The organism is Streptomyces sp. NBC_01381, from assembly GCF_026340305.1.
In the GTDB taxonomy this organism is placed as follows: domain Bacteria; phylum Actinomycetota; class Actinomycetes; order Streptomycetales; family Streptomycetaceae; genus Streptomyces.
Genome location: NZ_JAPEPI010000005.1, coordinates 115,343 through 171,859, shown reverse-complemented (window position 1 = coordinate 171,859; position 56,517 = coordinate 115,343). Strand labels below are relative to the sequence as shown.

Sequence of the window (56,517 nt, the reverse complement as noted above, 5' to 3'; positions counted from 1 at the left end):
CGCAGTGCAGGGCGCATTGAACTCACGTCCTCGGCACAGCCGCGGCCCGGCCAGCAGGGAAGTGTGCTCGACCTGGTCTCGCTTGCATTAACCGGTAGCTTCAGTGCCGCCTCACTAGCGGTATCCATCGTGTCGTGGCGCACCACGCGGCCCCAAGAGCCGACCATCACGGTGGAGCTCGAGAACGGCAGCAAGGTGACGATCACCGGTGTACCGCCGGACGAGGCGCAGCGGTTGGTGGAGCAATTGCTCGGCGGGGAGTAGAGCATGTCCAGGCTTCCTGTGGCCTCCAGGTCCCAAGCACTTTTCATTGGCGTGGACAAGTTCGATTCCCTGGAAGACCTGCCGGCCGTGGGCCGCAACCTGTCCACTCTCGTCGATCTCTTCTCCGACGACGTATGGGGCCTTGGCGCCTCCCGCTGCCACCAGCTGCTCAACCCTGTCTCGATGCGGGAGGTTGACGAGGCCATCTTCCGCACAGCGCGCGCAGCGTCGGACACGTTGCTGCTGTACTACGCCGGGCACGGACTGCTTGATCTCAAGGGCCGCCTTCATCTGGCCATGCCCGACAGCGACAAGCGATCAGTCCACTCCACAGCGTTCCCCTACGACTGGGTGCGCATGGGGCTGTCGGCAAGCGCAGCCCAGCGGTGCATTGTCATTCTCGACTGCTGCTTCAGCGCACGCGCCATGGGCGTGCAGTCCTCCGGCTCCAGCATGGTGGAACTGGCCGAGGCGGAAGGCACGTACGTCCTCGCGGCCGCCGCGGAGAACGCTCTCGCGCTGGCCCCACCGGGTGACTCCTACACCGCGTTCACCGGCGCTCTCGTGCGCGTGCTGAGCGACGGGATGGCCGATGCGCCGGAGCTCCTCGACCTGGACACCGTCTTTTTGGGCATGCAGTCCATCCTGAAGCGCCAGGGCCGGCCCGACCCCCAGTGTCTGGGCCGCAACCAGGTAGGCCGTACGGCTTTCGTCAAGAACACTGCCTACGTGCACGAGGAAATGGAGACCTACCGCCTGCAGGAGGCCTTCGAGGAACTGCACACGGCCCGGAGCCTCGCGGACACGCTGCAGACTGTCGCCGACGGCATCGTCAACAGCCTCGGCTTTGAGCTGGCCTGCGTCCATCTTGTGCGTCCTGACGGCGATCTCGTCGTCGCCTCCTTCGCCGGCGACCCCGCAACCGAAGCCCTCATCACCGGCCGCGTCGGCTCCCGCAACGCCTGGGAGAAGAGGCTCTCCATAGCGGAGGACTGGGGCGCACTGTGCTACATACCGCACACCTCGGCCCCCGCCTGCGACGCAGACGACATCCCGCAATGGCCCACGAGCGATCGCCCCGCGCGCTATCTAGAGAATGCGTGGGATCCTGCGGACCGGCTCTTCGGCCCCATGTACATCACCGGCGCCAACGGCAGCGAATTGTTCGGCGTGATCTCCGTGGACCGCCCCCGCAACGGCCGCAGGCCCGGCCCAGAACAACGCGAGGCACTGCAGACCTACGTCTTCCAGGCCGCCATCGCGATCAGCAACGCCCGCCTCCGCGCCAACATGCAGCGCGCCCTGGTGCACCTGGAGCGTGAGCAGAAGGCGATGCGGGCCAGCGAGGAGAGTTTCCGGCAGGCCTTCGAGTACGCACCCTCCGGCATGGCCATCGCCGAGATGGGCGGCGACCAACACGGCCGCATCCTGCGCACCAACGACGCCCTGTGCCGTCTCCTGGGCCGCCCCGCGACCGCGATGCGCCGCTACACCTTCTCCGACCTCGTCCACCCCGAGGACATCGACACCCTCCTGCGCACCTCCGCCGAGGGCGGCCGCGCCGAGCTGCGCCTCGGACGGCGCGACGGGACGTACGTCTGGGTGTCCCTGCGCAACTCCGTCGTCGCCGACGCCGCCGACGGACCCCGCTTCCTCCTCACCCACGTCGAAGACATCGAAGAACGCAAACTCCGCGAGCTCCAACTACTCCATCAGGTCAGCCACGACGCACTCACGGACCTGCCCAACATCACCGAACTGCGCAGCCACCTGAGCGCACGACTGTGCAGCGACCCGGACGATCCTGCTGACGCAGACCCGGAAGACGGCGCCCTCTCACACAGACACCTGACCTCACCCGAAGAACTCGGCAACGAGGACGGCAAAGGCCTCGCCGTCCTCATCTGCGACCTCGACGGCTTCAAATCGATCAACGACCGCTTCGGGGACCACACCGGCGACGCCGTCCTCATCGAGGTAGCCAGGCGGCTCACCAGCGGCACACACGACGAGAACACGGTCGCCAGGCTCCGCGGTGGCAAGTTCGCCGTCCTGGCCGACGGGCTCGGCCGTACCGGCGCCCAGGACCTCGCCGTCCGAATGCGGAACGCGATCATCTCGCCGATCCGCATCGACGTGCAAGCGCTCCGGGTCGGCGCCAGCTTCGGCATCGCATGGGCCCGCTGCGGCATGACCGCAGACGACGTACTCAAAACCGCCGACGAACGGATGCACATCGAGAAACGGTCACATACCTAACATCGCCAGCCAACCTGACGCGGCGTCGGCTCCGCCCGACCCGCAGGAGGGTGGAGCGGATGCTGCCACGGACGCGCGGGGTGAGGGTGAAGGTGTCGTGCCGGCGGTCGGCCCACTGTTCCCAGATCTTGGCGCCGCCGGTGGCCCGCGCCGAGTGACGACCGGTGCTCTGCAGTGGTGGATCGCAGAAACCGAGCTCGGCGACTGCCCGTTGCAGAGCGTGCAGGGTGTTCAGCCGGGCACCCTCCAGCAGCCGTTCGCGGCGGACCCGGTCGAACAGCGCGGTGTCCATGTCGTCCAGGTGTGGGCTGTGGTTGGGCAGAAACAGCTGGCAGGCGACCGACGGCAGCAGCGTGTCGTCGTCCTGGCCCAGCTGGTAGCCCCAGGCGCCAAGGACCGTGCGGACCCGGGAGATCTCGCTGGTGACGCGGTCGCGTCCGAAGATCCGCCAGGACAGAGTGAGGCGTTGGAAGCTGCCGAGCTGGTGGAACTCGTTGAAGGAACCGAGGAGATAGGCGTGCGCCGCGAGGTAGGGGCGGACTTCGTCCCCGGCCCAGGCGGGTGCGCGCTGGCGGAACTCGGCCTGGGTGCGGCCGAGTAGACGGGTCCATTCTTGCGTGGTCCAGCCCCAGTAGGTCTTTGGGTGGCTTCTGCCACATGTCCCAGCTCCCCGAACCGGCCGCCGCCATCGAGCAGTTCGACTGTCCGACCTGCGAGGTGCCGGGCGTGTCCTCAGGCGTTGGCACCCGACGTGCCGGCCGAGTTGTGGTCGATGGCGCACCGGCTGACTTGTCACTGGCCCAAGCCCTTGAGGCGTGCTGGCGTTCGGTGGCCGCCGGCGGCGCCCCGGCCGTCTGTACTTCGCCGCGGCCCGCCAGGCGGCCCGCGCGGGCGGGCGGGCTTATCCCAGGCCGGTCAGCAGGCGCAGCGGCGGCAGCAGGTAGGTGTCGGCGAGGCGGCTGGCGAGGGTGGTGGTTCCGGTGTTCACGGTGGCCCTGCCGCCCCTGGGCAAGGGGTGACCGTGGACCTCGCGCAGCCGGTAGAGCACGGCTTCGGTGTGCCCGGAGCCGCTCTTGACGGCGCTGTAGGCGGCCGAGGGCACCTGCACCGGTGTGCTGGGCGGGCTGTCGACCACGGCGGTGGCCACCACCGGCCTGGCTATCATTCCCAGCGAGCGCAGCTGCACCGTCTCGCCGGGGTGGATGGCGTGGACCGCGCCGCCGGCGGTGGGCATCGCCAGCACGGGCCGGCCGTCGAGGAGCACGTATCCCGCCGTGGCGGTGCCGTCGACCGGCACCGCGCACAGCAGCGTGCCCACGGCCGCGGCCACCACGCCCAGCCCCAGCAGCCTGCGGCCCCGGCTCGCGCGCCGGCTCTGGCCGCGGCGCGGGAACGCGATACGGGCGGTGCCGTAGAGCAGGCGGCCGGCTGTCACCGTCACGAGCAGCAGCCACAGCACCGCCCCGGCGATCCCCCACGACAGGATCGAGGGCACGATCAGGATCCGGGTGAGCAGGAACCCCATCCAGGCCACGGGGAAGGCCATCGCGGCCAGCCCGAACGGCACTGTCCACGGCCGGTCCAGTCTCTTTTCGTCGCGCGGGTGCCCGTACAGGACCCGGCCCAGCCACCCGCGCGCATCGCCGATCGCCTTGTCGCGCAGGAACGGCACGTCCACCCGGCCCATCAGGGCCAGGTACCCGTCGAGCTTGACGAACGGCAGCAGGTTGAACACCGTGCTGATCACGTTGTAACAGGTCAGCAGCCACCAGAACGCGGCCGTCTCCCCCGCGCTGAGCGCCGCGGCAATCGCCGCGCCGGCCGCCACGCCGGCGTTCACCACGACACCGGACAGTGCCACGCGTATCCGCTGCCCGCGATCAGCCAGTTTCCACCCCGCCGAGACATCACAGAAGAAGGCAGGGACCAGGTAGAACAGCATGACGCCGATCCGCCGGGGCCGGCCGCCGAAACGGGTCAGCGCCGTGGCATGCCCCAACTCGTGCACCGCACCGACCACGAGCATGACCGCCCAGACCTGGAACACGGTGCCCAGCGAGACCGGCGTGCTGACCGCGTGGGCCAGGCCGCGGTGGCCGACGGCCACCGCCACCGCCCCGGCGGCCAGCAGCGCCAGATACAACTGGGGGAACGGGCGCCGGGCCAGCACACCGCCGAGCACCCGCAGGACCCCCGTCAGGCGCCGCGGGCGCACCAGCGTGAACTGGAACGACAAAGGCTTGCGGTAGACAAAGGCACGCTCGCGCACGGGAGGCGGACCGTCAGGGTCCTCAAGCAGCCCGAGCGCGCACAACTTCTCCAGCAGCCGCACCGCGCTGTCCTCGCCCACCTCGGTGGACCACTGGGCCAGGACCTCCTCACGGCACCGTGTGCCGTCGAGATCTGCCAGCAGCAGCGCGGCATCCCGCCCCAGCCGCAAATAGCGGCCCCCGGGCAGACTCACCACCGCATGGTCGTACCCGTCCTTCTGTGCAATCTCCATGCCCTCACGCCGCGCAGGCATCGCCAGCACACGCTCGACCCGGTCCGGGATAGCCGACTGCCCGGGTGCAGGTGCGGCGGGGGCTGCGGGGGGAGGGCACGCGGGCGCGGGCGCAGGAACAGCGGAGGCGGAGGCGGGGGTGGGAGTAAGAGGGCGGGAGGAGGCAGTCGCGGGCATGGCAGTCCTTAACGGAAGAGGCAGCAGGGCGAGCACGACAGGCCGGGCCGGGCGGGCACAGTCCGAAACAACGGGACGCTGTGCCCGACCGGCCCGGCGATGAGTCAGGCGGTTCAGAAGGCCACCTTGGTGAGGTGGTCGTGGAAGTCGAGCTTGTTGAAGAGGTGGTCGAAGTTGCCCGGCTGGCAGAACGGGTCGCCGACCGTAGGGAACTTCTCAGTGACTGGCCCACGCTCAGGGCTGAACCAGGAGGGGCTGAACCAGGAGGGGCAGAAGGCCGGGTTGGGGTCAATGATGGGTGCGTCCAGCGTCTCCAGTTCGTCAACGCCCAGGAGCACGGCACGGTCGGTGATGGTGTTGGTGTTGGTGTGCTGCATGGTGTTCTCCCTAATTTCTGTGATGTGGATTGCGTGGTGCCGGGCCCGAAACAGGTCCCCGTGCTACGGGGGCAGAACCTGCGGGTAGGGGCACCGGGCGTCTGTGCTGATGGCTGCGGTGCCGCCGGTGACGGCTGGCGGCGCCGGGGCGGGCAGGACACAGAGAGCGCCCCACCCGCCCCGGCCAGCCGGCCGTCAGCTGCCGGTGCCGGGGAGCTGGTTCCAGATGTCGGCGGCCACCTGCCCGAGCTGCCCGAAGCCCTTGGCGGCGGTTGCGGCACCCTGAGCCTCCTGCAGCTGGTTGCCCGCGTTCACCCCCTGCTGGAACGTCTGGCCACCACTGAGGACGTTGCCGACACCTTCAGAGGCCGTCACCGTGTCCTGCGCGACCCCGTTCCAGGTCCACGACGGCGCGGCCGGTGCGGCCGGTGCGGCCGGTGCGGCCGACTCGAACGATCCGTCCGACGCGTCCGGTGCGTCCAGCGTCTCCAGCTCGTCAACGCCCAGGAAGACGGCGCGGTCGGTGATGATGTTGGTGTGCTGCATGGTGTTCTCCCTATGTCTGTGGTGTGGATTGCCTAGTGCAGGGGTGCTGCTTCCGTGCTCGTAGGCGGTGGATCAGAGTCGCTTTGTCGACTCATGCTTGAAGCCTGCCTGGCCCCGGTTCGTGTGTCCCTACGGTGCGCACCACAGGGAATTGAGAGGCCCGCCCGCCGTCGCCCTTCGGTACCGCCCGCAGTGGGCGGGCCGTTCCAGGGGCCGGGAGAGATCCACCGGGTTCCTCGGCGGTCCGCCTCCCGCCCCTGCCCGCCTCGTGCGGTCTCCCGGTGCGGGAACGATCAGGCCAGGGCCGATATCAGGCGGCACGGACAGTTGCGCCACTGGTTCGTCCCTTGGGTACCGGGGCAGGACAGACTGAGGTTCCCCGGAGATGCGACGGATGCTGACAGTGGGTCAGATGGGACTCATGAGAGGACCTGCCCAACACACATCGGTCAGGCTCACAACTCGTCTGATAGGAGCCGGAGTTGAGGCGTCCATGGGCTCTGTCGGGGACAGTTACTGGACCGGAACTGTCTGGTTGCTCTGCTCGTTGAGGGTGTGTGATCGAGGTTGGGGGTGCGCGGCGCCTGGGGCCTGCCGCGCAGGAGGTGGTGCGGCTGCGGGTGGTGGCCGTGCTGGAGTCGGGGCAGGTGCGGACGTACCGGCAGGCGGCCGAGGTGTTCGGGGTGTCGGAGAGGTCCGTGGGCACTTGGTGGCGCACGTTCAAGGCCGCGGGCGGGGAATCTCCGGCAGCGCCGGTCAAGTCCCGCTCCGGCCCGGTGAGTTGACCGGTGGCGAGGACCGTGCGGTGCTGTTCCAGGCGATGGCCGACTACACGGCCGGGCAGCTGCTGACCGGCGGCCCGATGTGGACCCGGTCGCTGGTCGCTTGTTGGGCGACGCTCAGCATGAGTACGTGCTCGGAGGTTGGCGACGTTCATGGTGGCCACGGCCAGAGTGCGTCATGTTGACGTTCGTGCGCGACGACACCGTGCACATCAACCCGCCTTCCCCAGACCGCCCTTGTCGGTCGTGCTGTTCGTCGTCGACGTCGTGTCGCCGGTCTTCGTTCGGGTGAGGTGGGTACCAGTCCGGACTGGATGATCGACCGCATGGGGAGCCAGCAACACGAGTTGCCCCTGGCGCGGGCGGCGTGGTCGTGGTGACGCTGGTGGGATGCGGGAGGCACCTGTTCGTGATCGTCGTGGCGGAGTCCGAGACGAGTGCACTGCCGCCTTGCCCGGCCTGCGACGCGCCCCTGCGCCCGTGGGGCTACGCCCGGGAGCGCGCGATCCGGCTGCCCGAAGGCGGCCTCCGGCGGCTGCGGCCGAGGCGGGCCCGCTGCCCCTCCTGCCGCACCACACACGTGCTGCTGCCGCCGTACTGCCTGCTCAGGCGCGCGGACAGCGTGCACACCATCGCCGCCGCTCTCCTGGACCACGTCGCCGGGCACGGCCACCGCCGCATCGCCGAGCGGCGGCACCGGCCAGCGACGACCGTCCGCGGCTGGCTCCGCCGCGCGAGAGCACGCGCCGCGTTCTGGAGCCGCCACGGCATGATCTACGCCTACCGACTCACCCCGGACGCCGGACCGTTCCAGCCCCGGGCCACCGAGCTGGCCGAGGCCCTCGACGTCCTGGGGGAGGCCGCCCGCGTCGCCCAGGAGCAGCACGCCTCATGGGCCTCCACCGATCCGTGGGGCGCCGTCGTCTTGGTCACCGGCGGCCGGCTCCTCACGCCCGCGTGAACAACCCGCGACAGCAAGCACACGGAGCCGACACCGTGATGACGACACGTCACCTCACCGAGTGAACGAAGGCCGCCTCTACGTCCCCACGGTGAACGTCGTCCTCGTGCTCACCGTAAGCGTCGGGCAACAGTCGCTGAGCTGATCCGGATGTCGGTGTCACCATGACCGGGCAGGGGGTGGGCACGTGGCTGCGCCGGCACGGCTTCACGCCGCAGCGCCCGGCCCGCCGCTCCTACCGTCGGCAGCCGGACAAGGTGACGGCGAAGGTGTTCACCGTCTTCCTCGACCGGCTCGCCCGGCAGACCCGACGGAAGGTCCACGTGATCGCCGAGGGGCATCCGGTCCACCGTAGCAACGCCGTCCTAGCCTGGCTCGCCGACCACACCGAGCGGATCGAGCTGCACCTGATGCCCGGATACAACCCCGGCGAGCTCCTCAACGCCGACAGCAAACGCACCGTCCACGCCGCACGCGCCCGCTCAGCAGACGACCTCGCCCACGAGACCCGGGCTTCCTCCGCCGCCGCAAACGCCAATCCCACCGAATCCAGGGCTACTTACACGCCCGCCCCGGGGGCCCGCGCGCTCGCGGGCCCCGCGTCAGGCGGCGCTGAGCGCGCTGAGGCTGGGGCGGCTGTGGCTGTGGCTGTCTGGCAGCAGCATGGCGGCCAGGCCGTCGCGCTTGACTCCGAGCTTGCGGTAGGCGCCGGACAGGTGGAACTCCACGGCCCGCAGTGTGACGCACAGTTGCTCGGCTATCTGCCGGTTCGTCAGGCCGTGCTTGGCCATCAGGGCCACCCGGTGCTCCTGCCGGGTGAGGCCGTGCGGGGCCGGTCCGCGTATCTCGCGTGGGTCCGGGGCGAGTTGGGCCAGGTACTCCTCTGCCTGGGCCGCGACCGGCTCGGCCCCGCGCTCACGGGCCAGGTCGGCCGACCGGCGCAGCGCGGTGCGGGCGGCCTCCGGGCGGCCTTGTGCCTGGGCGAGAGCGCCGGAGTCCAGCAGGGCTGCGGCCAGGGCGAGCCGGGAGGGCGAGGTTTCCAGAGCCGTCACGGCCTCGGTGAGCAGTTCGGCCCCCTCGTCGCCGCCGACCGCCGTGCCCAGTGTGTGCAGGGCGACGCCGATGGCGCGGGGTGTCCCCCATCGCCGGGCGTCGTGCAGCTCGGCCTCGGCCAGCTCCCGGGCGCGCTCGTGGCGGCCGAGTGCGGTGTAGGCCGCGGCGGCCCGCGACCTCCAGGGGAGCGCGGCAGGGTTACGCAGCTGCCACACCTCGGCTCGGCGGCCGCACTCCTCCAAGTCCTCGATGGCGCCGTGCAGATCGCCCTGCGCGATCCGCAGTCCGCCCCTGGCGCACAGGACGAAGTTGTGGTGGAGGAGTTCGGGGAGCCTGCTCGTCAGCAGGCCGCACCGGGACAGCAACTCCCCTGCCTCATCCACCCGCCCGGCCGCCACGAGGACGTCGACGAGCCAGGCGATGCACGGCATCGCGTCGGTGTCGGTCTCAAGGACAGTGCCGCAATCCTCGAAGGTCCGCAGGGCGGCCGAGAAACGAGTGGCGGCTTCCGCCAGGTCCCCGGAGGCGAACGACTGCAGCCCGTGGGCCACCGCCATGACGGCGCCGGCCCGCGGCGAGCCGCACTCCCGGGCGATGCGGTCGCCCACCGCGTAGCACTCCTCGATGGCCCCAGAATCGTCGGTGCGGGCCAGTGCGTACAGCGAGTAGTAGCCGGGCGGGCGGAAGAAGAGCCCATCCGCTCTGGCCAGCGCCTGGCGCGTGAACCGCACGACTTCCTCGCGCGACTCGCCGTGCCAGCCCTTGATCGCGGCCAGGAACGCCAGCCGGGACCTCTGCAGGTCGGGTCGGTCGGGCACCTCCGTCGCCAGCCGCTCGATCCGCGCATGGGCGTCGGCCACCGTCTCCATCCGCAGGAACTGCGACGCCATCGCCATCGAGCCCAGCGCCCAGGTGAGGTCACGGTCGTCCGGGTCGAGTCCGGCGAGCACGGCGTCGGCCACGTCAACGGCCTCCTCGTGCGCGGAGACCATGCACAGCGCGGGGACGAGGCTGATCGCCACCCGCGCGGCCTCGTGCGCGTCGGCCGCCCCGTCCAGCGCTGATCGCAGCCGGGCGATGCCCGTGGTGGGGTTGAAGGCGAGCTCCGCGCTGCCCAGCTCGCACAGCACAGCGGCGTGCTGCTGTGCCGTCAGAGGCTGATGCAGGGCGTGCTGCAGATACGTCGCGGCTGCGTCGGGCGCGCCCCGCGCCTCGGCCAGCTGCGCGGCCCGGCACAGTACGTCGGCCGCCCAGGGCAGTACCACGCTGCCCGTATGCAGCAGGTGGGCGGCGATCTGCTCGGCTGGCGCCTGGGCCCCGCGCAGCAGCTGCGCGGCCCTGGCGTGCGCGGCGATCCGGGCGCCGGCGGGGGCGCCTTCCAGTACGGCGTTGCGGACGAAGGAGTGGATGAAGGCCAGCGGGTAGGTGTTCTGCAGCACCTTCATCTCGACCAGGGTGTCCAGGGCGTGCGCCGCGGCGGCCAGGTCGAGCCCGGCCAGTTCCGAAGCGAGGCCGAATTCCGCCCGGTCGCCGAGAACGGCGACGGCGTGGGCCAGCGTGGCGGCATCGGGGCATGTCCTGAACCGCGACCGCAGGCGCTCCGCCACCACGGGCGAGCCCAGCCCGCGCACATGCTGCGCGGTGATCTCGGCCCGGTGGCCGCCTCGCTGCTCCAGCGTGCGTAGCAGCTCGGCCAGCAGGAACGGATTCCCCCCGGTCACCTCGCAGCACGCCAGGACGAGATCCTCATCGGCACTGTCGCCCACCGCCCACCGCACCAAGTGCGCGACCTCGTCGGGCTCCAGAGCCGCCAGCGGGATCGGCCGCGCCGCCGCGGCCAGGTCCTGCAGCGGTTCCTCGGCGTGCGGCTGCTCGCCCTCCGTCGTGCACAGGACCAGCAGGACGGGCAGCGCCGCGAAGCGCTGCACCGCGTACGCCAGGAAGCGCAAGGAGGGGGCGTCAGCGAGGTGGGCATCATCGACGGCCAGGAGCAGCGGGGTTTGGCCGGCGAGCGAGCCCATCAGCCGGTACAGCGCGTGATGGGTCGCAAGGCTCGCCTGGGCGCCGGGCAGCGCGTCGAAGCTGCCGTCGCGCGGCGGGTCGCCGGTCTCCGCGAGCAGTCCCCCGAAAAGCTGGCGGGCGACACCGAAGGCGAACTCGCGCTCCAGCGCAGCACCACGGGCGCGTCCCACGGTGATACCGCGCCCTGCAGCCGCGGCCACCACCTCATCGAGCAGCGAGGTCTTCCCGATGCCGGCCTCACCGGTGAGAAGGACGACCGAGGCGTGGCCGCCGACGGCCGCCGACAACAACTCCTGCAGCGCGCCCAGTTCGGCGCTCCGCCCGATGAAGGGAGGAAGCTCTCGTTCCGCGTGGCGATTCAACGTATCGAACCCAATCACTGAGGAATACAGGAAATACCGGAACTGCCAGTCGGGCATTCCGCCTGTCGACGATCGAGTGATTCCCCCGCTCCAGCGCCTTCGTCCCGGTATGAACCACGGGATGACGACGGTGTCCGGGGTGGGTCGCCCGATCTCGGAGTGTGCGGGCCGCGCCGGCCCTTCAAAGAGGCATGGCGGCGTCGCTACCGCGATGTGCCGGTGATCTGGTCGAAGCAGTCCATGGCAGCTCGCCTCTGCTGTCGGTCTGGGGCGCGGGTCGGAAAGGGGTGAACCGTTTCAGGTCTGCCGCTGGACTGGGAAAACCTTCTCCTGTGTACCACCCCCGGTCAGAGGCACGCGGTCGGGGAGCCGTCCCGTTCCCGGGGGGCCACGTCGATGGCTGTGGTGTCCAGCGCCGCTCCACGCCGGTGGCGCATGGCGTCGTCGGTGGCGGCGGCCGCCAGGGCCAGATCGCGGGCCTGCTGCGGGAGGTCGGCAGACACGATCCAGGTCTGGGTGCCGTGCACCGGCTCGGCGCCGATCATGCGGAAGGTGGGGATGGTGACGGTCCACTGGGACATGGCATCTCCTTGGCTGGTGACTGGATGGTGACCCCGGATGCGGGGGCGGTGCTGCCGGGCAGCCTGGTACAGGGGTGGCGGTTCGCCTGCCGCGGCTTTGATCCGTCATCACGATCACCCGTCGCCGAGGGGCAAGACATCGGTCACCTCACCCAGAAACCGGCCAGTAGCATTCGCGGTGGGGCCGCCCGGGCACCGTCGTGGCGGCGCCGTCACCACCATCCACTCCCCGCACACGCACACGCCGATCGACTGCCGGGCCCGCAGGCCTGGTGACGGCCCGTCCCGGGGCGCGAGCCTGTCTTCAGGGCGCCGCCGGGCAGATGCCTGGACAGCCGCTGAAGGCATTCCAGGACAGGGTCACCGGATCGCCGCGGGGCTGGGGCGACTACCGACAGCGTCACCGACACCCGGTGTGTCCGGTCGGGGCTGAAGGCGTGGCCACCAGGCCGGGGCGGGGGCAAGCCCGGCGCATACCCGGCCGCCTGACTGTCTGAGGGCGAAGCCTGCGCCGCCGTCGGCCAGGAGGTGCGAGACGGTGCCGGGGCCGGCGGCGTCTGCGGCTACCGCCGCAGGGTCGTCCCGACACCTGGATGTCGGTGAACACCGGGATGTCGAACGCGTCGAGCGCGACGCCGGACACTTCGCTGCAGTAGCCCGCGGTGCCGTTTGGGTACCCCGGCGGAATGACTGGGAAGTGCCCGGCAAGCACCTGCTCGGCCTGCTGCAACGGGCTCACTACGCCGACGACGCGGAGACCCGGCGCGCCGGGTCTGGTGGCAACGGAGAACGTCGGTCAGTAGGCCCCGTGGACGTTGTCTATCGACCCGTAGGTCTTGGCGGCGTAGTTGCACGCGGCGGTGATGTTGGCGACCGGGTCGTAGAGGTCTATGGACGTACCGGAGACGTGGAAGGCGGCGAACGTGGGCTGGATCACCTGGAGGAGTCCCTCGGAGGGCGTTCCGGCCACCGCGTTGGAGTCCCAGTTGTTGATGGCGAGGGGGTTGCCCGACGACTCGCGCATGACGTTGCGGTAGATGCCGTCATAGGTGCCCGGGATGCCGTCCTTGGCCATGATGTCCAGCGACTGCTTGATCCAGCCGTCGAGGTTGTTGGTGTACGGCGACACGTCCGTCACCGCAGCGGTGTTCTGGGTGGTGAGGCTGGTCGGGCGTACGAAGCGGTCGGCCCGGCCAGGCGCGGCGTCCCGGGAAGTACTCGCCTGGCCGGCAGGGGCTGCCGCGGCGATCGGCCTGGCGGCCGCGACGGCAGGCGCTGCGACCTTGACCGCAGTGGCGGTGTGCACCGATGCCGGTGCGGCAGCGGCCGCAGTCGCGCCGATCACCGGAATGACGAGCACGGCCCCGCCCACACCGGCGACGAGGCCCCGGGTGAACGAGCGGAAGGTGGGGATGATGACGGTCCAACGGGACATGGCAATTCCTTGGCTGGTGATCGGCTGGTGACCCCGGATGCGGGGGCGGTACTGCCGGGCGGCCCACCACAGAGGTGGCGGTTCGCCTGCCGCGGCGTTGATCCGCCATCACGATCACCCGCCACCCAGGGGCAAGACATCGGTCACCTCACCCAGAAACCGCCCAGTAGCGCGCGGGGCCTGTCTCACCCAGACACCGTCATGGCGCAGCCGTCACCGCCATCCGCACCCGATGGCCTGCCGGGCCCGCAGGCCTGGTGACGGCGCGCTCCAGGGGGGCGGGCCTGTCTTCAAAGCGTCGCCGAACAGATGCCCGGACAGCCGCAGAAGGCATTCCAGGACACGGTCACCGGACCGCCGCACCCGTGGGACCGGGGCGGCTACCGACGGCGTCGCCGACACCCGGTGTGCCCGGTCGAGGCTCAAGGCGCGGCGACCAGCCCGAGGTGGGGGCGGAGTGCGTGCGGGCCCGGCCCGGCCGCCTTGCCGTCTGAGGGCGAAGCTGGCGCGGACGTCGGCCAGGGATTGCGACGCGGTGCCGAGGCAGGCGGCGTCTGCGGCTACCGCCGCGTTGTCATCCCGACACCTTGATGTCGGTGAACACCGGGATGTCGAACGCGTCGAGCGCGACGTCGGACACTTTGCTGGAGTAACCTGCGGTGCCGTTTTGATACCACAGCGGGATGACCGGGAAGTCCTCGGCAAGTACCTGCTCGGCCTGCTGGAACGTGCGCACCGCCGCGGCCGTGTCGTCCTCTGCGTTGGCCTGGTCCACCAGCTTGTCGAACGCCTTGCTGCTGTAGCCGGAGTCGTTGCCCGAGGCCTTGGTGTAGTAGAGCGGCTGCAGGAAGTCCTGGATCAGCGGATAGTCCATCTGCCAGCCGGACCAGAACGGGCCGGTCATCTGGCCGGCAACGACCTGCTCGCGAAACCCGGCGAAGGTGGCCTCCGGGTGCACGGTGCAGGCGTCGTCCTTGCCCAGCACGTTGTTGATGTCGTTGCACACCGCCTCCATCCACAGCCGGTGCGAGCCGGTATCGACGTTGGCGGTGAGGGTCACCTTGCCACCCGGCAGCCCGCCCGCGGCTTCGATGAGCTGCCTGGCCCGTTGCGGGTTGTACGTGCAGAGCTGCCCGCACAGCCCAGGCCTGTAGCCACCCGTCCGTTGAAGTACCGGCGAGGTCCAGTCGGTGGCCGGGACGTAGGTGCCGTGGTAGATCGTCTTGGTGATCTGGGCGCGGTCGATCGCCATCGAGAGTCCCTGGCGCAGCTTCAGCGCGGTGTCCGAACCGAACTGATGCCGGTACATGGGGAAGGAAAGGGCGTGGGTGACCCCTACCGGCTGGTTGATGTAGCGCTGCCCGAGGTCTTTGGCGACGTTGGGTAGCTGGAAAGCCGGGATGTCATCGCTGACGTCGAGGTTGCCCGCCTGCAGATCGGTGTAGGCGGTGTTGCTGTCGGTGTAGACCTTCAGCTCCACCCCGCCGTTCCTGGCACGGTCCGGGCCGTGGTAGTTCTTGGACCTGCTGAGCTTCATGCCCGTGCCCTTGGTGTAGGAGTCCACCGTGTACGGGCCGTTTCCGACCGGCTTGCGCAGCCAGGTGTCGTGGTCGGTGAAGAACACCTCCGGCAGCGGCACGAACGCGGTGTAGCCGAGCGTCTGCGGCCAGGTAGAGAACTTCTGTGTCAACCGGACGGTAAAGGTGCGCTCGTCCACGATCTTCAGCCCGGACATGGTCGTGGCCGAGGGGGCGGCGTCCGGCGCCTCCGGGTGGACCTGCTCATAGCCCTCGATGTAGCCGAAGAACGGCGCGTTGATTTGTTTGTTGGTGACCAGCGCCGCGTAGTTCCAGGCGTCCACGAACGACTTGGCGGTCACCGGGGTGCCGTCGCTGAAAGTCCAGCCAGGCTTGAGCGTGATGGTGAAGTTCTGCTGGTCACCCGAGATGATCGACTCGGCCACCATGTTCCTGGCCCGGCCGGTCTTGGGGTCGTAGCGCTTGAGCCCGCGGAAGATCATGCCCATGACCTTGCCGCCCTGCACCTCGTTGGTGTTCGCCGGCTCCAGCGGGTTCTGCGGATCGCCCCAGGATGCGCGCACGATGCCCGCGGCATTGCGGGCGCCAGCCCCTCCCTGACTGCATGAGGCCCCGGACAGCGCCACTGTCACGGCCGCGGCGGCTGCGGTGAGCCGCCGCCTGGCTGCGTGCATGGGACCTCCTCGATTGGTTCCAGCCGGACACGGAGCCCACCTTGGCAGTGCTGCCGCAGTGGGCCGGGAAACGGCCCGGTGGCCGTCCGGGTGAAACGCTGGGATTGCCGCCTGGACGATTACGGCCGATCCAGCCGCAGGCCTGCCGACCTACCGGCACCTGGCGGCGGCGTGGTGGTGTCGGCTGCGCTGCATAGGAGGCAGCGTGGCAGCAGGCTGGCGTTTTCCTCCCCCGCGCGGTCAAGGTAGTTACCGGTTTCACGTCGCCTCCAGGGACACCACCAGCGCTGCGGACGCGACGCGGTGCGGCGGCACGGCCCACCCCAGCTGCGGCCGCGTGAGTTCGGCGACTGCGTGCGCCACCGTGCGCTGAGCACTGCCGCGGTAAACGCGTGGCAGCGGTGTCGGCCCTCGCAGCGCGATCGCGGCCCACACCCGAGCGCACTGCGCCGCGCGAGCCGGCGTGGTGCGCTCGGCCCCGACGGGCGGAGGCCTTGGCGGGCCGGGCCGGGCCGGGCCGGGCCGGGCCGCTCGAGGGCAGGGGCCAGCGAAGTCGGTGGGCAGGCGCACGTCGACCCCTATCGCGGTGTTGTCCACACCGCTCCGCGCCGGTGGCGCACGGCATCGTCGGCGGCAGCGGCAGCCGGGGCCAGCTCGCGAGCCTGCTGCCGGCCAGGCACCACCGACGCCGTCAGGCCCCGGCTTCGGCCCTACTGCGGTGGGCACCGCGTGGGCAGGCGCACCGCCCGAATGCCTGGACGGCCGGGCTGTCAGCGCGCCCACCACGACGCTGCCGCAGCCCGAGAGTCGGCAGCCACCACCATGCCGGAACGGCGGTGCCCTGCGCAGCGCCCAGGCACGCCTGCAACACCTCGTGATTCTGCCCAGGAATGGGATACTTCCGGCATGGAGAAGAGTGCCGCGGGCGAGGGGGCCGCATCGGCGCCTGTGGGCCGCCAGGACGAGATGGACGCGGTGGTCCGGGCCGCACACCGGGCCGTGGCCGGGCAGGGTCAGGTCGCGCTGGTCACGGGGGAAGTCGGTATCGGGAAGACGACGCTGCTGCACACCGTGGTCCAGTCCCTGGCGGCCCTGGGCCTGCAGGTGTGCCGCGGCTCCGCGGATGTGCTGGAGACGCACTGGCCGTTCAGCGCGATCGGGGACTGTCTGGAGCTGAACCGGCGTTGCCCGGACCGCCGGCGCGCGGCGGTGGCGGCGCAGATCCAGGCCGAGCCGGGCAGCGCAGCGCAGCCGTCGGCATCCGGTTGCGACATCGGGCTGGTCCAGCAGGTGGTCGCGCTGGTGGAAGACCTGTGCGAGCAGGGCCCGGTCGCGCTGGTGCTCGATGATGCGCAGTGGGCGGACACGCACAGCCTGATGTGCCTGCAGCGCCTGGTCCGCCTGGCCGGGCAGCTGCCGCTGCTGGTACTGCTGGCGGCCCGTTCCGGGGAGAGCACCCCGCAGCTGGACCAGCTGGCCGCGCGGCTGGCGGAGCGCGGCGCGACGACGGTTGCTCTGCGGCCGTTGCCGCAGAGCGACGTGGCTGAGCTGCTGGAGCAGCTCACCGGCGCTCCCGCCGGGCCCAGGCTGCGGCGCCTTGCCGCCGACGCCGCTGGCAACCCCTTCTACATCGCCGCCCTGGTTGCTGCCTTGCAGGCCACCAAGTCCCTGTCGGTTTCCAAAGACATGGCGGAGACAACTCAGGAGTCCGGGCCTGGCTCCGTGCATGCGGCCATCGCCCAGCGGCTGGGGTTCCTGCCCGCCAAGGTGACCGAGGTGCTACGGGTCGCGGCGTTGCTGGGCAGCCGTTTTTCCGCCAGTGACCTGGCTGCCGCCGCCGACTGTCCACCGCAGCAGGTGTACTCGCGCCTGGAGGTGGCCCAGCGTGCCGGGGTGTTGATCGAGGCGGGGGAACAGCTCGCCTTCCAGCACGACCTGGTCCGGCAGGCGCTGGTGCACACGCTGAGTGTGTCGGCCCGGCAGGCGATGCACCAGCGGCTGGGTCTGGCCCTGGCCGCCGCCGGACAGCCGGTCGAGCGCGTGGCCGACCAGCTGCGGTGCTCAGGCGCCGCGCTGGGTCAGGCCGGGCTGGACTGGCTGGCCGGCGCGGCCGACCACCTGGTGGCCAGGGACTGCGAGACCGCCGTCGACCTGCTCCAGCGGGCCCTGCAGGCAGCCGACCCTGCCGATGCGCGGGTGCAACGACTGCACGTGGTCTGGGCCGATGCCCTGCTGAGCCAAGGCCGGGCCGATGAATGCCTGCAGGTCGCCACGGCGGCCCTGGCCCACAGCCGGGATCCGCAGCTGCGTACCCGGCTGCGCTGGACCCTGGTGCACCGCGCTGCCGCCGACGACAGCGTCGGCATCCTGCACGCCGAGCAGGCCGGGCTGCACCTGGCCGAGCAAGCCGCCGATCATCCCGACACCAGTCCCGCACAGCGCCTGCAGTTCCTGGCGTACTGCGCGATACATCTATGCGACCTTGGCGAATACCAGCGGGCCAAGCGGATGGCGCAAGCGGTGCGCGCATCGGCGAAGGACCTGGGCGAGACCACCGCGCTCTCACGCGCCCTGGCCACGCTCGCCCTGGTGGAACTGTCCACCAAGCAGCCGAGCAAAGCCTGGGCGCTGCTCGAGCAGGCTCCACAACGACAGCGCGGTGGCGACACCTTCCGCGCCAGCGCGCTGATGGACCTGGGCCGGTTCACCGAAACGGTGGCGCTCCTGCGCCAGCCTGCCACCCAAGCGGGCGGCTCCGAGCCCGCAGGGGACATGCTGTGGCGGCATCTGTACACCGCCTACGCGCAGTTCGTCGGCGGATGGTGGGACGACGCCAAGGCCGAGATCGAAGCCGGGCTGGAACTTCCCGAGTACGCCGACGCACGCAGGGCGCTGTGCGGGCTGGGGGCGCTGATCGCCCTGCACCGCGGTGACCTGCCCGCCGCCCAGGCCTACCTCGCCCGCTCCCCCGTCCACTCCCCCTACATCCCCGCCGACGCCTTCACCGGCTCCTTTCCCCGCTGGGCCCATGCCCGGCACGAGCAGTACTGCGGCCACCCCGCCCAAGCCCTGGAATTGTTCGAACACTTGTGCTATCACGACTGCACGGACACCTCGGCGCTGTGGCTGGCCGTACTGGCGCCCGAAACCGTCCGCCTGGCGCTGGAAGCCGGTGACCACAACCGTGCCCACGACATCTACGCACTCGTGCTGGAACAGGCCCAGCACGCCGAGCCAGGCGTACTCGAGCCCTGCGTGCTCAACTGCCAAGGAATCCTCGAAGACCGCACCGACGCGCTCCTCGCGGCCGCCGACCAGTGCCGCGCCCTCCACCGGCCCTGGCAGGAAGCACGCTGCCACGAGGACACCGCCGCTCTCCTGGCCCGGCGCGACCACCGGGCCGACGCCCGCCACGAACTCGACCTCGCCGCCGCCGGCTATCAGAGCCTGGACGCCGCCTGGGACCTTGCCCGGGTCGACGCCGCCCTGCGCACCCTCGGCTACCGGCGCGGCGTCCGCGGCCCACGCCGACGCCCCAGCCACGGCTGGGACAGCCTCACCACCACCGAACTGAAAGTCGCCGCCCTGGTCGCCGAAGGCCTGTCCAACCCCCACATCGCCAGCCAGCTGTTCATCTCCCGCAGCACCGTACAGACCCACGTCTCCAACATCCTCTCCAAACTCGACCTCACCTCCCGCATCGAAGTCGCCGCCCAGGCCACCCAGCACACCGCGAGCACAGCCTGACCGGCAGCACGTCCCAGCCAGCCCCGGCCCCGCGCACCGAAGCCGCCACATGCCCCACCCGACCACGGGCCCCTGAACCACAAGGCGACGAAACATGAAGGAGGTTCGGCGAAGATGACACTGGCTGATACGGCCTCCTGCCACCGCACGCGCTGGCTTGCCCGCCAACGGCGGGAGTTCGGCCGGCTCAACGAGGAGCAGCACAAGCGGCTCACCGGTGTGCAACCGGCCGTACAGGCCCTCACGCTGTGACCGCCCAAGAGGGCGAGCGGCACGGCGCAGCTGCTGGGGTGCGGTGATCCGCTGCTGGACCACGGACTGGTCACACGGCAGCTTGGACTGCATACCGGCGCTCGGCGGGTCTGCTCGTCAGCACCAGCGCATGTCGAGTGCTTCCAGAGCGTTGATCTGCCCCGTGGTGAGCCGGGTGACGTTGCGGCGCCGTTCGGACAGCCAACGGCGCAGAAACAGCGGGTCGTTGACGTCGCCGCGGTAGGCGGCGGGGACGGCGAGGGCGCTGCCGCGTTGTACGCCCTGGGCCAACTGGGCGGCGCCTATCTGTCCAAGCTCGGCGAGCTGCTGGGCGAGTCGAGCGCGAGTGTCCTCAGACGCATGTGGCTTCGCCGACGGGACCGGTCCAGCACTCTGACGATCACGGTCGACCAAGCCGCCACCGTGATCGTGCTGCCTGACGGCGAGCTCACCGACGAAGCCAAACTCGCCCTCATCGACCTGGACTTGACCGCCGATGGGATCTGCGGGAGAACGCTGTCCTGGGACCCGGAGACACAGACCTGGCGGACAGAGCCCACACCGCCCCCCGAGCTCTGACTGTCGCAAGGCGAACGCCTCTTCATGTCGGAGGTCCTCGTACTGCTCCTCACGGGGCGGCGCACCCTCCCACGCCGCGACGTCATTCCCCGTGCCCGGCTGCCCCGAACCGACCACAGCCGGACGCTGCCCGCCACATGCGAGGGAAGCCGAGCAACAGCGAGGGACGACCACAACCAAGGGACACGGCGTCCGATGGGAACGCATCCGTAAGCGCTACCTCTACGCGCATCCGTGGTGCGTGCTCTGCTCTGTCGTTGCGACGGCGCCGGTCAACGGAAAGCTGAGAGCACCGAGCAGCATCCGCACGCACAGCACCGGCTCCCGTCTGACGATGCGGAACGTGGAGGTCAGCGGCGTCCCGTAGCCGATCCGTGCGGAGGGCGTCAGCCGGCAAGTGGTTCCCAGCCTTGGTTCCGGGCCGAGAGGCCGGGTAGCAGAAGGCCTCAGACTGCGACGGAGAGCAGGTCCACCACGAAGACGAGTGTCGAGCCCGCCGGGATCAACGGCGAGGGTGACTGGTTGCCGTAGCCGAGGCGCGGAGGAACGATGATCTCGCGCCGGCCGCCGACCTTCATCCCTCTAACACCGCGGTCCCAGCCCTTGATGACCTTGCCACCGCTCACCGCGAACTTGAACGTCTGGCCCCGGTCCCAGGAGGTGTCGAATTCCTTTCCGGACTCGAAGGTGACCCCGACGTAGTGAACCCGGACAACCCTGCCCGGCTTCGCCTCAAGCCCGTCCCCGACAACAAGGTCACGGATTGTCAGTTCGGTGGGAGCGTCACCCTCCGGAAGGTCGATCTCGGGCTTCGTCAGTTCACTCATTGCAGCCTCATTCGCTCGCCGCCGAACGGCGCGGTTGGTGGTCATCCTTGCACCACCGCAGATCCAACCGCCACGACCACCAACCCTGCGAACCTATGCCGTCAGAGAACTAGCGTCGTCCCAAAGCCAGTTCCCGCAGCAGGTCCCGCACTACGCGCAGCCCTACCCTGCGGCCGGGGGGCCCGGCCCCTGGGGCGCGCCTCCCGTGGCCCCGCCGCCTCCCCGCCGCAGTACCGCCAAGGTGCTCGGCATCACCGGGGGCGTCGTCGGTGCGTTGGTGGTTGTGCTCGCAGGAGTTGCTGTGTTCGTGGACGGTGCGGAGGGCGGGTTCCCGGAGGCGAAGTACCGCATGAGCGTGCCGGACGAACTGGTCGGCGGGACGTACAGGCTGTCCCAGGACCTCTCCTCCACCGCCGGCAAGCAGATCGTCGAGGAGAACCGGAGCCGGGCCAACGTGCGTGACCCGAAGGCAGTGGTGGCCCAGTACACGGGCCAAGGCGACCAGGAGGGCGGCACATTGGTCGTCTCCGGCATCTACGGCAGGTACAAGGACCCCGACCGGGCACGCGACTACCTGATGGAAGGCGCCACCAAAGGCCAGGGCGCCACGGTCGCCGTGCCCGCACACGATGTCACCCCCTCGGGCTCGAAGGTGACCGTGAGCTGCCAGGTGCTGACCTCGGAGCAGGGCGGCATCCGCAGCAACGTGCCGATGTGCGCCTGGGGCGACGACAACACCGCGGCAGCTGTGGGTGTGATCACGCCGGAGACCGCTGTGCAGGATCCTGAGTCCGTCGATCTTTCCGCCGTTGCCCGGACGACTCTCCTGGTTCGCAAGGAGATGCGCGAACCCATCGGCTGAGCTTGTCCCTTAACGTCCCGACACCCGTCGGGACGTTAAGGGACAAGCTCGGGCCAGCTGCACCCTCGGGCGGCCGGCTGTCTTCGCGAGCCTCGCTTGGTCGCCCGCTCCCGAATCAGGCGACGGTGTACGCGGCGGGGGGAAAGCACCAGCTCAAAGCCCAGGTGCTTGCTCGTTCGGGCGCCAGTCCGCCTCGGCCCAGCCGTACTCCGCAAAGCCTGCGGGAACCTTCCCACAGGGGGCGTAGACGCTGATGAACAGAGTCGTGGTCGCATCGTTCCACTTGACGTCGACCTGGTCGCCGCTTTCCGGATCTGCGTACCGAAAGCCCCACTCGCGGAGAGTCGCCCCTGCACGGTCCCCATCGTGGGTGCGTTTCCAACCCTGCTTCACCAGATGCTGGCGCACACGCTGCTGCGCGTCTCGTGCGGTGGTTTCGGGGATGTCGGGCACGCTCCAATCGAGCCCGAAGCTACGGACGTCGCTCCGGGCCTCGTCGATATGGGCGATGCCTCTCAGCCCTCGGTAGTAGCAGGCGCCGGTATGGATCCTGGCTGGGTCGGCGGCGTATTTCTCGGGCAGGGCGAAGTCCTCGTACACGCCGTCGGACCGGTCCTTGAGCCGCTGGGCGACCGCGTCGGGGTCGGCCGAAGGATACGGCGCGCCGTTCCACACGTTCCCCACGACGCTGCCCGCCACGGCGACAGCAACTGACAGCGCGACCAGTACGAGCCCTGTGACGGCATACGGGACGGACCGCCCGGAGGCCCGGACTCTACGAACGGCGGTCTTGAACATGCATGCGACGGTAGGTGTCAGCATGGCGCGACGCATGAGTACGGGTACCCAGGCGACCAGTGACCTCCGCCGTGATGTCACATGCGCGCAGAGCAGCTGCGATCCGGCAGTCCAGGCCGTCCGTGGCTCGTAGGCCAAGACGGGCCCCACGCGGGAGCCGACCACCGCGGGTTGCACGAGCTCGGTGACCCGGGCCACCACGGGCTCATCTCAGTTGCCGGCGCCGCTGGTTCTGGCTGATCCTTTTTGGCGTTCGGCGAACGGAGAAGGGGAGGTCGGCATGGGGCTGATGCTGTGTCCGGGAGACGGAGATACGAGCAGTCCAGACGCCGAGTGGTCCTACACGGGCTTCGCCGCTTTCCGGCGCCAACTGGCGCTGGCCGAGGGGCTCATCCTCTCCGAGATGAGGGGTTTTGGCGGGGAGCGCCCCTGGAGCGACGTCTCCACCCCGCTCGAACCACTCCTCGACCGCGCAGATGACGGTGGAGGCGAGCTCTCGCCCGCCCAGTGCGCCGCGATCCTGCCCCGGCTGGAGGCGATCGTCGACCAGTGGCAGGGCGAGGCCGGTGTCCCTGCCACCCGAACCCACATTCATGACGCCCGACGGCTCGTGGTCGTTCTACAGCTCTGCCTGGCGAAGCAGGTCGAACTTCTCTTCCTCTGAACTGCGTCAGCCAGGGGCTGTTTCATGCACCGGCAGTTACGGGACAGCCTTAGGTGATGGTGTATGTGCCGCCGGGGAAAGCCCAGCCGTCGGTGCCTTCGCCGATGTCGTCGCAGATGACGAAGTCGATGAAGTCGTCCTCGAACGCGGCGTCGCCGAGCTCTCCGTCGCGCCACATCGCCTCGATGGAGGCCCAGTGGCCGTTGCGGCCGTCGATGCGCAGCGGTGCGGTGCCGTGGGCGCCGCGGTCGCGTTCGTCGGCACCGGTCTTGACGATGCCGCGGATCTCGAACTGGTGGTCTTTGAAGGCCTGCAGGATCGGGTCGGCAGAGATCGTCGCGGCTGCCTCGTAGGCCTGGTGGATGATCTCGCGGTAGCTGCGGCGCACGTTGTACTCGTCGTCGGACAGCCACTTCATGAGGGTGGCGTGCGTGACGTGCAGTCCGGCTTCCTCGAGCGCGGTGTAGCCGCGGTGGGTGTGGGTGAGGTGGACGAGCTGGGCGTGCCAGGTCTTGGCCTTGTAGGACGCCAGGCGTCCCTTGGGCTGTACGCCGAAGTCGGCCAGCAGGCTGTTGAGTGCCGCGCCCAGCGTGGGGCCCTGGCCCCGGGGTTGGGGCATCAGTCCTCACTCCCCTGCTCGACCTTGACCTTGACTTCGCCGAAGCCGGTGCCGACCTTGTACGTGGCGGGTGCGGTGCCATCCAGGGTCCAGAACACGGCCTCATCGACGTTGCGCAGGGCGATCAGGGTGTGTCCGTCCTGGACGGCGCCCCAGGCCTTGACCCAGTGGCGTACGGAGGCCTCGGCGACCATACTCAGGCGCCAGTCCGGCCGCCAGAAGGGCGAGTTCAGCCGCTCGCCCTTGGGCCACAACAGACGCAGCGCGATCGACAGGCGCCGCTTGTACTCGATGTACGGCTCACCGCCCGCCTCGATCAGCTCCGTCCGGGCCTGCTTCGCCGCCTGGTAGAAGGGCTTGAGGAGGGAGTTGTTGGCGCGGCCTGTCCACGAGTCGTGGATGCGCAGCGGCTCGGCGATCTGCTCCTGCCGGGTCAGCTTCTCCAGGAGCTCCATGTGCGGGGTGGTCACCCAGATCCGGCCGTGCTCGTCGCCGCGGTCGGCCAGCCGCCCCAGAGGGTGGGGCATGGTCGAGTGGTCCCAGGCCGGAAGGTCGATCTGGAAGACACCGGCCTGGTCCTTGGCACGCTGTTCCAACGGCCCGGTGTGCAGGAGCTTGTTCGGCGCCAGAGTGACCGCCGAGCAGGCCGAGGGGTAGGAGCCGTTGCGGTCGATCGTGCAGAACTGCCCGGGGCCGAACTCGTCGGGAACGATCAACTGACGGCGCTTGCCGCCGCGGGTGCGCACGCTCTCCACCTCGGGGTGCACCCAGCGCGGCTCGCCGTCCATGACCTCGTTGAAGAGCGTCCACGGTGCCGCGTCCCGCTCGTCCTTGCGAATCACCATGATCGGGTGCATCTTCGACCGGCCGATGGCGTCCTTGAGCAGACGCAGGCCCGGGAACACGGCGCCTTCGGGTTCATCGTCCTCGTCACCGGGCTGCAGCTCCTGTTCCTCACTCGCTGCGGCCTGTTCCTCCTCCCCTGCGGGCGGGCTCTGGTCTGCGGCCACCGGGTCGCCGTGGTCGGCTTCTGTTGACAGGGCGTCGGCGGGGGCGTCCTGGTCGGTTTGTGCCTCTGCTGCCTGTGCGGCGACAACGGCCGTGGCGCTTTTGGCGCGGTGGGCTGTGGCGAAGGCCTCCAGCGCGGCGCGCAGCCGCTGCCCCTGGCTGGTGTCGGGGAGGATGAGACCGGCTGCGGTTGCCAGGGCGGCCGTGTAGGCGCGCACTTCTGGCTGATCCTGCATCTGCCCCTTGAGTACCGCCTCGCGGTGGTCGGCCAGGAGCTGCAGGGTCTCGGCGGGCAGGCCCCTGACGGCGCCGGAGGTGAAGGGCAGGGCTGCCTCGGCCAGTTCCTGCTCGGCTGCGGTGAGCGTGTCGGCGGCCGGTGGGGTCGTGTCGCCTGCGTTCGGTGCGGTGGGCACGGCCGGAGCGGGTAGCGCGGGAGCGTCGGTGAAGCGGGCGTGGTCCAGGTCGGCCCGCAGGCGGATCGTGGTCTGCCCGAAGTCCCGCTCGGCGACAGTGACATTCGCGATGCCGGAGTCATCGGCGGCGGCCAGGGTGAGGGTCACCTCCGCGTCCAGACTGCGCACGGTCTTTGCGTCGTCGGTGTTGAGGACGGCCAGGACCGGCACGGACAGCTGCCGGGCCAGCTGCGTCAAGGTACGCACCGCGGGCGGCACCTGGTCCCCGGAGAGCGGGATGTGCGGGTCAGCGCTCTGGTGGAGGCGGTCCACGACAACCAGAGCCAGGCCATCGACGTAGGGTGCGGTTTCCGCGATGGCCTGGGCGGTCAGGCCATCGCCGTCGTCGAAGAACAGCCGGGCCTGCTGGCTCAGGCGCGCGCCGGCCTTCTCGGCGGCCTCCCGGTCGGGCGTGGTGAGGGTTCCTGCGCGCAGTCTGCGCAGGTCAACTCCAGCCTCGGCAGCAATGATCCAGCGGGTGACGACATCGGTCGTTAGGCCCGCGGCCGCATACAGCACCGGGCTGCCTTCGGTGAGCGCGGTATGGCGTGCGGCGGCGAGGGCAAGGAGGCTGCCGCCCGTGCCGGGGGCCGCAGCGAGAAGGGTCAGGCGGCCTGGCTGCAGACCGCCGGTGGCCGCGTCCAGATCCGCGAGTCCGAACAAGCGGCCCGGCGTCGGGGAGGGAGTGAGGACGTCACCGACCATGTCGCCCAGGGATGCCAGTTTCCGGGGCGCGGGGCGGGATGGGGTCTTCTCGCTGTCCACCGTGTCTTCTCCCTTGGGGGATTTTGTTCGCGAGCCGCGCGCGTCGACGTCAGGCACCGAACCGGCCGTTCAGATGTAGGTGACGGGGTTGCGGGACAGATGAGGGCTGGGGGTGGGCCGGCCGACACGCGGGTCGCCGAGGAGAAGGTCACCTTCGAGGGCGTAGCGGTCGCCGTGCTTGGAGATCCCGGTGATCTTCGCGACCGCGAGCACGGTGCCCTCGGTGTTGATGATCTGCACCTCGTCCTGGGAGAGGGCCCGGTCGGCATTGAACTTCCAGATGCCCCGGCTGACTTCCCAGACTTCGGCCTCACTCATGCCGGGACGCCATCCCAGGGTGGCTCGCCCCAGCAGGTCACCCGCGTCCGCGGTGCGCTCGGCACCGATCTGGATCTGCAGCACCCAGACACCCCTCCCATTACTTTCTAACTTGTTGCAAAGTTACCATGCCGAGGCTAACTTCGCAACAAGTTAGAAAGTAAAGCCCTTGGTGTCGGCGCGACCTCGTAGCCCGCCCACCAGTTGAGAGATCTATTCAGGGCCAGGCCCACAGCGGGATACACCACGCCACCTCACGATTCGTTTCAGAGTGAGTTGAGCTGCGGGTCTTGTGATCGACGATCTTGGTCGGCAGGGTGTCCGGGGTGCGCTGCTCTTGTTCCTGACGACCTGTGGGAGCCGGTGGCCCCGTTGCTGCCGCCCGTTCCCGAACGTTGTTGGCCGTAACCGGTTCCTTCGACACGTCAGGACATGGCCTGTCAGCGGTCACCGGGTATGACATGCCGTGACTTTGTGACACTCACCCCGCAGGAACAGCTCGCCCTGGCCGCCGAGGTCGATATCCCAGAGTTGTGGGACAACGACGCCTCCTTCGGCTGCCAGTTACGCGGGTCTCACCCCGGCCGCCATGTCGCCCTCATCGACCACCTCGCCTGGGACGAGGACCCCCGGTCGTGACGTACTGGCTGTGGTGGGACGCCAGGGGCCACACTCTGACCCGCGCCTCCTCATGCTCCGACTGCCACCTGCCGCAAGGGCATCCGACCGACTCGGGCTGCAGCGCAGATGCCGACCAGTGCACGGCAGAAACCAACATCACCGACAGCGACCGGGCCATGTTGGAAAACCTGACAGATGCCGTACACGAAGCTGAGACACACCACCGCTGCCAGTACACGGCTGCCCACAACGGTCCGCATGTCCGCCTGGCGCAGAGTCAGGACCGAGCCGACAACACCAGCACCGCCTGGTGGGTGTGCTGGCCTGCCTCCGACACCAGCCGCCCCTACGCCCTCACCATCATGGACGAATGCCCCGCCACCGCGGCCGCGGCTAACGACGATGACCTGTGCCTGCACCCTGCAGGGCATCCCGGCAGTCACCTGTTCTAGGACATCCGGCAACGCCGTCCCTGCTCGGGCCGGCGTCACGGCCCAAGAACACCCAGGCGTGCATTGATCGCGCCTTCATTTCGCCCGAACTCCTCGACCAGCGCGGCAAGCGGCGCGCCTTGCCGGTGCAGGTCAGCAAGCCGTGCGTCTTCCTCCGGTGTCCAGCGCTGGTAGGCCCGCGGGTGTGTTCGGCGGATCTCCTGTACCGAGTAAGCAGGCTCTGTAGTCGGCAGGCGCGACGCGGGCAGGCGGACCACTTCGCCAGGAAAGCGGGCCAGGCCCAGTTGATGCAGCTTGAAGCGCACGGAGCGTTCGGTACGGCCCAGTTGCCGGGCCATCTGGGCGGGATCGGTGCCGGCTGCGTGGTGTGCGGCAAGGCGGTCGAGGTCCTCGGCCGTCCAGGACTGCCCGTTGCGTGCGGCTGCGTTGCCGCCCGCTGCGGAAGGCGTGGCAGGCGGTGCCGGTTGCACGGGATCAAGCTGGGTTGCGGCGCGCAGGAGGTCGCTGACCGGCTGGAGATCGGCAGGGGCGAGCGAGCCTTCAATACTGCTGATGATTTCGCCGTGCGGTGCGAGGACCAGCACGCTGATGTGGCTTTGGCCTTGGGGCCCGGGGGTGAGGCTGAGTTGGTAGTGGTGATCCCCGTGGACGCTTTCCACGCGCCGGGGTGGCGATGCCGTTGGGGCGGGTTCGGTCCGTCTGAGGTGGTGCGGGTCGTCGAAGACGTCGGCGGGTGGCTGCGGGTCCGCATCGAGGGCGGACGGCTGCTGGCGGGGAACAGACGGCGAGGGCGGCGGGACGGGGTGGGGGCTGGTGTCTGCCGTGTCGGGTTGCGCCTGCTCGGTGCTGGGCGTGTGGCCCAGCAGACGGGCCAGGCGGTCTCTGAGGACGGGCAGAGGGTGGCGGGCGCCGAGGAGGTCAAGGAAGTCGGGCGTGGTGAAGGTGACCAGGGCGCCGGCTCGGGCGGAGTACCAGCCGACGTGAGTGATGTTCAGGGTGTCCTGATAGTCGAGCAGGAGGTAGCCGGTGAGTTGGTAGATGTCTGCCAGTGGGAGTTCATCTGGGTGGATCGTTGTTTTGACATCGATGAGGGTGCCGTCGGCCAGCCAGTCGCCGTCTGCTCCTCCTACGTCTTCGCTGCCCGTGAAGGTGGGGGCGAGGGTGACCGCGTGGGGTGGTGTCTGTGCGCGCAGCGTGGCGAGGGCGGTGTCTGCTCTAGCGGTCAGGGTGGCGAGGTCGTCCACCGCATAGGCCGGGACCCCGGCGAAGAGGGCATCGAGGGTCAGTTCAGGGTGTGCCTGGCGCAGCAGAGGACTGTTGTGGGGGTCAGGACGCCGGTAGACGGATTCGAAGAGAGCGGCCGTGTGGCAGGCACGGGCGATGTCCCTCTCGACGTCGAGTGTGCGGGCCAGAGGTCGCGCCCGTTCCTCGAGTTGGTGCAGGTGTGCCAGGTCCTGCAGGTGCTCCAGTAGTTGCAGGCCGCAGGTTTCCAGGGCGCTGGCAGTCTGCGGGGTGGTGACATTTGTTCTGCCGGCGAGTTCGATGCCTGCCATGACCGCGGCCGGTCGCGCTGCCTGAGCGGTCAGCGCCAGGCGCAGCCGGTGGTCGGCAGCTGTTCCGAGCGTCGACCAGGGCGGTTTCGTGCCCTCCGGCACAGACGGGGCGATCACATCCAGCGAGGCCGGAAGGGCTTGCCGGAAAGCCGTCCGTAATCGGCCCGTGGTCGGTAACTCCTTGGCTAAAAAGCCTCGCAGGGGCGAGGACGCCACCTTCAACAGCGATGTCAGACTCATAGCCGACCACAGTAGAGGCGCCCACTGACAGTCCTCCCCCGCGTTCCAGACCGGCCGGCAGAACCCCCGGCTTGCCCGTCTCCATGAGCGCGCCCGGCACCGATGTATGACGGTCAGTGTCGGTCCTCTCCTCTGGCCGCTCGATGTGTTGAATTTGCGTGCCTGTTCGAATTTTCGAGCCTTGCCCGATTCTCGGAAGGTGCGTTGTCAGTGGGCTGCACGATGCTTCGGGCATGAGTCTGACCAGTGCGCTCAAGAACCCGAACTCCCCCATGTCCTTTTTCCTGGCAATACAGTTGCCCACACCGAACGGCGTGCTCGACGCCCTGCGTGCCCAGTTGCCGCCGCGCTCGATCACCATCGCGCCGCAGGGAGCTCAGCGGTTCAACTACCGCAGCCTGGGCCGTGCGATCGACCGCCGACTGCGGGTGGCGTTTGGTGCACCGGTCGATGCCCCGCTGATCGCCGGCGTCGGCTTCGCTCCCGGCGAGGTGGCCGCCGCTTCCTCCCTGGCCGAAGGCAAGGCAGTAAAGGAGGCGGGACAGGGCCTGCTGGCCGCGTTACAGGAACAACCCGCGGCACACGACGGAGTCATGCGATCCGGGGCGCATGCGGAGGAGCGGCTGGCACGGCTGTGTTACGCCGCATCCCATTTCGAGGAGGTGTACCGGGCCGGTCTGTTCGCGGGCAACCCGCTGTTGGAGCTCGCCGCGGGCGAGGGCCTTGAGGAACTGCTGGACCAAGTACCCAACTACGTTCCCGGCGACCTGGCCCGCCAGGTCACCCTGGCCCAAGCCCCGGACGCGCTGGGCTGGGTGGCACAGCTACCTGTACAAGAACGGTTGTGCGCGCCGGTGTTCGCAGGCAGTTGCGATGTCGGCGGGGCGGATGCCGACTTCATCGCCGCCGGCATGCTCATCGACTGCAAAGCCACCATCAACCCACAACGCATCGACGCCTCGGCCGTTCGCCAGCTCGCCGGCTATCTACTGCTCGACTACCCGAACGAGTACCGCATGGAGCAGATCGGTGTGTATCTGTCCCGGCAAGGCCGGCTCGTCAGCTGGCCGGTGACGGAGTTCCTGCAACGGTGCGGTGCACACCAAACACTGCCCGAGCTGCGGGCCGCCTGCCAGCAGGCCCTAACCACCCCGGAAGCGCCCCGCGCTTCGGGCCCGCCACTGCCCGACGGGCAGCAACAGCCTTTGTTCGACTGAGACTTCACCCCACGCCGGCTCGCCTCCGGATCCATGAACCCCTCCGCTGCCATGCCAGCACAGCGAGACGGTCAAGGAAGTACTGAGCCGCTACAAAGCCACGGCCGCGCCCGGCTACCGGCCGGCCTGCTGCGCGGCATGCGCCTGCCCCGGCGTACCAAGGCGTGGCAGGAACTGGCACAGGACGGCTGGCTCGACCTGCCCGCCCCCGGACAGTGCCGTTGCGGGTGCTCGACGACGCGGCGCTGAACCAAGCCCCGGGCCGCGGCGCCCGCCGGCGCGCCGCCCACTGGGCCCTCAAGCCCGCCCCGCTCATCGTTCCGGCAGCGGCAAAACCCGCCGACCGCCTGGCCGCGCCGGTCCTGGCCACCGACACCACCACGGCCTCTTCGCGAACCAGATCGACAGCCGAGCCGCCGAGCAGGCCGCTCGGCGGGATCGTGTTGGCGTTGGCCGTACGGGCGGCCGCTATCAACTGGGCGATCTCCTGGCCGAATTGTTCGACGACACGGTCCGGCGGGCAGGGCGTGTCCTCGATGTCGTGCAGCAGGGCCGCGCAGACCACGACCGGCGGCATGCCCAAGTCGGCGAGGATGGCGGCGACGGCGAGGCAGTGGGTGAGGTACGGGTCTCCACTACGGCGGGTTTGTCCCTCGTGCCAGCGGGCGGCCTCGTCGTGGGCCTGCTCGATGAGTGCAGGATCTGCTTCGGCGTGGTGCGTGCGCACGGCGGTCAGGATGCCGTTGAGGGACGGGGGTGGTCGTGACGGGTGCTCGGCCGCAGCGCTGACCGGTGCAGGGCTTTCATGACACTCCCCCATCGCTGAGGGGGCGAGCAACAGCCCATCCCGGGAGGGGTGATTTGCCGGCCCGGTAGGAGCGTGCGAGGGCGAGGCGGGCCTGCTCGGCGCCGTCCTCGGTGATCCGGTAGAAGCGGCGGCGCGGCCGGCCGGCTGCCTCGTGGACAGCGGGATCCTCCCACGTACTGTCCAACCAGCCGATTTGCTCCAGGCGGGCGAGGATCGGATAGATCGTGCCCGACGGCAGTCCCGCCAACTCGCACAGCTCCAGGCCGTAACGCTCTCTGGCGGGATTCTCCAGCAAAGCCCGCAGGACCAGTTCGGTCTGCAGGGTCATACGCGGCAACCTACCCACACTCGTACTCTACATAGCCTAAATACAGACTGTCTAGAGCTGGTCACTTTACGTGAGTGGCCTCTGGGTCTCCACGCCGCGGGTGTGGTGGTTGAGTACGGTCAGCGTGGCCTCCAGGTGCGGACTTCGAGGTGGGTGATGTGGGCGTCGGCATGGATTCGGCCGGTCTCCACGAGCCACCGACGAACGGCAGCGGTGACGTCTCCTCCGGCACCGTCCACGCGGCGGGCGAAGTCGACGGCGGCGAAGTTGCCGGTGGTCGCGGGGCCGTAGGAGCGCTCTTCAGTGTGGTCGGCGCGTTGGATGACGTCGCGGCGGATGCCGGGTGAGTCGGTGCGGCTGCCCGAGGCGTGGAGGTAGCCGGATTTGGCGAGGCGGATGGTGAAGGCCAGGCGCAGGTTCTGGCGAGCGGCCTCGGCGATCAAGGGGCGCAGTCGGGCGGAGCCGGAGGCGATGGCCTGGGCGCCGACGCGGCCGGTGCTGCTGCCGGTTGGGGTGATCAGGACCGCCTTGGTGCGCACGCGTGCGCGGCTGCCGTCTTCATCAGCTTGCGGTGCGGCCCGTCCGCTGGTTCACCAGCACGGCGGCCCGGATGTCGGGGCGCCACGTCTCCCGCTGCAGCGCCGGGTACTCCTCGTAGTACGGAACGTACCGGGCCTTCGGGCATGCCGCAGCCAAGCCCGCGCCGTCCCCGGATCCGCCCCACTGGCTGTACTGCGGCCAAGTCCCCAGCCCGGGAAGGCCGTTCGGCTGCCTCGGCATCCACGTATCCGGTTTCACCGCATGCCTCGCCCACCTGGAGGAGAACGAACGCGCCGCCTACCTCACGGCTCTGTCATCCGGCGCCGGCATCGACCACCGTTGGCACTCAAGGAGCTCGCCCGCACCGGAGCCACGGAGGCCCGCCCGCGGCCCCGGCCGGCCAGTATGGGCCTTAGGTGCCGTGGTGCGTGCTCTTTTGCGGGGCGGGCGCCTTATGCCGCGAGGCTGACAGGGCTGAGGGCCTTGTTCCAGGCGGCGAACCAGGGGCCGAGGTCAACGTCCGGGATGTCGCAGGCGTACAGAAACGCCCTGTACTGGGTTAGGTCCCGGGGGAGACCGTGCCCGCGGAGGATGCGATGGGCGGAGCTGTGGGGCAGGATCCAGGGCCCGGCCGTCTGGGCCATGGAACGGACCGGAGGCCGGCCCGCGTGAGCCCATGCATCACGCAGGGCTCCACTCAGGTCGGCACGGTCGCGTACGTATTCAGGCTTGGGGACCCTTCTGGAGGCCTTGGCAGTCTTCGCCTGCTGGGCGACGCCGGCGGCAGCCGCGCGGTAGAGGCCCGCGACGATGCGCGCCCGGCCGCGCGAGGCTCCGCAGCCGGAAAGGAAGGCACGAACCAGGCTCGGGGAGGGGAGCGCCTTTCCCGAAGTGGCCCGCTGAAGCTGAGATTTTGACCACGGGGTTCGCTCGGCGAGCGTGACGTAGGTGATGCCCTTTCCCTCGCTCAACCGGATCTCCCTGAGTTTGGTGGCCAATTCGGCGAGTTCTGGGACCGTGGTGACGACGGGTACCTCGGGGCGCCCCCTGCGGGGAGTGGCCATCAGTTGCCACCGCCTATACCGGTAGTTCCCTGGTTGAGGACTGCCGTGATGATCCGCCGGAACACACCCGCACCCGCGCGGGGTCCTTTCTGCTTCATGTGCGCAGAGAAAAGAACCACCGCGCCGATACCTCCCGCGCCACCGAGAAGGATCAAGATGTCGTTGACGTCCATGTGCGCGGTCAGTGTGAGCACAACCGCGGCCGCCAAAAATGCGACCAGGACAAAAGCTTGCGGCATGTCAAAGGGGAGGGGTGCGGCAGCCGTCGACGGCACGGCATCTATACCGGTGCGATCGCCCAGCTTCTTTCGGGTGGCAGTCATGGTCCACCTTTCGACCCGGCCGGTGATCACGACGGATCACCGGCCGGGCTACTGGCTCCAGTTGCCGAAGATCGCTAGGTAATTGGCGTCACCGGAAGCGAATTACGGCTATTACCTGCCAGGATCGCAGTCCGGCAAGCCGTTGTAACTAGTACTGGGATTTGACCCTGCTTCTGTCCACGACAATCGGAGCTGCGATAACCCCATAGAGAGGGAGCTGACGTGGGAAAACGGCGTTCCACCATGGGGACCGGCGGGATATCCCTGGCCGTGTGCAATCTTTAGAGCTGCGCTGATACTACGAACCGGGGATGCTCGATATCAGAAACCACTCCAGCGAATCAGCTGAAGTTGGTAGGCACCCTGGTCACGCTACTGGCTCCAACCACGGCAAGCACAGGGACGGGAAACTCTGGTTCATGTTGGCGCATGGCCAGCACAAAGTCGATGCACCCAAGACTAGATCTTGGCGTGCATCGGCTTTTTTGTTGCCGAGCCTGAACTGCAGCCAGCCCAGCGACTAAGGCTTGTCCCGTAACCGCCGGTCAGGGATGAGATGATCTTGGTGTGGCTGGTGCGATCACGGCGTCGGAGCCGTCCTGGATAGGCCCCTTCACCGGGCTAAGACGTCATTTCAGTTGGCGTGATCTTGCGGCAATCTGGGGTGATGACTGCTGCGCTTGTCGAGCGGATGGCGCCGGAAGACCTGTGGACGTTGTTCCTGCGGGTGGTGCCGCCGACGCCGGTCCGCCCGCAGGGCGGAGGCCATCGTCGGCGAGGGGACCGGGAGGTGCTGGCCGCGATCGTCTTCGTGGCCACCTCGGGCTGCACCTGGAACCAACTTCCGCCGGGCTTCGGGCTGTCGGGGGTCACCGCCTTCCGGCGGTTCACCGAGTGGACCGAGGCAAGGGTGTGGGCCAAGCTCCACCGCCTGGCCCTGGATGAACTTGGTGCCCGGGGCGAGCTGGACTGGTCGCGGTGCGCGATCGACTCCGTCAGCGTCCGGGCCCTCAAAGGGGGCAGCTGACGGGACCGAATCCGACCGACCGTGGCAAGAAGGGATCGAAAATCCACCTCATCGTCGACCGCCAGGGCCTGCCCCTGTCCGTCGGCATCTCCGCCGCCAACCTCCACGACAGCCAGGCCCTCATCCCACTGGTCCGCGGCATCCCGCCCATCCGCTCCCGCCGAGGCCCGCGACGCCGCCGGCCCGGCAAGCTGCACGGTGACAAGGGATACGACTACCGCCACCTGCGGCGGTGGCTCGCTTCCCGCGGCATCAGGCACCGCCTCGCCCGCAAGGGCATCGAGGCATCCGGGCGCCTGGGCCGACACCGCTGGGTCGTGGAGCGGACCGTGTCCTGGCTGTCCGGATGCCGACGCCTCCACCGCCGCTACGAGCGCAAGCCGGAACACTTCCTCGCCTTCACAGCCATCGCCGCGAACCCTCATATGCCACCGCAGACTCACCAAGTGAAATGTCGTCTAAGCCCGCGCCGCTTCGGCAAGTTGGTGACCGCCGTACGGCGCGAGATCGCTGCCGAACTCCAGCATGGACGGGCCCTGGGAGCTGTCGCTCGAGGACCGCATTCTGCTGGTCGCGGCCTACTGGCGAACGAACTTGACGATGCGCCAGATCACCCCGCTGTTCGGGGTCTCGAAGTCGGCGGCGGACCGGATCACCGACCATCTCGGGCCGATGCTCGCGCCCCAGCCAAGGAAGCGGTTCCGCAAGGACGCCGTGCTCATCGTCGACGGAACCCCTGGTGCCCACCCGCGACCACACGATCGCCGAGCAATCGAAGAACTACCGCTATTCCACGGCCCATCAGGTGGTCATCGACGCCGACACCCGCCTGGTGGTCGTGGTCGGCCGGCCGCCCCTGCCGGGCAACCGGCACGACTCCCGCGGCTGGGAGGCCAGTCGCCGACGACGCCGAGTTCGTCAGCACCCATCGCACGGACCACAGGCAGGCCTTCATCGTATTTCCCCCTGCATGAGGAGTAGGCCCGCCACGTCGGCCACCTCGACGTCGCCCGAAAGCTGATCGACGGGAAGACGGGCAGTAGTACCCCAGGCGCCGTCGGCCCAGACGAACTGCAGAGCCAGTTACGCACCAGCGTGGAGATGGGCGACCCAGAGAGAGGGAGTGGCGGGCAGGCTTCGGCGTACCGCGCGAACGGCGCGGTGCAGAGCGTGTGTTGCTTGGCTGATGTCAGGGCCGGGTGCTCATCTCCCCGGCCGGCGGGGCCGTGTGCGCCTACGACAGCACCGACACGCTCCCGGGCGGGCACCTGCCTGGACTATCCGGGGCTGATGAACCCTACACATCTGACGTATATACAGCTTTGGCTTCACAGCCGGTCGTGCGTGATCGCCTTGCGGCCGAGGTCGTAGGCCATGCTGGCGATGCTCAGGGCCACGAGTGGCCACGCGAGGGTGGGGGTGGCCGGGATCTGGCCGCTGATCAGACCGGTGACCAGCAGGCTGTTGCTGAGGACTGCGGCGCTGCCGGTCGCGCTGATCCGCCGGGCGTGTACTTCGAGGGTTACCCGGCCGGGCCCTTCCTGCCTGGGCAGGTCACGGCGGGCGGCTCGTGGGGGCGCGATGGCCTGCGGTGGGGTGGGGTGAGCGTCGTTGCTGCCGAGGGACACGGTGTCTCCTGCTGTGCAAGTGCGATGGACGAGCAGCCGGCACAGGCCTGCTGGCCGGCTATGGCTGATCCTGCTGCGCGTGGGATGTTGCCGGGCAGGGTGCATCAGCAGCCAGCTGTGCTGGCAACGGACCGGCTGTTGCCGATGAAGCTGGAAACACCTAAAGGCAGCCGAACTCCCTGCCTGCTCGCCATAGTTGTGCTGTTGATGGCAGCGCTCACGGAACAGCGGGACGGGATTCATGGACGCCAAAGCGAGGACCACGGGGCTGGCTGCGCTCAGCGCCGACCTGCCGCCTGCGGTGGAAGCGTTCGTCACTGATCTGCGTACGTACTTCGCCCGGCTGGACGGCGTCAGCGTCCGTGCGTACGCGGGGCGTCGGCACATGGATCCGGGGACGGTGAGCCGGTATCTCAACGGCAGCCGGCGCACGCCCTGGTCGTTCGTCAGCGCCCTGCTCGCTGATGTGTCGGAGCACTGTGGGGCGCCGGTCACTGCGGATGCGATCGCGGCACTGCGAAGGCTCCACGATGCGGCCAGTGCGTGCCGTCCTGCGGGCGCAGACCTGCAGCGTCTGCAGGACCGCTTTCTCGCGCAGGATGAAGAGGTGCGCAAGCTGCGGCTACGGGAGCGCGCTCTGTTGGAGGCCATCGATGAACGCCAGCAGCGGCTGGCACGGCAGTCGGTGGAACAGGCGGGATTGCAGGATGAGCTCGATGAGCAGCGGCACACGTACACGACGGCCGTCGAAGTGTGGCAGGAGCGCTGCGGCACCCTGATGAGGGCCGGCAGTGCTCTGCAGGACGAGGTGGCCAATCTGCAGCGGCAACTGGAGGACACCAGGGTCGAGCTGCGGATAGCCGAGGAGCGCTGCCATGTCCTGGAGGAGCAGCTTGATGCTGCCGAAGAGCTTCTCAACGAGGGCATTTCGGGGGCGTCCCTGATGGAGGTCCTGGAAGCCGCGGACCGGACGGCTTCCGTGCCCGAACTGGTGCAGCTAGTCGGTGGGCTTGCCACCGGCCCGCGCGGGGCCATTGCCAGCGAACTCGTCACGTCGGTCAGCAGGTGCCGTCCGGTGGCCGAGGTTCAGGCTCTGCTCGGTGCCCTCTATGGAGCGGGACTGCACAAACATGCCGAAGCCGCGCTGCCGGCCATGGTGGCGGTGCGGCCAGTCGGGGACACGGCGGATCTCATCGGGGAACTACTGATGGCCGGTCTGCAGGAGCCTGCTGCCGCGCTTCTGCAGGCGTCCGTGGAACTGCATAGCCCTCAGGGCCTCGCCGAACTGGCCAGGATCCTGCACCGTCGCGGTCATCACGAGGCGGTGCTGGTCCTGCTCAGTGCCACGGTGGCCCACCGTTGTGTGTCGGAGATCCTGGTTGTCTGCGGCCTGCTGGCGGATCCCGCTCTCGATGACGCCCTGGTGCAGGCCGTGGCCTGCCCCGCGCAGGATCGCGTTTGTGCTGAACTCGCCGAACTGGTCATCGCCTTGCACGAATCCGGCTTCGGGTCCCTCGCCGATGCGCTGCAGAGCGCGATGGCGCGCAGCCGGGTGGCCACCGACGTCGCGGAACTGATCGGTGCCCTGCGCAGAGCGGGACTTGCCGCAGCTGCGGCCGCCGTCTTCTCACAGACCCAGCAGCGCACCACAGGGCATCTCGTGGCGCTGGTGTCCGCCCTGCATACGGCGAACATGCACGACTCCGCCTCGGACGTGCTCGCTCATGCGCTCCTGACGCGTCCGGTACCCGAGCTCGCCCAGCTGATCATCGACCTCAATGTCGCAGGCCGTCACAAAGAAGCCTCCGACGCCCTGACGGCCAGCGTGCGCTCACGCACACAGGCCGACACCCACGTCCTGCTGCACTGCCTGGACCAGATACACCCCGGCATGGACTCCCTGTCCCTGCTGGCCGAGGCAGCCACCCGCTGTGGTCCCGAACATGCGGCAGACATGCTCGTCGCCCTTCTCGACGGCGACCTGCACGAACACGCCGACGCCATATACACCTGCACCACACAGGACCGGCCCACGGGACACGCCAGTGCCGCACTGCTCAGGCTGCACACCACCCGCCCCAAGTACCTGAGTCCCTCAGACCTGGCAGTCCAGGCCCGCACCGGAACCGCTTCCAGCGTGGTCAACCTCAGCCTCGCCCTGGACACGGCCCGTCTCAGCACACACCTCGATGCCGTACTCACAGCCGCCGGCCCCGAACAGTCAGCCGGGCAGGTAGCTGTGCTGCTGAAGAACTTCCAACGCCTTCACGACTCCAGCAAGGGCCAGTCCACTCGGGTCGCAGCCCGGCTCTTGGACCACGTCGTCGGCTCTCAGCCGCTCGACTACCACCTCAGGTTGATCGGCATGTTGGACAGGACAACGCGCGACAAGAACGCAGACCATCTAGAGGACCGCATCTGTTCCATCTGGGGCACCCGGCGCGTCGAACTGAGCCTGTACGCGATGCAGTTCACCGGTAAAGCGGTCGCCCTGGGACCAACGCAGCAGTTGTGGTGGACGGCCCGCCGAGCCGTCAACAGACTTCTCTCAGCATCTGACCGCACGTTCCCAGAAGGTCCCGCACCAGGCAACAGCACCTGAGCTGGCGACACGGCAGCCGCTTCGGAGCCCTCTCCCTCAACGTCACGGCCGGGGGTGGCTTCGCGGCGCGGCGCGTCATCACGGTGTGTCGTCTCCTTCCGGTCGGGTCGCTGGACACGGCAGTGGTCGCCCTGGTCAGCCGAAAGCGTCGGCGGGAATGGTGAACTGGGTGCCGTGCCGGTCAAGGCTCTGGTCTGCAGTGCCGGTGGTGTACGTGGCGTTGGCGGCGCGCCACAGCGGGCGGATGTCGTCCTCCGGGCAGGAGAGCGCGGCGGCCAAGCGTCGGGGGGACGCGCCGTCGAAGTCGACCGAGCTCCCGGAGAGGTGCGCACCGCTGAAGCACACCCTGCCGCCAGGGAGGCGTGCACGGCTGAAGCACACCATGCCCGTCCCACCCCACCCCGTGCAGGCGGCTCCGCCGCAGCGGCAGTGCGCGGTCGGCAAGATACCTGGGCTGCAAATTGGCAGGGCCGTGTCCTTCGGGTATCCGTGCCGAGAACCCCTAGCTGAGGATGGGGCCCGGGTCCCGAGGGAGGGCGGCAGCCCGCTCTTCCTCCGCAATCCGCTGCTGGTCGCGACGCAGAGCGCCCAATCGGGCTTCGGGAGTGACAGCCTCGCCGAGGGTGATCGCCGCCGCGCGGGTGACCGGGGCGAGGGAGTACCGGATGGGAGAGCGGCTGGACCCGGTCGGCAGGTGCAGGCGGGCGACCCCGGCTGGGAGCTCGGCGCGCCGCGCTCCGTGCCAGCGGATCCAGAGCGCGGGGCGCCCGCGGAGGGCCTCATCGCGGAGCTTGTCCAAAGCGGTGCCGTCCTCCGCGCGGTCGATCTCCACGGCGATCGGAGGGGCGTCCTTGCGAACGAGGCGGAGATCCAGGTAGGCGGTCCAGGGCGGCGACCAGTAGATGAAGCAGCCTCCGGTCTGTCTGCGCGGCGGGTCGATGTAGCGCATCGGCGCCTCCCATCTGCTTCTCCAGCCTGACGCCCTCGCCCACTCCGCAACCGCGCGGGTGATGCGCAGGGTCGCTTCCTTGCCAGATGGTTGACGCGGTTCCAGCGGCCGCGGTGGTAGCCCGCACGGCAGGCCCAGGTCAGGGGGCTGATCGTGTGTGGCTGGTCCGCGGACTAGGACACGGCCCTTATCCGGGCCGTCGAAGGCACCCGCTCACGCCGCTATCCGATGTTCTGGTCCACGTATGGCCAGCTCGGCCCCGCAGCACGTCGCCTGACGACTCAGCACAGCGCGGCCATCATCGAGGGCATGAGCGCGGACGAGCTCCTCTCAAGTCTCATGCAGCGGATCGAAGTGCTGGACCGCCTGCTGGCCGCGCCCCTCACCCGCGACCTGGCTGTTGTCCAGCTCAAGCGCGCTCTGCCCGACCGCTGAGTGCGGCGACGGTCTGCAGGCCACGCCCTGATTCGCTGAGTTTGATTCACGAGGGCGCCCCCCGGGGGGGGCGGAAGGTGCCATTACGGCTCGCCGTGCGCTATGCAATTCCTGTTGATTGGGTTGTTTACCTGAACCCTTAAAAATAGATCGTGCAGGCGTTCATAATCGAGAAAGAAATAGGTCACCTCTTTGCTTCGGAACGGTGTGCGGCCAGACCATATCCCCTACACTCTCGGTACGGGGGACGGGGGTTCAAAATGGGGATCAACCGTCGGTGGAATCCCCTCGTGGGGATCACGGCGTTTCTCTTGTTCTTTCTGATTGCCGGAGTGCCGCTCGCAGTGAGCGATGCCGCCGGCTCCGATGAATCGCACCGTGCGCTGATCGTTGAGGCGCGCTCGGATGCGGACCGGCGAGAGCAGGCGACGAAATCAGTGGATGAGTGGCATGGCGGTGTCGAGCGCGCCTTGGTCCTGGTGACGGACGGCAACAAGACCGGCTGCGGCACCGCCGACGAGTACTGCGACGTGCTCAAGGATCGCAAGGTGCCCTACACCGTGCTGGGCGTGGGCAACCTCGGGACGAAGGACGTGGTGGACGGCGTCTTCGGCCCCAATGCCACCGTCGAGCAGCAGGATCAGCTGCTCCGCGTGACGTCGGAACGGACGCACGGCTTCAGCCTCGGTATGGGCATCTTCATCGCCGTACTGCTGGCCGCCGCGTGCGCCGCGGTCGCCGACCGAGTGTGGTCCTGGTCCCGGCCTAAGGACTCCAGAGACAGATCCAAGCACGGCAACAGCACTCGGGGCCCCGCCGGGAACAGCAAGAAGCCCCACGCCACGGAGCGGACCCGCCAGCCCGAGCAACGGCCGGCCCAGGCGCCAGGGCCGGGGCCGAACCACAAGCCCCCGCCGCTCGCCCCGTCCTCGTCCCGCCCGGCCCGCACCCCGGGCGACTTCACCGCCGTATACACACGGCACCGCAACGTGGGGTGGTCCCGCACCCACGTCGACGCCACGGGCGGCTACGCCGAGTTCGGCGACTTGGTCGTGTGGGTCGTCCTGAGTTCGCGGCAGCCCGGCTGCCTCGCCCCGGGAAGCGCGGTGCAGGTCATCGCGGATGGAGGGCTCGAGACCGGTCTGACCGTCACCGCCCTGCCAGGGCACGACGGTGCCGGCTCACCGCACGCCGACGGTGCACCGCACCGGACGGCAACGTCAGAAGGGGAGATATCCGCATGACCGACCCCAGCGCCCTGCGGGACGCACTGCCGGCGCAGGCGCCGCGGGGGCGCCTGCCCATCACCCTGGTGCTCGACTCCTCCCAGTCGATGGAGACGAGCGGCCGTATCGACGAACTCAACACGGCGCTGCAGTCCTGGCGCACCGAACTCCTCGGCAACGACCACCTGGCCAGCATCGGCGAAGTGGCCCTGGTCTCCTTCGGGTTCAACTATGTCCAGGTCCTCGACGCGTCGAGTCGAGTCAACGGGCGGCCGGAACAGCCGTATGTCGCCGTCCGGGACTTCCATCCTCCAACCCTGCGCGCCGCAGGCGTGACGCCCATGGTCGCCGCCCTGCAGACCGCCCTCGACCTGGTCGCGGCACGCCGTCTGCAATTGCGGGACAGTGGCACGCCGTTGAAGAACCGGCCGCTGATCTACCTGATCACGGACGGAGTCCCCACCGACGACCGGGGACTGCCGAGCGACTCCTGGCGGGACTTCGCACCAGTCCTCCGGGAGCAGGAGAAGGGGCGACAGATCCTGTTCTTCGCTCTCGGTGTCTCGGGCGCGGACATGGACGTCCTGCGCGAGCTCGCGCCCAACTCCGCGTACGACCTGGCCGACCTGCCGCTGGCCCAGGTCCTCAACTTTGTGTCGACGAGCACCGAACGCCTCAGCAGCGCCTCCCGGGAACAGCCCGCGGAGGACCAATACCGCGGCGTGCGGGACCAGCAGGAACGCTCGGAACGTATCCGGGAATGGCTCGAGAAGAATGTCTGACGGGCGGCAGGTCGCGGCCGGCGGGTGGCGCGTGATCCCCGCCTCGGTCACCGGGCCCGGACACGGGCGCCTCGGTCTGGTGAACCAGGACCGCTGTGAGCACCAGCCGCTGGGCGGCGGCGGTCATCTGTTCGCGGTGGCCGACGGGGCCGGGTCGCGCTCGCGTTCCCAGCACGGAGCCGACCTGGCCGTCTCGGCGGCCTGTGCCGCGGCCGAGCAATGCTTCGCGTCCGGCGGTCCGCCGCCGGATCCCGACCTGTGGACGCGGGCGGCGCACGAGTTCGGACAGGAGTGCCTGCGAATCTTCGACCGCCTCCTGGACAACCAGGTGGCCGAGCTCTATCCGACGGGCGCGGCGGTGGCCCACACCGACCCGACACCGTACGGGCCGGGCACCGAGGGCGGTCGGACCGACTTCGCCACCACCCTCCTGGCCGTGGCTGCCTTCCCGCCCTGGTACGTCTATTTCGGCGTGGGCGACGGTTTCCTGGTGGTGGACCGGCAGCCGGGCGGCGCCTGGCTGACCGTACCGCCGCCGCAGGGCCGCGAGCACGAAGGGGCCACGGTATTCCTCACCTCCCGGCACCGGGACAGCAACCTGATCTGCGGGGTGCTGTGCGACCCGCTAATCCGCGGCCTGGCCGTGTGCACCGACGGTGTGCTGGACGGCATGCTCAAGGAACGTCAGGCCTCTGACGGCACCTGGTCGCTGTCCGCGCCCGCGACCTTCGCCCAGTACTTCGACTACTTCCGCTCCCCGAAGAGCCGCCGAGAGGACCTGCTGGAGCGGCTCGCGTCGGACGACTTCGCGAGCACGTCCGGGGACGACAAGACCATGGTGCTGGCGGTGTACGAGCCATGACCCTATACCTGGCAAGTGGTCGCCCCGTCCAGCTGTCGGGAGAGGAACTCGGCAACGGCAGCGAGGGCACGGTCATCGGCGTGGAGGGCACCCGAGACCTCTGCGCCAAGCTCTACTACGAGCCGCCAGCGGACGGCGGTGCCAAACTCGACGCGCTCATCGCCTCGCCACTCGCCCACCTCCGCGGCGATCACCCCGAGCACCATCACCTGGCCTGGCCGCTGGCCCGCCTGGTGGACGACGACGGTGCCACCCGGGGCATGCTGATCCCCCGGATCGACGGCGTGCAGCTGACCAAGCTCTTCGATCCGGCGCTGCGCGCGAACGCGCTGGCAGAACCGACCTGGCGCACGGCGCTGATCACCGCGTCGCGTACCGGACGGCTGGTGTCCACGCTGCACAACTCCGGCGTGGTGCTGGGCGACTTTAGCCCGGCCAACCTCATGCTGTCCCACTCGGGCCATGTCACCCTCATCGACTGCGACACCGTGCAGTTCCGGGATCCGTCCGGGCATCTCTACCTCTGCCCCAAGATCACCCCAGAGTACGCGCCCCCCGAGGCCCTGGGCCCCTCCGTGCCCGCACTCGACGAGCACCACGACTCGTTCGGCCTCGCCGTGATGATCTGCCAGATCCTGATGGAGGGGCAGCACCCCTACGAGGGCGTGCCCAGCGACGACACCGACCACGACGACATGGAGAGCAACATACGGCTGCGGCGTAACCGCATCACCCGCCCCGAGCTCCTGAAGCCGATGACGGGCGAGATGCCCACCTCCCTGCTGCCGCCGGCCGCCCTCGAGCTCGCCCGGCAGTGCTTCGAGGACGGTCACGACGACCCCGCCCGGCGGCCGAGCCCCGAGGACTGGTTCCGCGTACTCGACCGGTGCGGTTTCGAACTGATGGGGTGCCGCTTCAACCCGCGCCACCTGTACCACCGTTCGCTGTCCTCCTGCGTCTGGTGCTCCCGCATCGCGCAGGGCGCCGGCGAGTCCTACCCGACGGAGTCGGTCCCGGCGGCCACGGTAGGTCCGGACCCGTGGGGACCGCCGCACGCGACGGCAGACCAGGGCAGTGGTGCCGCGGGCGGGCCCTACGCGGCGGCGGGGGCGGGCGCTCCCCAGACGCCCGCGGGGCCCCAGGCGTCCGGCGACCCCCAGGGCCGATCCGACGCGCCGGGCCCAGTGTCCAACTCGGACGGCGGCAAGAACGTCCTCACCACCGTCGGCCTGATCATCCTCTTCATCATCATCCTCGTGGTGCTCCTGTGAACGGGCGGGAGGCGGGCCGGTACGTCCGGGTCGCCGCACTACACCCGGGCTGCCGCACCCTGGGCCCCGGCCGCCGGTGCGTGGTGTGGGTGCAGGGCTGCCCGCTCGACTGCGCTGGCTGTGTCACCCCGGAGTGGATCCCGGCCGCCGGCGGCACCGAGGTCGCGGTGTCCGAGCTGGCCGACCTGATCGCCGACGAGGCCTGGGACGGGCTCACCCTGTCCGGGGGCGAGCCCTTCGCCCAGGCCAGCGCGCTCGCCCAGCTGGTCTCCCTCGTCCGCGCCCAGCGCGACCTGTCGGTGATGAGCTACAGCGGCTGGACCCTGGAACACCTGCGCGCCCACGGGACAGCTGAGCAGCACCGGCTGCTTGACGGTCTCGACATCCTGGTCGACGGCCCGTACGTACGACGCCGCCATGCCGACCTGCGGTGGCGCGGATCAGACAACCAGCGCGTCCACCTCCTCACGCCCCGCCACCTCGACTGGGCGGACCGGCCCGACCACGGAGCTGGCCTGCAGTTCGTGTTCGGCCCGGGCCCGACGGTGCGCTGGATGGGCGTGCCGGCCGTGCCCGGTTTCCGCGAGGCCTTCGTCCATGGACTCGGCCTGGTGCCCGACCGCACGGCGGGCCCGGCCTCCCCACTCCACCCGCACACGGAGGCACTCGGATGAGCGGTTCACCCAAGTTCAGCTTCGGCCGCCTGGGACAGCTCCGGCAAGAACGCCAGGCGCAGCAACGGGCCGAGCGTGAACGCCGTCGCCGGGAACAGGCCGAGCGCCGGGTCGCCCGGGCACTGTCCGTGGCTCGGGCCGCCGCCCAAGAACGCTGCCGAGCGCTCGGCAGACACCGGGCGACGGTGGCGACGTCCGACAGTGTGGACCCCGTAGGGCTGCAGGCCGCCGTGGACGAGATCGCCCAGGTTGAGGCCGAGGTCCAGTCGGCCTCGGACCTGGACGCGCTCGCCGCGACCGCCGCCCGGCTCGACCGTGCCGAGCAGCGGCTGGTCGAACTCGACCTGGCCGCCCTGGAACAGCGGCGCACCGAACTCGCGACCGCCCTCGACGTCCTGCGCGCTCAGCTGCGGCGCAGCGGCCCCGACCGCTCGGCCCGCTTCGACCCCAAGGGGCTGAGCGAGTGCTGCCGGCTGCTGACCGAGCTGGAAACAGCGGCGGCCGGTCCTGCGGACGCGGCGAGCCACGACCTGGCACGCACCGCCCGCCGTACGGTACGCGCCCATCTACGCACCGTGGCCCAGGCGGCCGCAGCGTACGAGCACGCGATGCGGCTGGCCTCCGCCGGCGAGGTCCGGCTGTCCCAGCGGGTGGAGGAGCTGCAGGCCGACGCGTCGACCGCGGGTGTTCTCGTCCCCGGACTGGACGCACTGCGGCGACGGGTCGGCGAACTGAGATCGATCCTGGACGGCGGACGTCCGGTGGAGGCGGCCAAGGCACTGGAGGAGATGGAGCCACAGGTCGACGCGTGCGAGACCGAGGTGGACGACGCCATCGACCGGCTCGCGACACGGCGCGAGATGCTCGGCCTGATCGTGGAGAAGCTCCCGCAGTTCGGGTACACGGCCTTCCCCGAGAGTCTGGTGGAGTCCGGCGCAGGCGGGATCGGTGTCGCGGCCGCCCGGCTCGACGGTGCGGAGGTCTCGGTGATCGTTCACGGTGTGGGAAGCGACGAACGGATCAGCTATCTGGCCGACGAGCAGGTCGAGCTCTCGGATGCGGGACAGATGCTCTCCTCCTCCGACTGCGACGTACTGCAACGCCTCGCGGAGCGCCTCAACGAGGCGGTGCGGAGCGCCGGTTACGAGGTGGACGGCCTGCAGTGGCAGGGCCACACCCAGCCGCCGACCGGAACGCAGGTAGTGGCACCGCGCCCGAGCGGGCGACCTCAGGCACAGAGGTTCCACCGGCCATGAGCGACCACGATGCGCCCCTTGCCGCCCCCTGGCTGGCCCGTATGTTCCTCGAACTGCGCCGGGGCCGGCACCTCGTCCTGCACGGGAACATCGACGACGAAGTGCGCTGGGAACACGCATACGTCCCGCTGCGCGAGGCCCTGGACCGGTTCCTGCGGCTCGCCGGGTTCGAGATCGTGGGGCACTTCGCCCTGGGCGACGGTCTGACGTACGCCGACAAGGAGGCGGAGTCCCGGGCGCGGGAGCTGCTCGGGCCGCCGGACCCGGCCGTACCCGACCCCGCCGCATCCGAACCGTACGGGAGCGGCTCGCCGCAGCCGGGCTCGGGGGCGCCCCCGTCCGGTGACGGCCGCCGCGCCCGGCTGGCCGAGTCGGCGGAGAACCTGCGGCGCAGCCTCCGGTCGGCCGGTACTGCCGAGGTCCGCAGCGCCCGTGACCTGATGGCGACCGCCCATCTCCTGCTCAGCCAGGACCGGGTGCCGTGTGCCCTCGTGGTGCACGCGGCGGATCTGCTGCTGGGGACCGATGCTCCGCAGACCGAGGAGTTGCAGGCGGCGCTGAGCCGCCTGAACATGCTGCTCGGGGCCACGGCCACGGTGCGGGACGGTGTCGCCGAGCCGCTGCACCAGACCCTGATCCTGGTGGCCCGGGACGCGGAGAAACTGCCGCCCTGGCTGCACCACGGGAATCCGCGGACCGCCTCGGTTACGGCGCAGCCGCCCGGAATGGCCGAACGCGTGGCCCTGCTGGGCGAGATACTGCCCGAGTTCGCCGGAGGCGTCGGGCTGTCACCGCAGGACCGTACGCAGATCGCCGGTGAACTTGCCGAGCAGACCGAGGGGATGTCGGTGCTCGACATGCGGTCCCTCGCCGTGACCTCACGAGTCACGGGCAGTTCCGTGCGCTCCGTGCGCGGCCTGATCGCACGGCACCGGTTCGGTATCCAGGAGGACCCCTGGGAGTCGCTGGACATCGAGAAGGTGGCTGAGGCGGAGCAGATCCTCTCCGGACGGGTGATCGGCCAGCCCGCGGCGGTGCGTGCGGTGTGCGACGTCCTGCGCAACGCCAGGTCGGGTCTGGACTTCGTCGCCGACCTGCAGCGCGGCGCGGCCCGCCCCAAGGGCGTGTTCTTCTTCGTCGGCCCCACGGGGGTGGGCAAGACCGAGCTGGCGAAGGCCGTCGCGGAGCTCGTCTTCGGCGACGAAGGCGCGCTACGACGCTTCGACATGAGCGAGTTCGCCCAGGAGCACGCCAGTGAGCGACTCACCGGCTCGCCGCCGGGCTATGTGGGCCACGAGAACGGCGGTGTGCTGACGAACTGGATGTTCGAGCGGCCGTTCAGCGTGCTGCTCTTCGACGAGATCGAGAAGGCGCACGGCAAGGTCCTCGACAAGTTCCTGCAGATCATGGATGACGGGCGACTGACCGACGGGATGGGGCGTACGGCGTACTTCTCGCACACCATCCTGGTGTTCACGTCCAACGTGGGGACCGAGACGTTGCCTTCTCTGCTGCGCGGATTCAGCCAGCAGGAGCCTGGCTACGACCTGATCTGCAAGCACTTCACGGAAGCTGTCGACCGCTTCATGACTCAAGAACTGGGGCGGCCGGAGCTGCTCGGCCGGTTCGGCGGCGGCATCGTGGCCTTCGACATCCTGCGGGCCGAGGTGTCGGCACAGATCGTCCGCAAGTTCCTCGACCAGCTCGGCAGGGCCGCGGCGGCCCGCGGCTACCGCATCGTCTTCGACTACGAGGCGATCGAGACGGCCGTGGTCGGCGACCTTGCGGCTGCCGGTACGGCGCTCGGCGCCCGACGCATCCGCAATCCCCTCCTCGAACAGTGGATCCGCACACCGCTGAACCGCTGGGTCGTAGAGAACCGCCCGCAACCGGGCGCCCGCATCTGGATCCACCGGACACCGACCGGATCCGCCGAACCGTTCGTGGTGGAGGCTGTGCCGTCGAGTGTGGCATAGGCGGAGGAATCCGCAGCTGCCCCGAGGTCTCCCGATCCCGGGGCCTCTCAGACGCCGATGGCCTGCCGCAGGGCGGCCTCGGCAACCGTCTGGCCGAGGCTGCTCGCCATCTCCAGTGCCCACTTCCCCGCGTCCACGAGGCGCTGCCTGACCCCGGATTCGTCGGAGGCCTCAGCCGCCTGCGCCGCCTCACGGACCGCCTGCGTCGAGGCGAGTTCGGCGTCACTGACCGCCGCCTGTTCCATGTTGGCGGCCAGACTGGACAATTGGGCGACCAGCTGCCGGAAGTCGTTGATCTGCTGTCCGGAGTTCTGCTGACTGAAGTGATGGGCTTGTGCCTCGTCCCCGATGGCCCCTGCCGCGACATTGCCCTGGAAGTTGTAGTTTGAGGAATGCTCTTGCCGCTCGTTCATTTGGGCGTTCCCTCCGTGCGCGTGGACTTCGAATTTCGCAAGTTCGCGGCGGTCGGCCTGCAACCGCTCGATGTCCTGCCACAGGCCCCGCTCGGTCTGGTACCGGCGACGGCTCGTCTCCAGGAGCATCTCGATGTTAGACATCTCGAAGGGCAGCGAAGCACGGCCCGCGTACGAGAGGCGGGCCCCGATGTCCGCGCTGTGCGACCAAGACTCCTCCGCGTCCTTGAGGCGGTCCCGACAGGCGTCCCAGCCACGGCGCTCGCGGCTGTTCTCGGCGCGGGCCCAGCCGCGCCAGCCACAGAGGTTGGAGAGCTCCATCTCCATCATCAGCCGCTGACTGTCCGGGCAGCCGTCGGAGATCACGGTGTTCATCCATGCCTCGTAGCGGGACGCGGCGTCCGTGATGCACTCCTCCGCGCGGTCGAAGTGAGACGAACGGGTATGGTCGAAGAAGCTCGCCAGCTGGAACATCATGTCCGCGTAGGCGAGTTGGCGGATCACTTCCTGCGCGAACGGGGCCATCACTGTGTTCTGCGCATCCGAGGTCGTGCTACCGCCCGTGAGTGTCATCGACACCAGCTGGAGCCGCAAGGTCTCGTAACTGCCGCGCACCTCACGGAAGTTCTCGCGCGCCGTCTGGTGGCGGCCCGCGCCCATCGCTATCAGGCCGTTGGAGAAGAGGTAGGCCGCCTCCGCCAGGGCAGCCTTCAGCTCGGCCAGCCACTGCTGTCCCGGCAGGGCGGCAACCTCGGCGAACTGTCCATGCGCCTGCTCGAAGTAGGCCATGGCGCCATGGTGGTCACCGGCCAGCCGACGGTGCTGCGCATGGGCCAGCATGATCTCGCCCTCCACCACGAGAGCCAGCGCGTGGGCCGCGTCCCGCCACTCCTGGAGGTCCGAGCGGTATTCCAGAGTGATCGCCGGACCGGAGCGGGCGAGTTCCCGCTGGGCACGCTCCACCAGCGTGCGGTTGAGACTCACCACGACGTTGTAACTCTCCGTGGCACCCATGGGATCGAGATCGGCGATCTGTTGCTGGGCCTGTTCCAGGAAAAACTGTTCGAGCTTGCCTTCGAGGTCGAAGTAGCCCTGAAAGGCATCGTGACTCAGAGAACCCGCCCGTTCGAATTCCTCGACCTTGATCTCGATCTCATGAAGATCGGTTGAGACGTCCGCCATGATTCCCCCGACGAGAAAGATCCGCTTCCCCTTCCACGGCTTCTTCCCGGGCTTCATTCTAATACCGGGAAGAAATTTTCCGCCGAACAATGCCGAACAAGACAGAGAATTCAAGGAGGGCCGGTCTCATGACGTCATCACCGCCCGGGGGTTCGGACGCAGGGCGGTTGCGAGTTCCGGAATGGTGCGGGCAGGTCGGGTAGTGCCCGGTTGGGGTGGATAGCAGTGTAGGCACGGGCTTCGTGATCATTCTGGTGTCTAACAACGGCTAATACAATGAGCCGAGTTGTCGGTGGGTGATGAGGCAGCAGGCGAGTTTGAAGAATACGTCGTGGATGTCAGCCCGCCGCTCCCAGCGGATGCGCAGGCGGCGGAATCCGTGCAGCCAGGCGAAACTGCGCTCCACGACCCAGCGGTAGATGCCCAGTGTGCCGTGCAGGGTGACGCGGCGGGCGACAGCGGGCAGTGGTTCATGGGTCGGTAGGCCTCGCCGTAGCGGGTGCCGAAGACCTTGATGAGTACCTCGTCGTCCCCAGTCCAGTCTTCGGTGGCGTTGCAGGTGAGAGTCTGCAGTCGTGCGGTGGGCATAGTGGTGTCCTTCGTGCGGTGGCCAGCCGGTGCTTCACCGGTTGGCTGGTGGGTGGGTCCTTGCGATCCCGCTCGTCGGGGCAGAGCCTCCGTCTGTGAGGGGCGTGTCATCCGGCGCGTCCTGAATCATCAGTTGCGGAAAGGCTTTGCGTCCGAACCGCTGCACGACCCTCCGACGCAGAGCGCTCAGCGGACGATCGTGCTGCGTCCGGCCGCGAGTCCGGCGAACGCGATCAGCAGCCACACCGGCCCGACCACGCCCTGGAAGCCGGGCAGTCCGGTCGCCCCGGCGAAGAGCACCACCGCCAGCACCGGCAGCAGGCTCAGCACGCCGATCCAGCGCGATACCGTACGTTCGCGCAGGGCCATCCAGGCGATCGCCCCGGCTGCCACGACCACACCCAGCCAGCCGATGTGGCCTCCGAAGTCATTGAGCATGAAGTAGACGAACAGGCCGTCGTCTCCGAAGGCCTTTCCGTTCAGTCCCTCCGGCAGATAGATGGCCAGCGCTCCCTTCCAGCCGTATCCGTACGTCAGCCCGGCTGCCGAGGCCATGAGCCCGCCGCTGACCACATGTGCCGCGGTACTGCCCGGCACCCGCGTTTCGACCTGCCGGCGCCAGGCCGCCGCCAGCACGAGCAGGAGGGCGACGGTGACGAACCCCGTCACCAGGCCCAGCTGGGCGACACCGCGGGAGACCTCGTCCAGGACGGACGCGTCGACCCGGTCGGTTTCCACGACGCCGTTCCGCGGATCGCCGAACTGCGTGGCGACGAAGCCGAGCAAGCCTGCCGCGACCCCGTAGAGCGGCCACTTGGCCCGCCCGTTGGCGCCGTCGGACTGGGCCACGCCGGCCGTTGCTCCCGGATCCACTGCTGTCATGACCCTCAACTCCCCTGGGTGTGACCGTTGAGCAGCACTGTCCACGCGGCGGTGTCCCGGGCGACAGGGGCGCCAGTCCCTGTCGCCCGGGATATCCGTGCGTCACCATGTCCACATGGGCCGGGGGGACCGAGGGAGCCGACGGGACCGTGCGCTGCGCCATGCCGCGTACTCCGTCGCGGGCGTCGGCGTCGCGAGCTGTGTTGCCACCGTGCCGGCGCACGCGGTGCTGTCCCGGCAGGTGGAGCTCAGTGAGCTGTTCTGGAGCGATCTGGTGGTGGGCACGGTGTGGCCTCTGCTCGGCGCGGCGGTGGCCCGTAGCCAGCCGCGCAATCGGCTGGTCTGGCTGATGATGGCGCCCGCGCTGATCGGCCCGTACCACCTGCTCGCCTACTACGCCGGCTATTCGCAGCTGGTCGCCGAACACTCCCTGCCGGGCTGGCAGTTCGGGGCCTGGCTGGGCTGCTGGGGGTTCGTGGGCTACTACTTCGCGACCCCTCTGGTTCCGCTGCTCTTCCCGTACGGACGGCTCGGCACCCGCCCGCGCCGGATCCTCGCGTGGACCGTCATCGCCGTCGCCACGACCGGCACCCTCGCTGCGATGCTGCGTCCGAGCGCCACCGATCCGGTGCCCGGCCTGGCCAATCCGCTGGGCGTCCGGGGCTGGGAGTGGCTGCACGTGATCATGTACGTGTCCTCCGCCACCTGTATGGCCGCCGGCACCGCCGCAGCCGGCCTTTTCGTCGTGCTGCGGACCCGTGCGGCGCACGGTGTGGAGCGCGCCCAGCTCCAGTGGCTGATGCTCGGCGGTCTCCTGATGGCCCTCGCGCTCACCGGCGTGGGCTTCACCGCCGGGCAACGCCTGCTGACCGACCTGCTGATGGTGGCCGGGTTGCTCGGTCCGCCAGCGGGTATCGCCGTGGCGATGCTGCGCCACCGCCTCTACGACGTCGAGGTGGTACTCGGCCGGGCCATCGTCTTCATCGTGCTGAGCGGACTGGTTCTCGGCGTCTATCTGGCTGTCGTCGCGGGCGTGGGAACCCTTGCGCCCGGTTCACTTGGCGGCACGGCGGCGATAGCCGCGGCCGCGCTCCTTGCTGCGGCCGGGCGCGGGGCGGTCCAATCGGCCGTGGACCGGCTGCTGTTCGGACACCGCCACGATCCCTACGCAGTGATGGCTCGCGTCGGCCGCCACCTGGCCCCCGCCTCGGAACCGGCCGAGGCCATGCGACTCCTCGTCGACGAGCTCCGCCGCGCCCTGCGCCTGCCATACGCGGCATTCACCGGACCTGCCGTGACGGCGACCTCCGGCACACCGGTTCCCGGTGCGGGCTGGCGGACCGTGCCCTGCCTGGCGCTCGGCCGTCAGGTCGGCGAACTCCACCTGGGACGGCGGCGTGCGGCCGAGCCCTGGACCGCGCAGCAGCGGGCCGCGGCCGAGGAGGTCGCTGCGCGGGCCGCGACCCTCGCGTACGCAGCCGGGCTCGTCGAGAACGTAGCCCGCAGCCGGGCCCACATCGTCGCCGTCCGGGAAGAGGAACGCCGCCGGCTTCGTGCCGACCTGCACGACGGTGTCGGCCCCTCCCTGGCCGGTACCGCCCACCAGTTGGACTCCCTGGCCCGCAGGACCACTGACCCCGGGCTCGCGGACGCCATCAGGGCGGTACGGGACCGGCTGCGCACTACAGTCGGCGATCTGCGCACCGTCGTGAACGGCCTGCGCCCCGCCGTGCTGGACCAGCTTGGTCTCTCCGGCGCACTGCGCGAACTACTCGCCGGCTACGACGTTCCCGCATGCCGCTGCTCGGTCAGCACCGCCTGTGCCAAACTCCCTGCCGCCGTCGAAGTAGCGGCGTACGCGATAGCGGCCGAAGCGGTGGGCAACGCCCTCAAACACAGCGCATCGGGCCGCCTCACCCTCACCGCCCACGTCACCGCCGGGTTTCTCGTTCTGACCGTCGAGGACAACGGCTGCGGCATTCCTTCACGCCACCGCGCGGGTGTGGGCCTGCGCAGCATGAGCGAACGCGCGGCGGAGGTCGGTGGCCATCTGGCAATCACCCCGGCCCCGGGCGGCGGCACCTCGGTGCAAGCCAGGGTGCCGCTTCCCCTGGAGGAGATACGTGCCACTGCCTGACCGACCCGCGAGCGCCCCTTGGTGGACGCCGATACAGGAGGGGCGAGATGAGCGAGCCGCAACCTGTGACCGTCCTCATCGTCGACGACCACCCCATCTTCCGGGCCGGGATGGCCACCGTACTCGGCGACCTGCCCGGCATCACCGTCGTCGGGGAGGCCGCCGACGGAGCCGAAGCCATTGCCGCCACCGCACGGCTGCTGCCGCACATCGTGCTCATGGATCTGCGCATGCCCGGGGTCGGCGGTCTCGAGGCGACCGCCCGGATCACCACCGTCCATCCCGAGGCCGCGGTCGTCGTCCTCACCATGGACGAGGACGACGACTCGGTCTTCGCAGCGCTGCGCGCAGGGGCCTGCGGCTACCTGCTGAAGGAGGCCGACGGCGCGGACATACACCGGGCCCTGCTGGGCGCCGCACGCGGCGAGGCCGTCTTCGGTCCGCGCATCGCCCAGCGGGTGCTCGCTCATTTCGCCTCGCCGCACGCGGCCCGGGACACGCTGCCTTTCCCCCACCTCACGGACCGGGAGCGGCAGGTCCTCGACCTGCTCTCACACGGCCTGGACAACGCCTCCATCGCCCGCCGCCTCTCCCTCTCCGAAAAGACGGTGCGCAACCGGGTCAGCGACGTCCTGGCCAAACTCCGCGCCCGCACCCGCGCGGAAGCGGTGGCCCTGGCCCGGGACGCAGGCCTCGGCCTGCCTTGAGGTCACAACAGGTCGGAAGTGCACGCATACGGCAACGCTGAGGGAACCGAAGATCTGCAACCCACCAGACACAGATTGAGAACAGTCTCAGCAGTCCGCAGCCTCCCATGTCAGAACAGCCGAACTACCGCGACACGAATAGGAACTCACAGGCCTCACACGCCACCGTGAAAATGCCGTTGCCCCGGCAACACTTGTTGCCCTGTTACAACGGAAGGGCACGGTTCGAACTGGTCCATCCGGAACTGTGCATCGAACCCAGTGACGCCCCTCTGCCCCCCCCTAGCTCATGAGCGTCCGTGGAACCGCCATCGCCTAGGCCCAGAGACATTCTCACCAGATCTGCGGCAGTCTCATCCAACCTGCAGGACCACAGTTCAGACCCCCTCTTCTCCCCCACAAAGCCTCTCAAGACCGTCTCAGCACGCCTGCGAGACAAAAGGTCAGCGACGTGCGACTACCTCAACATTGATGAGACCTCACAGAGCTATTCGAGAGTGGCCCGGAGTCACCTCACCGGCGTTCACCCTTCATTTCCGGGCCCTTGAATGTCCTTCCCGCTCGGATCACGGTCCGGACGTCGAGCAGTCTCTCCAGCTCCTGCAGGGGATTGCCGGGCACTGCGATGAGGTCGGCGTCGTAGCCGACGGCGATCCTCCCCTTGCGTTCGGCCAGCCCACACGCCTGTGCGGCGAGGGATGTAACCGAAGCCAGCGCCTCGGTGCTGGTGAAGCCGAGGGAGCCGAAGTGGATGACGCCGTACGGGAGCACACCGTGGGGCTTGCGGGGGCCGGCTCCGGCATCAGAACTGCAGACCAGCCGCGCTCCCTCGCGATGCATCCGCGCGAAATTCTCGGCGCGCTGCGCCACGCGCTCGGCCATGTGCGGTGCGACCATCGCGCCCGTCGGCAGCCAGGCCTCGGTGGCGCCGATGAAGATGCCGGCCTCCACCACGGCCGCGACGATCTTCCAGTCAGGCTCGACACCGTCCTCGGTGAAGAACGAGGCATGCTCGAGGCCGTCGACGCCGGCCGCGACGGCATCGGCCATGCCCTGTCGGCCGTGCGCATGGGCGGTGACCGGCTTGCCGTGTGCATGGGCGGCCCGGGTCACCGCGGCCAGTTCGTCACGTGAGTACTGCGACTGGTGCGGTCCCCATCCAGGAGTGGTTACACCGCCGGTTGCCATGACCTTGACCACGTCGACGTCGCGGGCGATGCGCTCCTCGACTGCGGCTTCCAGGGCGGCGATGCCGTCGGCTTCACCGCCAAGGAACCAGCAATGTCCGCGAGTTCGTGTGATGGGCGGCCCGGCGGCGACGATCTCCGGGCCCGTCTTCGTTCCTGCCGCGTAGCGGTCCCGGAGCGATGCAGCGAGAAAGTGACGGTCGCCGAGGTCTCGCACGGTCGTGACGCCCGCGTCCAGTTGCTGCCCGGCGTGGGCGCGCATACGTGACAGGGTGACCTGGTCGTCCTCGTCCGCCATCGTCTGCTTCGACCGGTCGTCGGGGTCGAAGGCGAGGTGTACGTGGGAGTCGATGAGCCCGGGCAGCAGTGTGGCATCACCGAGATCCGCAACGGGCAGATCCGCGGAGGGGGTCGCGCCTGTCATATCGACACCGGCGATGCGTGAATCCTCGATGAGCACCAGCGGGCGCCCCGCTCGCAGCGCATGTCCGTCGAACAGCCGCGCAGCGCGGACCGCCCAGGTTCTCTGGCCCGGTATGTATTGTTGTGCGCCGCTGGAAACCATCCGGATGTGTCCCTTCATTAAGTAGCCGCTAGCTGAAGCGACCGTTTACCGATGCTGCGACCACCGGTGAATGTGTGAAGGCCCGCGCGATCCGTGACAGCCAAACAGTCTCGCTGGCCAGATCGTCGCCACCATAGAGTTCGGAGGAAACGGGATGGTCGCTGCTGGTGCTTGAATTGATTGGAACGGAGCTTCCGTCCAGTTTGGCCTTGAGCGCCACCTTCAGCTGGGCTGCTTCAACCACGGCCCGTAGCTCATTGCCAACTAATCCGGCTTCTCTGCCCAGTTCGGCTGCCCGCACGGCGGTCTCAGGATTCATGTAGGGGCGCAGTGCGATCTGTCCGTCGCGGATCTCGATGGCCCGACGGTACAAGCGATAGTTCAGATTGGGCAGGGTCGAAGTTGGGGGATGCAGAACGATCTCGGGTAGTTCTTGATGCATCGCGAGCCATAAAGGCGCAAGGCTGCGGTAGGCGCGGTAATTGTTCCACCAGGTATACAGGGCCGAAAGGCGAGGGCCCCAGGAAGGCATGGTGAGACCACCGACTATGAGCGGCATGCCGATTCCTGCACCTAGCACGGTCAACACTTCCCACT

The 56,517-nt window shown here is 69.2% G+C and carries 51 protein-coding genes and 5 pseudogenes (2 of these 56 only partly in view); 28 read left to right on the top strand and 28 right to left on the bottom strand.

Annotated features, from left to right (window positions below):
• The 4 genes and pseudogenes from OG453_RS44265 to OG453_RS44250 form a co-directional block, all read left to right on the top strand.
• Positions 1-264 carry the 3' portion of a hypothetical protein gene (locus OG453_RS44265; RefSeq protein WP_266874489.1) on the top strand. 261 nt of this gene lie to the left of the window's left edge, so 264 of the gene's 525 nt are visible here — the last part of the coding sequence; the start codon falls outside the window, past its left edge; its stop codon occupies positions 262-264.
• Positions 265-267: 3 nt separating this feature from the next.
• A pseudogene (locus OG453_RS44260) lies at positions 268-900 on the top strand (caspase domain-containing protein); the annotation flags it as partial.
• Positions 901-1,005: 105 nt separating this feature from the next.
• Positions 1,006-2,523, top strand: coding sequence for a diguanylate cyclase CdgB (gene cdgB, locus OG453_RS44255; protein ID WP_266874509.1), 1,518 nt, complete (start codon positions 1,006-1,008; stop codon positions 2,521-2,523).
• Positions 2,524-2,677: 154 nt separating this feature from the next.
• Positions 2,678-3,124 (top strand): hypothetical protein, encoded by a 447-nt coding sequence (locus OG453_RS44250; protein WP_266874488.1) that lies wholly within the window; start codon positions 2,678-2,680, stop codon positions 3,122-3,124.
• Positions 3,125-3,424: 300 nt separating this feature from the next.
• Here the strand turns inward: OG453_RS44250 and mpaP are convergent, their stop codons facing one another.
• The 3 genes from mpaP to OG453_RS44235 form a co-directional block, all read right to left on the bottom strand.
• Entirely contained in the window at positions 3,425-5,026 is a 1,602-nt protein-coding gene (gene mpaP, locus OG453_RS44245; RefSeq protein ID WP_266874487.1) for a daptide biosynthesis intramembrane metalloprotease, read from the bottom strand.
• A 290-nt stretch (positions 5,027-5,316) separates the two neighbouring features.
• Positions 5,317-5,580, bottom strand: coding sequence for a hypothetical protein (locus OG453_RS44240; RefSeq protein WP_266874486.1), 264 nt, complete (start codon positions 5,578-5,580; stop codon positions 5,317-5,319).
• A 195-nt stretch (positions 5,581-5,775) separates the two neighbouring features.
• Positions 5,776-6,126 (bottom strand): hypothetical protein, encoded by a 351-nt coding sequence (locus OG453_RS44235; RefSeq protein ID WP_266874485.1) that lies wholly within the window; start codon positions 6,124-6,126, stop codon positions 5,776-5,778.
• 557 nt (positions 6,127-6,683) lie between these two features.
• On the opposite strand from OG453_RS44235, the gene OG453_RS44230 reads away from it, so the two are divergent.
• The 3 genes and pseudogenes from OG453_RS44230 to OG453_RS45470 all read left to right on the top strand — a co-directional run.
• On the top strand, positions 6,684-6,911 hold the full coding sequence (locus tag OG453_RS44230; protein ID WP_266874484.1) for a helix-turn-helix domain-containing protein: 228 nt from the start codon (positions 6,684-6,686) through the stop codon (positions 6,909-6,911).
• Between the two features lie 406 nt (positions 6,912-7,317).
• Positions 7,318-7,869: a DUF6431 domain-containing protein gene (locus tag OG453_RS44225; RefSeq protein WP_266874483.1), complete on the top strand. Its 552-nt coding sequence runs from the start codon at positions 7,318-7,320 to the stop codon at positions 7,867-7,869.
• A 164-nt stretch (positions 7,870-8,033) separates the two neighbouring features.
• A pseudogene (locus OG453_RS45470) lies at positions 8,034-8,306 on the top strand (transposase); the annotation flags it as partial.
• 165 nt (positions 8,307-8,471) lie between these two features.
• Here the strand turns inward: OG453_RS45470 and OG453_RS44220 are convergent.
• The 4 genes from OG453_RS44220 to OG453_RS44205 all read right to left on the bottom strand — a co-directional run bounded on the left by OG453_RS44220 (position 8,472) and on the right by OG453_RS44205 (position 15,534).
• Entirely contained in the window at positions 8,472-11,306 is a 2,835-nt protein-coding gene (locus OG453_RS44220) for an AAA family ATPase (RefSeq protein ID WP_266874482.1), read from the bottom strand.
• A gap of 347 nt (positions 11,307-11,653) precedes the next feature.
• Positions 11,654-11,887 carry a hypothetical protein gene (locus OG453_RS44215; protein WP_266874481.1) on the bottom strand — a complete coding sequence of 78 codons (234 nt, stop codon included), beginning with the start codon at positions 11,885-11,887 and terminating at the stop codon, positions 11,654-11,656.
• Between the two features lie 796 nt (positions 11,888-12,683).
• Entirely contained in the window at positions 12,684-13,322 is a 639-nt protein-coding gene (locus OG453_RS44210) for a transglycosylase SLT domain-containing protein (RefSeq protein ID WP_266874480.1), read from the bottom strand.
• Between the two features lie 574 nt (positions 13,323-13,896).
• A complete protein-coding gene (locus OG453_RS44205) occupies positions 13,897-15,534 on the bottom strand; it encodes an ABC transporter substrate-binding protein (protein ID WP_266874479.1) in 1,638 nt (545 codons plus the stop codon).
• A gap of 906 nt (positions 15,535-16,440) precedes the next feature.
• Between OG453_RS44205 and OG453_RS44200 the strand changes: the two genes are divergently transcribed.
• Positions 16,441-19,281 carry a helix-turn-helix transcriptional regulator gene (locus OG453_RS44200; protein ID WP_266874478.1) on the top strand — a complete coding sequence of 947 codons (2,841 nt, stop codon included), beginning with the start codon at positions 16,441-16,443 and terminating at the stop codon, positions 19,279-19,281.
• Between the two features lie 114 nt (positions 19,282-19,395).
• The gene (locus tag OG453_RS44195; protein ID WP_266874477.1) at positions 19,396-19,533 is read left to right on the top strand and encodes a hypothetical protein; all 138 of its coding nucleotides are present in this window, start codon (positions 19,396-19,398) and stop codon (positions 19,531-19,533) included.
• 117 nt (positions 19,534-19,650) lie between these two features.
• Here OG453_RS44195 and OG453_RS44190 read toward each other — a convergent pair whose 3' ends face one another.
• Entirely contained in the window at positions 19,651-19,824 is a 174-nt protein-coding gene (locus tag OG453_RS44190; protein WP_266874476.1) for a hypothetical protein, read from the bottom strand.
• Between OG453_RS44190 and OG453_RS44185 the strand changes: the two genes are divergently transcribed.
• Positions 19,807-20,112, top strand: coding sequence for a hypothetical protein (locus tag OG453_RS44185; protein ID WP_266874475.1), 306 nt, complete (start codon positions 19,807-19,809; stop codon positions 20,110-20,112). The genes OG453_RS44190 and OG453_RS44185 overlap by 18 nt on opposite strands.
• 446 nt (positions 20,113-20,558) lie before the next feature.
• Here OG453_RS44185 and OG453_RS44180 read toward each other — a convergent pair whose 3' ends face one another.
• On the bottom strand, positions 20,559-20,939 hold the full coding sequence (locus tag OG453_RS44180; RefSeq protein ID WP_323178756.1) for an FKBP-type peptidyl-prolyl cis-trans isomerase: 381 nt from the start codon (positions 20,937-20,939) through the stop codon (positions 20,559-20,561).
• A gap of 205 nt (positions 20,940-21,144) precedes the next feature.
• On the opposite strand from OG453_RS44180, the gene OG453_RS44175 reads away from it, so the two are divergent.
• A complete protein-coding gene (locus tag OG453_RS44175; protein WP_266874474.1) occupies positions 21,145-21,801 on the top strand; it encodes a hypothetical protein in 657 nt (218 codons plus the stop codon).
• Positions 21,802-21,954: 153 nt separating this feature from the next.
• On the opposite strand, the gene OG453_RS44170 is transcribed toward OG453_RS44175, so the two are convergent.
• On the bottom strand, positions 21,955-22,599 hold the full coding sequence (locus tag OG453_RS44170; protein ID WP_266874473.1) for a hypothetical protein: 645 nt from the start codon (positions 22,597-22,599) through the stop codon (positions 21,955-21,957).
• Between the two features lie 280 nt (positions 22,600-22,879).
• Between OG453_RS44170 and OG453_RS44165 the strand changes: the two genes are divergently transcribed.
• On the top strand, positions 22,880-23,263 hold the full coding sequence (locus tag OG453_RS44165; protein ID WP_266874472.1) for a hypothetical protein: 384 nt from the start codon (positions 22,880-22,882) through the stop codon (positions 23,261-23,263).
• 49 nt (positions 23,264-23,312) lie between these two features.
• Here the strand turns inward: OG453_RS44165 and OG453_RS44160 are convergent, their stop codons facing one another.
• From OG453_RS44160 to OG453_RS44150, 3 genes are all read right to left on the bottom strand, one after another.
• Positions 23,313-23,882, bottom strand: a complete 570-nt coding sequence (locus OG453_RS44160; protein WP_266874471.1) for a hypothetical protein — start codon at positions 23,880-23,882, stop codon at positions 23,313-23,315.
• Entirely contained in the window at positions 23,882-26,107 is a 2,226-nt protein-coding gene (locus tag OG453_RS44155) for a DnaB-like helicase C-terminal domain-containing protein (RefSeq protein WP_266874470.1), read from the bottom strand. Before OG453_RS44155 ends, OG453_RS44160 begins: the two co-directional genes overlap by 1 nt.
• Before the next feature lie 69 nt (positions 26,108-26,176).
• Positions 26,177-26,509 (bottom strand): hypothetical protein, encoded by a 333-nt coding sequence (locus OG453_RS44150; protein ID WP_266874469.1) that lies wholly within the window; start codon positions 26,507-26,509, stop codon positions 26,177-26,179.
• Positions 26,510-26,899: 390 nt separating this feature from the next.
• Here OG453_RS44150 and OG453_RS44145 point away from each other — a divergent pair, with 390 nt between their 5' ends.
• A complete protein-coding gene (locus tag OG453_RS44145; RefSeq protein WP_266874468.1) occupies positions 26,900-27,064 on the top strand; it encodes a hypothetical protein in 165 nt (54 codons plus the stop codon).
• Positions 27,061-27,498 (top strand): hypothetical protein, encoded by a 438-nt coding sequence (locus tag OG453_RS44140; protein ID WP_266874467.1) that lies wholly within the window; start codon positions 27,061-27,063, stop codon positions 27,496-27,498. The genes OG453_RS44145 and OG453_RS44140 overlap by 4 nt, the downstream gene beginning before the upstream one ends.
• Positions 27,499-27,533: 35 nt before the next feature.
• Here OG453_RS44140 and OG453_RS44135 read toward each other — a convergent pair whose 3' ends face one another.
• Positions 27,534-29,291 (bottom strand): hypothetical protein, encoded by a 1,758-nt coding sequence (locus tag OG453_RS44135; protein ID WP_266874466.1) that lies wholly within the window; start codon positions 29,289-29,291, stop codon positions 27,534-27,536.
• Between the two features lie 233 nt (positions 29,292-29,524).
• On the opposite strand from OG453_RS44135, the gene OG453_RS44130 reads away from it, so the two are divergent.
• Complete coding sequence (locus OG453_RS44130; RefSeq protein WP_266874465.1) at positions 29,525-30,508, top strand: hypothetical protein; 984 nt, start codon at positions 29,525-29,527, stop codon at positions 30,506-30,508.
• Positions 30,509-30,512: 4 nt separating this feature from the next.
• Here OG453_RS44130 and OG453_RS44125 read toward each other — a convergent pair whose 3' ends face one another.
• From OG453_RS44125 to OG453_RS44100, 6 genes are all read right to left on the bottom strand, one after another.
• Complete coding sequence (locus tag OG453_RS44125; RefSeq protein WP_323178754.1) at positions 30,513-31,235, bottom strand: HD domain-containing protein; 723 nt, start codon at positions 31,233-31,235, stop codon at positions 30,513-30,515.
• Between the two features lie 76 nt (positions 31,236-31,311).
• Positions 31,312-31,644 carry a PadR family transcriptional regulator gene (locus OG453_RS44120; protein ID WP_266874464.1) on the bottom strand — a complete coding sequence of 111 codons (333 nt, stop codon included), beginning with the start codon at positions 31,642-31,644 and terminating at the stop codon, positions 31,312-31,314.
• 119 nt (positions 31,645-31,763) lie between these two features.
• Positions 31,764-32,183, bottom strand: a complete 420-nt coding sequence (locus tag OG453_RS44115) for a hypothetical protein (protein ID WP_266874463.1) — start codon at positions 32,181-32,183, stop codon at positions 31,764-31,766.
• Positions 32,184-32,205: 22 nt separating this feature from the next.
• The gene (locus OG453_RS44110) at positions 32,206-32,424 is read right to left on the bottom strand and encodes a hypothetical protein (protein WP_266874462.1); all 219 of its coding nucleotides are present in this window, start codon (positions 32,422-32,424) and stop codon (positions 32,206-32,208) included.
• Positions 32,425-32,636: 212 nt separating this feature from the next.
• The gene (locus tag OG453_RS44105; RefSeq protein ID WP_266874461.1) at positions 32,637-33,248 is read right to left on the bottom strand and encodes a helix-turn-helix transcriptional regulator; all 612 of its coding nucleotides are present in this window, start codon (positions 33,246-33,248) and stop codon (positions 32,637-32,639) included.
• Positions 33,248-33,571, bottom strand: coding sequence for a hypothetical protein (locus OG453_RS44100; RefSeq protein WP_266874460.1), 324 nt, complete (start codon positions 33,569-33,571; stop codon positions 33,248-33,250). Before OG453_RS44100 ends, OG453_RS44105 begins: the two co-directional genes overlap by 1 nt.
• Before the next feature lie 667 nt (positions 33,572-34,238).
• On the opposite strand from OG453_RS44100, the pseudogene OG453_RS44095 reads away from it, so the two are divergent.
• A pseudogene (locus OG453_RS44095) lies at positions 34,239-35,048 on the top strand (IS5 family transposase).
• A pseudogene (locus tag OG453_RS44090) lies at positions 35,024-35,481 on the top strand (transposase family protein); the annotation flags it as partial. The pseudogenes OG453_RS44095 and OG453_RS44090, both read left to right, overlap by 25 nt.
• Before the next feature lie 445 nt (positions 35,482-35,926).
• Here the strand turns inward: OG453_RS44090 and OG453_RS44085 are convergent.
• Entirely contained in the window at positions 35,927-36,226 is a 300-nt protein-coding gene (locus OG453_RS44085; RefSeq protein ID WP_266874459.1) for a hypothetical protein, read from the bottom strand.
• 385 nt (positions 36,227-36,611) lie between these two features.
• On the opposite strand from OG453_RS44085, the gene OG453_RS44080 reads away from it, so the two are divergent.
• Positions 36,612-38,828: a hypothetical protein gene (locus OG453_RS44080; protein ID WP_266874458.1), complete on the top strand. Its 2,217-nt coding sequence runs from the start codon at positions 36,612-36,614 to the stop codon at positions 38,826-38,828.
• Between the two features lie 135 nt (positions 38,829-38,963).
• Here OG453_RS44080 and OG453_RS44075 read toward each other — a convergent pair whose 3' ends face one another.
• The gene (locus tag OG453_RS44075; RefSeq protein ID WP_266874457.1) at positions 38,964-39,212 is read right to left on the bottom strand and encodes a hypothetical protein; all 249 of its coding nucleotides are present in this window, start codon (positions 39,210-39,212) and stop codon (positions 38,964-38,966) included.
• A gap of 118 nt (positions 39,213-39,330) precedes the next feature.
• The gene (locus OG453_RS44070) at positions 39,331-39,777 is read right to left on the bottom strand and encodes a hypothetical protein (RefSeq protein WP_266874456.1); all 447 of its coding nucleotides are present in this window, start codon (positions 39,775-39,777) and stop codon (positions 39,331-39,333) included.
• 309 nt (positions 39,778-40,086) lie between these two features.
• Here OG453_RS44070 and OG453_RS44065 point away from each other — a divergent pair, with 309 nt between their 5' ends.
• From OG453_RS44065 to OG453_RS44030, 8 genes are all read left to right on the top strand, one after another.
• Positions 40,087-40,212: a hypothetical protein gene (locus OG453_RS44065; RefSeq protein ID WP_266874455.1), complete on the top strand. Its 126-nt coding sequence runs from the start codon at positions 40,087-40,089 to the stop codon at positions 40,210-40,212.
• Positions 40,213-40,649: 437 nt separating this feature from the next.
• Entirely contained in the window at positions 40,650-41,456 is an 807-nt protein-coding gene (locus OG453_RS44060; protein WP_266874454.1) for a hypothetical protein, read from the top strand.
• Positions 41,453-42,220, top strand: a complete 768-nt coding sequence (locus OG453_RS44055) for a VWA domain-containing protein (protein WP_266874453.1) — start codon at positions 41,453-41,455, stop codon at positions 42,218-42,220. The genes OG453_RS44060 and OG453_RS44055 overlap by 4 nt, the downstream gene beginning before the upstream one ends.
• Positions 42,213-43,082 carry a protein phosphatase 2C domain-containing protein gene (locus OG453_RS44050; protein WP_266874452.1) on the top strand — a complete coding sequence of 290 codons (870 nt, stop codon included), beginning with the start codon at positions 42,213-42,215 and terminating at the stop codon, positions 43,080-43,082. Before OG453_RS44055 ends, OG453_RS44050 begins: the two co-directional genes overlap by 8 nt.
• Positions 43,079-44,353 (top strand): hypothetical protein, encoded by a 1,275-nt coding sequence (locus tag OG453_RS44045; RefSeq protein ID WP_266874451.1) that lies wholly within the window; start codon positions 43,079-43,081, stop codon positions 44,351-44,353. The genes OG453_RS44050 and OG453_RS44045 overlap by 4 nt, the downstream gene beginning before the upstream one ends.
• Positions 44,350-45,027 carry a 4Fe-4S single cluster domain-containing protein gene (locus OG453_RS44040; protein ID WP_266874450.1) on the top strand — a complete coding sequence of 226 codons (678 nt, stop codon included), beginning with the start codon at positions 44,350-44,352 and terminating at the stop codon, positions 45,025-45,027. Before OG453_RS44045 ends, OG453_RS44040 begins: the two co-directional genes overlap by 4 nt.
• Positions 45,024-46,283, top strand: a complete 1,260-nt coding sequence (locus OG453_RS44035; RefSeq protein WP_266874449.1) for a hypothetical protein — start codon at positions 45,024-45,026, stop codon at positions 46,281-46,283. The genes OG453_RS44040 and OG453_RS44035 overlap by 4 nt, the downstream gene beginning before the upstream one ends.
• On the top strand, positions 46,280-48,259 hold the full coding sequence (locus tag OG453_RS44030; RefSeq protein ID WP_266874448.1) for an AAA family ATPase: 1,980 nt from the start codon (positions 46,280-46,282) through the stop codon (positions 48,257-48,259). The genes OG453_RS44035 and OG453_RS44030 overlap by 4 nt, the downstream gene beginning before the upstream one ends.
• Before the next feature lie 47 nt (positions 48,260-48,306).
• Here the strand turns inward: OG453_RS44030 and OG453_RS44025 are convergent, their stop codons facing one another.
• From OG453_RS44025 to OG453_RS44015, 3 genes and pseudogenes are all read right to left on the bottom strand, one after another.
• Entirely contained in the window at positions 48,307-49,968 is a 1,662-nt protein-coding gene (locus OG453_RS44025; protein WP_266874447.1) for a hypothetical protein, read from the bottom strand.
• Positions 49,969-50,122: 154 nt separating this feature from the next.
• Positions 50,123-50,416 (bottom strand): annotated as a pseudogene (locus OG453_RS44020) (transposase); the annotation flags it as partial.
• Positions 50,417-50,628: 212 nt separating this feature from the next.
• Complete coding sequence (locus tag OG453_RS44015; RefSeq protein WP_266874446.1) at positions 50,629-51,324, bottom strand: hypothetical protein; 696 nt, start codon at positions 51,322-51,324, stop codon at positions 50,629-50,631.
• A gap of 115 nt (positions 51,325-51,439) precedes the next feature.
• Between OG453_RS44015 and OG453_RS44010 the strand changes: the two genes are divergently transcribed.
• Together OG453_RS44010 and OG453_RS44005 are read left to right on the top strand one after the other, a co-directional pair.
• The gene (locus tag OG453_RS44010) at positions 51,440-53,461 is read left to right on the top strand and encodes a sensor histidine kinase (protein ID WP_266874445.1); all 2,022 of its coding nucleotides are present in this window, start codon (positions 51,440-51,442) and stop codon (positions 53,459-53,461) included.
• 47 nt (positions 53,462-53,508) lie between these two features.
• The gene (locus tag OG453_RS44005) at positions 53,509-54,168 is read left to right on the top strand and encodes a response regulator transcription factor (RefSeq protein WP_266874444.1); all 660 of its coding nucleotides are present in this window, start codon (positions 53,509-53,511) and stop codon (positions 54,166-54,168) included.
• Positions 54,169-54,681: 513 nt separating this feature from the next.
• Here the strand turns inward: OG453_RS44005 and OG453_RS44000 are convergent.
• Both OG453_RS44000 and OG453_RS43995 read right to left on the bottom strand, forming a co-directional pair.
• Positions 54,682-55,779, bottom strand: coding sequence for an amidohydrolase family protein (locus OG453_RS44000; RefSeq protein WP_266874443.1), 1,098 nt, complete (start codon positions 55,777-55,779; stop codon positions 54,682-54,684).
• 169 nt (positions 55,780-55,948) lie between these two features.
• Positions 55,949-56,517, bottom strand: partial view of an MAB_1171c family putative transporter gene (locus OG453_RS43995; RefSeq protein ID WP_266874442.1) — the end only. It continues 649 nt past the right edge of the window; the window shows 569 of its 1,218 coding nt (coding positions 650-1,218); its start codon lies off the right edge, out of view — the gene reads right to left on this strand; the stop codon is at positions 55,949-55,951.

Excerpts from the sequence above, each read along its gene's own strand:
- cdgB (WP_266874509.1), top strand. The coding sequence starts at position 1,006 with ATGGAGACCTACCGCCTGCAGGAGGCCTTCGAGGAACTGCACACGGCC.
- mpaP (WP_266874487.1), bottom strand. The coding sequence starts at position 5,026 with ATGGAGATTGCACAGAAGGACGGGTACGACCATGCGGTGGTGAGTCTG.
- OG453_RS44240 (WP_266874486.1), bottom strand. The coding sequence starts at position 5,580 with ATGCAGCACACCAACACCAACACCATCACCGACCGTGCCGTGCTCCTG.
- OG453_RS44235 (WP_266874485.1), bottom strand. The coding sequence starts at position 6,126 with ATGCAGCACACCAACATCATCACCGACCGCGCCGTCTTCCTGGGCGTT.
- OG453_RS44215 (WP_266874481.1), bottom strand. The coding sequence starts at position 11,887 with ATGTCCCAGTGGACCGTCACCATCCCCACCTTCCGCATGATCGGCGCC.
- OG453_RS44210 (WP_266874480.1), bottom strand. The coding sequence starts at position 13,322 with ATGTCCCGTTGGACCGTCATCATCCCCACCTTCCGCTCGTTCACCCGG.
- OG453_RS44205 (WP_266874479.1), bottom strand. The coding sequence starts at position 15,534 with ATGCACGCAGCCAGGCGGCGGCTCACCGCAGCCGCCGCGGCCGTGACA.
- OG453_RS44200 (WP_266874478.1), top strand. The coding sequence starts at position 16,441 with ATGGAGAAGAGTGCCGCGGGCGAGGGGGCCGCATCGGCGCCTGTGGGC.
- OG453_RS44195 (WP_266874477.1), top strand. The coding sequence starts at position 19,396 with ATGACACTGGCTGATACGGCCTCCTGCCACCGCACGCGCTGGCTTGCC.
- OG453_RS44180 (WP_323178756.1), bottom strand. The coding sequence starts at position 20,939 with ATGAGTGAACTGACGAAGCCCGAGATCGACCTTCCGGAGGGTGACGCT.
- OG453_RS44170 (WP_266874473.1), bottom strand. The coding sequence starts at position 22,599 with ATGTTCAAGACCGCCGTTCGTAGAGTCCGGGCCTCCGGGCGGTCCGTC.
- OG453_RS44165 (WP_266874472.1), top strand. The coding sequence starts at position 22,880 with ATGGGGCTGATGCTGTGTCCGGGAGACGGAGATACGAGCAGTCCAGAC.
- OG453_RS44160 (WP_266874471.1), bottom strand. The coding sequence starts at position 23,882 with ATGCCCCAACCCCGGGGCCAGGGCCCCACGCTGGGCGCGGCACTCAAC.
- OG453_RS44135 (WP_266874466.1), bottom strand. The coding sequence starts at position 29,291 with ATGAGTCTGACATCGCTGTTGAAGGTGGCGTCCTCGCCCCTGCGAGGC.
- OG453_RS44130 (WP_266874465.1), top strand. The coding sequence starts at position 29,525 with ATGAGTCTGACCAGTGCGCTCAAGAACCCGAACTCCCCCATGTCCTTT.
- OG453_RS44120 (WP_266874464.1), bottom strand. The coding sequence starts at position 31,644 with ATGACCCTGCAGACCGAACTGGTCCTGCGGGCTTTGCTGGAGAATCCC.
- OG453_RS44110 (WP_266874462.1), bottom strand. The coding sequence starts at position 32,424 with ATGCCGAGGCAGCCGAACGGCCTTCCCGGGCTGGGGACTTGGCCGCAG.
- OG453_RS44105 (WP_266874461.1), bottom strand. The coding sequence starts at position 33,248 with ATGGCCACTCCCCGCAGGGGGCGCCCCGAGGTACCCGTCGTCACCACG.
- OG453_RS44100 (WP_266874460.1), bottom strand. The coding sequence starts at position 33,571 with ATGACTGCCACCCGAAAGAAGCTGGGCGATCGCACCGGTATAGATGCC.
- OG453_RS44080 (WP_266874458.1), top strand. The coding sequence starts at position 36,612 with ATGGATCCGGGGACGGTGAGCCGGTATCTCAACGGCAGCCGGCGCACG.
- OG453_RS44075 (WP_266874457.1), bottom strand. The coding sequence starts at position 39,212 with ATGGTGTGCTTCAGCCGTGCACGCCTCCCTGGCGGCAGGGTGTGCTTC.
- OG453_RS44070 (WP_266874456.1), bottom strand. The coding sequence starts at position 39,777 with ATGCGCTACATCGACCCGCCGCGCAGACAGACCGGAGGCTGCTTCATC.
- OG453_RS44065 (WP_266874455.1), top strand. The coding sequence starts at position 40,087 with ATGAGCGCGGACGAGCTCCTCTCAAGTCTCATGCAGCGGATCGAAGTG.
- OG453_RS44055 (WP_266874453.1), top strand. The coding sequence starts at position 41,453 with ATGACCGACCCCAGCGCCCTGCGGGACGCACTGCCGGCGCAGGCGCCG.
- OG453_RS44050 (WP_266874452.1), top strand. The coding sequence starts at position 42,213 with ATGTCTGACGGGCGGCAGGTCGCGGCCGGCGGGTGGCGCGTGATCCCC.
- OG453_RS44045 (WP_266874451.1), top strand. The coding sequence starts at position 43,079 with ATGACCCTATACCTGGCAAGTGGTCGCCCCGTCCAGCTGTCGGGAGAG.
- OG453_RS44035 (WP_266874449.1), top strand. The coding sequence starts at position 45,024 with ATGAGCGGTTCACCCAAGTTCAGCTTCGGCCGCCTGGGACAGCTCCGG.
- OG453_RS44030 (WP_266874448.1), top strand. The coding sequence starts at position 46,280 with ATGAGCGACCACGATGCGCCCCTTGCCGCCCCCTGGCTGGCCCGTATG.
- OG453_RS44015 (WP_266874446.1), bottom strand. The coding sequence starts at position 51,324 with ATGACAGCAGTGGATCCGGGAGCAACGGCCGGCGTGGCCCAGTCCGAC.
- OG453_RS44010 (WP_266874445.1), top strand. The coding sequence starts at position 51,440 with ATGGGCCGGGGGGACCGAGGGAGCCGACGGGACCGTGCGCTGCGCCAT.
- OG453_RS44005 (WP_266874444.1), top strand. The coding sequence starts at position 53,509 with ATGAGCGAGCCGCAACCTGTGACCGTCCTCATCGTCGACGACCACCCC.
- OG453_RS44000 (WP_266874443.1), bottom strand. The coding sequence starts at position 55,779 with ATGACAGGCGCGACCCCCTCCGCGGATCTGCCCGTTGCGGATCTCGGT.